This is a genomic window from Pseudomonas sp. NPDC089530, assembly GCF_050280705.1.
Classification (GTDB): Bacteria; Pseudomonadota; Gammaproteobacteria; order Pseudomonadales; family Pseudomonadaceae; genus Aquipseudomonas.
Map to the genome: position 1 here is coordinate 1 of NZ_JBNNVU010000047.1, position 42,462 is coordinate 42,462.

A 42,462-nucleotide genomic window follows, 5' to 3' on the forward strand; every position below is an offset into this window, starting at 1 on the left:
GTGAATTTCTCCAGCGACAGCATCCAGTTGTTTCTCGCCGTGCTCGAGCGCGGTTCGTTTTCCGCCGCGGCCCGGGCCCTGTCCTGGCCCTGCTGGCCTACACCGACAGCCACGGCCGCTGAGACCGGGTCGTCGACAAGTAGTAAGGGATTGAATGCATGCGCGCCTTAGCTGAGTTCATCATGCGCGGCCGTATGCAGGCCACTCTGGTAGTGGCCGGATGTGCGGCATTGCCGTTGCTGTATTGGTTGGGTGCTGCTGCGGGAAGCCTGGTGCTCCTGCGGCGCGGTTTGAGCGACGCCCTGGGCGTCCTCGCCCTGGGATTGCTGCCGGCTTTGTTCTGGTGGCTGTATTCCGATGATCCACGCGCACTTCTGGTGTTGCTGGGGTCTTCGGGCCTTGCGTTGGTTTTGCGCGCAAGCGAGTCCTGGAACCGTGTGCTGCTGGTCAGCATAGCGCTGGGCCTGGTGTTTGCTGGAGTGCTGGGTGTGGCTTACCGCCCCCAGGTCGAGATGCTCTCGCAGGAGTTGGTAAAAATCCTGCCGATGGCCCTCGGTGATCTCTACCAGCAGTTGTCGGTTGAAGAGCGGGCTCGTCTCGCCTCGCTGATTGCACCGGTCCTGACCGGCCTGATAGCGGCCTTGTTGCAGATCGTCAGTGTGCTGAGCCTGATTGTCGGGCGCTACTGGCAGGCGTTGTTGTACAACCCGGGTGGTTTTGGGCGCGAGTTTCGCGCGATCAAGCTCCCGCTGGGACTGGCGATGTTGCTGCTGGCCTGCATGCTGCTGGGACCGAATTTCGGTCCGCAGATGGCGATGCTGACGCCGTTGTGCAGCGTACCGCTGGTGTTCGCCGGGCTGGCCTTGATTCATGGGCTGGTGGCGCAAGGGCGACTGGCCAGGTTCTGGCTGGTGGGGTTGTACGTAACGCTGTTGCTGTTTATGCAGCTGATCTATCCGTTGCTCGTGGTCCTGGCCATTGTCGACAGCCTGATTGATTTTCGCGGTCGTTTGGCGCCGAAAGACGCTGATAACGGCTCTGCGAACGGTGAAGGTTAAAAGTTAAGAGGTTATTACCAAATGGAACTGATCCTGCTGGAAAAAATCGCCAACCTGGGCAACCTGGGCGATAAGGTAAACGTTAAGGCTGGTTACGGCCGTAACTACCTGCTGCCTTTCGGCAAAGCCACCGCTGCTACCGCTGCCAACCTGGCTGCGTTCGAAGCGCGTCGTGCCGAGCTGGAAAAACTGGCTGCAGAGAAGAAGGCTTCCGCCGAAACTCGCGCTGCTCAACTGGCTGAGCTGGAAGTGACCATCACTGCCACCGCTGGTGACGAAGGCAAGCTGTTCGGTTCGATCGGCACCCACGACATCGCTGACGCACTGACCGCCTCCGGCGTTGACGTTGCTAAGAGCGAAGTTCGTCTGCCGAACGGCACCATCCGCAACGTAGGTGAATTCGACGTAGCCGTGCACCTGCACGCCGAAGTTGAAGCCACCGTACGCGTTGTCGTGGTAGCAGCTTAAGCAGTACTTGTCGGCTGGCACCCTCGGGTGCTTGCCGGTAACATCGGGCACGATCCTGTTTACAGGTCGTGCCCTTTGTCTTTCTGTACCCTCAGTTTTCAAACCCCTGCTTTTCCTAAAAAACCAAGTGGCCATGAACGATATCTCCGCTCCCGAGCAATACGATCTGCAAACCGCTGCGCTGAAGGTGCCGCCACATTCCATCGAGGCCGAACAGGCCGTGCTCGGTGGTCTGATGCTGGACAACAACGCCTGGGAGCGGGTGCTCGATCAAGTCTCCGATGGCGATTTCTATCGACATGACCACCGTCTGATCTTCCGCGCGATCGCCAGGCTGGCCGACCAGAACCTGCCGATCGACGTCGTGACCCTGTCCGAGCAACTGGACAAGGAAGGCCAGACCGCCCAGGTCGGCGGCCTGGGTTACCTGGGCGAACTGGCGAAGAACACGCCGTCGGTCGCCAACATCAAGGCCTATGCGCAGATCGTTCGCCAGCGCGCTACCCTGCGCCAGCTGATCGGCATCAGCAACGAGATCGCCGACAGCGCGTTCAATCCCGAAGGCCGCACCGCCGAAGAGATCCTCGACGAGGCCGAGCGGCAGATCTTCCAGATCGCCGAAGCGCGCCCCAAGACCGGCGGCCCGGTCGGCGTCAACGAGCTGTTGACCAAGGCCATCGACCGCATCGATACTCTGTTCAACACCTCCGACGCGATCACCGGCCTGTCCACCGGCTACACCGACCTCGACGAGAAGACCAGCGGCCTGCAGCCGGCCGACCTGATCATCGTCGCCGGTCGTCCGTCCATGGGTAAGACCACCTTTGCGATGAACCTGGTGGAGAACGCGGTTCTGCGCAGCGACAAGGCGGTACTGGTGTACTCCCTCGAGATGCCAGGCGAATCGCTGATCATGCGTATGCTGTCGTCCCTGGGCCGTATCGACCAGACCAAGGTCCGTTCCGGTCAGTTGGAAGACGACGACTGGCCGCGCCTGACCTCGGCGGTCAACCTGCTCAATGACCGCAAGCTGTTCATCGACGACACCGCGGGCATCAGCCCTTCGGAAATGCGCGCGCGGACCCGCCGCCTGGTGCGTGAACACGGTGATATCGGTCTGATCATGATCGACTACCTGCAGTTGATGCAGATCCCGGGCTCCAGCGGCGACAACCGGACCAACGAGATTTCCGAGATCTCCCGTTCCCTCAAGGCCCTGGCCAAGGAATTCAACTGCCCGGTGGTGGCCCTGTCCCAGCTCAACCGCTCTCTGGAGCAACGGCCGAACAAGCGTCCAGTGAACTCCGACTTGCGGGAATCCGGAGCGATCGAGCAGGACGCCGACGTCATCATGTTCGTGTACCGGGACGAGGTGTATCACCCCGAGACCGAACACAAGGGCATTGCCGAAATCATCATCGGCAAGCAGCGGAACGGCCCCATCGGCTTTATTCGCCTGGCGTTCATCGGCAAGTACACGCGCTTCGAGAACCTCGCGCCGGGCAGCTACAACTTCGACGACGACGAGTAAGGCTCGCCCTCCCGATCGCGGCAGCCCCGCTGAGCAACGTGCTCTTGTAGGAGCGAGGCTTGCCCGCGATTAACGCCTCCACCGATTTCCGACCATGGTCGTCGGAATTGGTCATTTTTTGTGCTATATTCCGCGCCCGCGAATTTCTCTGTAAATAAACGCGCCCTTATCTACACCTATACCGGTCATCGACATGCAAGCAGCCAAGCCGTTATTTGACTATCCCAAGTACTGGGCCGAATGTTTCGGCCCGGCGCCGTTCCTGCCGATGAGCAGGGAGGAGATGGATCAGCTCGGCTGGGATTCCTGCGACATCATCATTGTCACCGGCGATGCCTACGTCGATCACCCATCGTTCGGCATGGCGATCATCGGCCGGCTGCTGGAGGCCCAGGGTTTCCGCGTCGGGATCATTGCCCAGCCCAATTGGCAGTCCAAAGACGACTTCATGAAGCTCGGCGAGCCGAACCTGTTCTTCGGTGTCGCCGCCGGCAACATGGACTCGATGATCAACCGCTACACCGCGGACAAGAAAATCCGCTCCGACGACGCCTACACCCCCGGCGGTGTGGCGGGCAAGCGTCCGGACCGCGCCAGCCTGGTCTACAGCCAGCGCTGCAAGGAAGCCTACAAGCATGTGCCGATCATCCTCGGCGGCATCGAAGCCTCCCTGCGCCGCATCGCCCATTACGATTACTGGCAGGACCGGGTGCGCAACTCGATCCTGATCGACGCCTGCGCCGACATCCTGCTCTACGGCAACGCCGAGCGGGCGATTGTCGAGGTCGCCCAGCGCCTGTCCTACGGGCACAAGATCGAAGACATCACCGACGTGCGCGGCACCGCGTTCATTCGTCGTGATACGCCCCAGGGCTGGTACGAAGTCGATTCCACCCGTATCGACCGCCCGGGCAAGATCGACAAGATCATCAACCCCTACGTCAACACCCAGGACACCGCCGCCTGCGCCATCGAGCAAGAAAAGGGCCCGGTGGAAGATCCGCAGGAAGCCAAGGTCGTGCAGATCCTGGCCAGCCCGAAGATGACTCGGGACAAGACCGTGATCCGCCTGCCGTCCATGGAGAAGGTGCGTAACGATCCGGTGCTCTACGCCCACGCCAACCGCGTGCTGCACCTGGAGACCAACCCGGGCAACGCCCGTGCGCTGGTGCAGAAGCATGGCGAGGTCGACGTCTGGTTCAACCCGCCGCCCATCCCGATGACCACCGAAGAAATGGACTACGTGTTCGGCATGCCTTATCAGCGCATCCCGCACCCGGAGTACGGCAAGGAGAAAATCCCGGCCTACGAGATGATCCGTTTCTCGGTGAACATCATGCGCGGCTGTTTTGGCGGCTGTACCTTCTGCTCCATCACCGAGCACGAAGGGCGGATCATCCAGAACCGCTCCGAAGAGTCGATCATTCGCGAGATCGAAGAAATTCGCGACAAGGTTCCAGGTTTTACCGGGGTCATTTCCGACCTCGGCGGTCCGACCGCGAACATGTACCGCATTGCCTGCAAGAGCCCGGAGATCGAGTCCGCGTGCCGCAAGCCGTCGTGCGTGTTCCCCGGCATCTGCCCGAACCTGAATACCGACCACTCGTCCTTGATCCAGCTGTACCGCAGCGCCCGCGCCTTGCCGGGGGTGAAGAAGATCCTGATCGCTTCCGGCCTGCGCTACGACCTCGCGGTCGAGTCGCCGGAATACGTCAAGGAGCTGGTGACCCACCACGTCGGTGGCTACCTGAAGATCGCCCCGGAGCATACCGAGGAAGGTCCGCTCAACCAGATGATGAAACCGGGCATCGGCACCTATGACCGGTTCAAGCGCATGTTCGAGAAGTTCTCCAAGGAAGCGGGCAAGGAGCAGTACCTGATTCCGTACTTCATCGCCGCGCACCCGGGCACCACCGACGAAGACATGATGAACCTGGCCCTGTGGCTCAAGGGCAACGGTTTCCGCGCCGACCAGGTGCAGGCGTTCTACCCGTCGCCGATGGCGTCCGCCACCGCGATGTACCACTCGGGCAAGAACCCGCTGCGCAAGGTCACCTACAAGAGCGACGGCGTGACCATCGTCAAGAGCGAGGAGCAGCGCCGCCTGCACAAGGCGTTCCTGCGTTATCACGATCCGAAAGGCTGGCCGATGCTGCGCGAAGCCTTGCAGCGCATGGGCCGTAGCGACCTGATCGGGCCGGGCAAGAACCAACTGATCCCGCTGCACCAGCCGTCCACCGACAGCTACCAGAGCGCCCGTCGCAAGAACTCGACGCCGGCTGGCAGCCATAAGGTGGCCAAGGAAACCACCAAGATCCTCACCCAGCACACCGGCCTGCCACCCCGTGGCAGCGACGGCAGCAACCCGTGGGACAAGCGCGAACAGGCCAAGGCCGCGGCGATGGCCCGCAACAAGCAGGCCGCCAAGGAACGCGCCGATGCGGCCAAGGGCAAAGGCAAGAAGCCGACCCGCAAGCCAGTCGTGCCTCGCTAAGGTCGCTGTCAGCTAGTCGCAACGCCAACCTCCGGGTTGGCGTTGTGCATTCTGGCGTCCGGGTTTGTTAAGGTGCGCGCCAGCATTCACTCAAGGAAGAGCCCTGTGCCCCGTCGCCGGAAAACCCCGCAACAACAGCAGATCGAAGACCGGCTGCTGCGCCTCAAGACCGCCGAATGGCTCGCCTGGCAGCCCTATGTGCGGCGCTTCGGGGTTATCCACATCGCGGTAATGATGACCACCATCTTCAGCCTTTCGCTGACGGCGGCCCAAGTGCCGCATCTGTATTTCTCCGGGGATTTCCAGGTCGCCAACTACGCCATGATGGCGATGCTGGGCGCGGGCCTGCTGACCAGCCTGTGTTTTCTACTGGTGATCCGCGGCATAGCGCGTGGGGCCTGGGTGTTGTTCGCGGTTTTGGTGGTGTGCCTGGCGTGCGCGGTACTGGTGCTGCTGGATTCCCGCCAGCGGCTGTTTCCGGCCGTTGTCTTGGGCATTCCCTTGCTCGGGCTGTACCTGATGAGCACCCGGCGCTATCAGCGCGGGCTCAAGGTGCTGCAAGTGGCGGCGCGCAAACGTCGGCGTCTGCAGCAATTGGAGGCGGGCTTGAAACGGGGGCGCTGAGCCCGCTTTGGGTACCGGGCTGGCCGGGAGCCAACGATTCGATTGGCCAGGCCCCGGGGTGCTGAATCTTGTCCCCAGGGCTGATGGGAGAGCGGCGCTCAGTCGGGTTTCTGCTCGGCCCATTTCGGGGCGACCGTGGGTTGCCAGGCTTGCAGCGCATCCAGCAGTTCCCGCGGCGACTCGTTCACTTGCAGCATGTCCCGGTGCGGGGCGCGGACGAAGCCTTCGCCGACTATATGGTCGAGAAAACCGGTGAGCTTCTCGTAGAAGCCATTCACTTCCAGCAGTCCCAGGGGCTTGGCGTGATAGCCCAGCTGGCCCCAGGTCCAGACTTCGAACAATTCTTCCAGGGTGCCCAGGCCACCGGGGAGCGCGATGAAGGCGTCACTCAGCTCGGCCATGCGCGCCTTGCGGGCGTGCATGCCATCGACCACTTCCAGGCGTGTCAGGCCTGGATGACCGATTTCCTTGTCCTTGAGGCTCTGGGGAATGATGCCGATGACTTCACCGCCGGCCGCCAGGGCCGCGTCTGCGACCAGGCCCATCAGGCCCACGGCGCCACCGCCATAGACCAGGGTCAGCTTGCGTTCGGCCAGCTGGCGTCCGAGGGCTTCGGCGGCCGCGCGGTAGGCCGGGTTGGTGCCGGTGCTGGCACCGCAGAACACACATACAGACGCTAAAGACATGTCTTACTCCGTGGTCGTTAAGGGCCACAGAGTAATGGCTGGCGGGCTGGGCTCCAAGGCTCAATCCTCGCGGCTGGGGTTTTCATAGGTACCGCTGGCGCCACAGGCGTAGGCGGCGAGCAGGCTGCGGAACAGGCTGTTGAGAGGCATGACGGACACTCCGATCAGTGATGTGCGCCGAGCATAGGCCCGGGACCGCCGGCTGACTGTTTGATTCTCTCGATCAGGCCGATAGCGCAAAGTTGTATACAACTTCTTGATGTAAATCATAGGCACTTGGGAAAAAATCAGGCAGTCTTCAGCTCCATGGATTTCAGATGGATTTTGTTAACCCTGCCTTGGAGATTCACCATGTTTGCCAAACTCGTCGCGGTATCCCTGTTGACCCTGGCCAGCAGCCAGCTGATGGCCGCTGAATGCAAGGTCGATGTCGATTCCACCGACCAGATGTCCTTCAACACGAAGGAAATCACCATCGACAAGAGCTGCAAGACCTTCACTGTGAACCTGAGCCACTCCGGCAGCCTGCCGAAGAACGTCATGGGCCATAACTGGGTACTGAGCAAGACCGCGGACATGGCCGGCATCGTGACCGACGGCATGGCTGCCGGTATCGACAAGAACTACCTGAAAGAAGGCGACAGCCGCGTCATCGCCCACACCAAGATCATCGGTGCCGGCGAAAAGGACTCGGTGACCTTCGATGTGTCGAAGCTGACCGCTGGCGAAAGCTACCAGTTCTTCTGCTCGTTCCCGGGCCACAACTCGATGATGAAAGGTGCTGTGGTACTGAAGTGATCGGTTGATCCTGCGTGATGAAAAAGCGCCCTTCGGGGCGCTTTTTTGTGGGCGGGCAGAGGGGCCGTAGCGGTCTGTAGGAGCGAAGCGTGCTCGCGATAGCGTCAGCCCTGGCCACGCCAAACAAAAAGCCCGCCGAGGATTTCCTGAGCAGGCTCTTACATCACCATTGATTCAAGGCGTGAACGGCATCACACGCTTGTGGTGGGTCTTGTTGTAGGTGTTGCAGATGATCTTGAACGCTTCCTCGCGCACCGGCTGGCCGTGGAGGAAGGCGTCGATCTCGGCGTAGGTCACGCCGTGGGAGGCTTCGTCCGGCTTGCCGGGAGACAGGTCCTCGAGGTCGGCGGTGGGGATCTTTTCCACCAGCGACTCCGGCGCGCCGAAATGCCGGGCAATCGCCCGCACCTGGTTTTTCACCAGGCCGCTCAGCGGGGCCAGGTCGCAGGCGCCGTCACCGAACTTGGTGAAGAAACCCATCACCGCTTCGGCGGCGTGGTCGGTGCCGATCACCAGGCCGTGGGCGGCCCCGGCGATGGTGTACTGCGCCACCATGCGCATGCGCGCCTTGGTGTTGCCGAGCACAAAGTCCCGCGACACTGCCTGCTGGCCTTCGAAGGCCGCCACTTCATTGGCCAGGGACTTGACCGCCGGGCCGATGTTCACCGTGTGGCGCTCGTCGGGTTCGATGAAGTCCATCGAGGCCTGGGCCTCGTGTTCGTCGAACTGCACTTCGTACGGCAGGCGCACGGCGATGAAACGATAGGCCGGGTCGCCGCTGCTTGCGCGCAGTTCGCGCACCGCCCGCTGGGCCAGCAGGCCCGCGGTCAGGGAGTCGACGCCACCGCTGATGCCCAGCACCAGGGACTTGAGGCCGGAATCGAGCAGGCATTGCTGGATGAAGGCGACCCGCCGGGCGACTTCTGCCTCGAGATCGGCCTGGTCCTTGAAAGGTGGTTGCACCTTGAGCTGTTCAGCCATTTCGCGCTGTACGGCTTGCATGATTCACTCCTTGCTTGATGTGCCAGAAAGGGCGGCAGGTACTTGGAAAACGTGGCGCAGATAAGCGACGAAGTTGGGATCCTTGCAATGGGTCTTGCCCGCTTCGTCGGAGATCTTGGCGACGGGCTGGCCATTGCAGGCGGCCATTTTAAGCACGATGCTCATCGGCTCGACACCGGGAATATCGCACGTCAGGTTGGTGCCGATACCGAAGCTGACATTGATCCGACCACGTAGCGCGCGAAAAATCTCCAGGGACCTGGGCAGCGTCAGACTGTCGGAGAACACCAGGGTCTTGCTCATCGGATCGATCCCCAGCTTGATGTAGCGGGCGATGGCCTTTTCCGCCCAGACGATCGGATCGCCCGAGTCGTGGCGCAAACCGTCGAACAGCTTGGCGAAGTACAGATCGAAGTCGTTGAGGAAGGCATCGGTAGTGATGCAGTCGGTCAGGGCGATCCCCAGCAGGCCCCGGTATTCGCGGACCCAGCAGTCGAGGGCGGCGATCTGGCTGTCGATCAGCCGCGGGCCCAGTTGCTGGTGGGCCATGATCCACTCGTGGGCCATGGTGCCCAGGGGCTTCATCTCCAGCTCGCGGGACAGGTGCACGTTACTGGTGCCGACGAAACGCCCGGGGAAATCGTGCTTGAGCACGTTCACCACTTCTTCCTGGACCCGGTACGAGAAGCGCCGGCGGGTGCCGAAGTCGGCCACCTGCAGATGCGCCAGTTCGTCGGCGCTGGCGTTGGCACTCAGCCAGTCGAATTTGCGGTACAGCTGCTCGCGGGCCTGTTCCAGGACGATTTCGCGGTAGCGATAGCGGTTACGCACCTCACTGACGATCGCCAGCATCGGCACTTCGAACAGAATCACATGCAGCCAGGGCCCGCGCAGGCGGATGAACAGCTCGCCGTTCTCGATGCCGGTATGCACATAACGCAGGTTGAAGCGGAACAGCCCGAGAAAACGCAGGAAGTCCGGCTTCAGGAAGCTGATGCGCTCCAGAAAACTCAACTGGTCGGCGCTCAGGCTCAGGTCGGCCAGGCGTTCGAACTGATAGCGGATTTCCGCCAGGTAGGGGCGCAGGTCCTCGCTGTTGCGGCAGCGGAATTCCCATTCGACTTCCACATTGGGGTAGTTGTGCAGCACCGCCTGCATCATGGTCAGTTTGTAGAAGTCGGTGTCGAGCAGGTTCTGCACGATGCGATCGGCAAACACACTCTCGCTCATAACGGGAATCTCCAGGCTGGCCGCGATAAAGGGTGCGGCTTTGCAGCTATTTCAATGAAGGCGGTAGTGGCGCATATCCGCCGTGGGTTTTGCCAGTGTTTTTTACGTGGGGACGATGTGGAGGCTGGCGGCCTCATCGCGGGCAAGCCTCGCCCCTACAAGAGGCAGCGCGGCTTTTGTAGGAGCGAGGCTTGCCCGCGATAGCGCCAGCCCGGCTGTTACCAATCCCGGATCAGGCCGGCGCCGGACTGTCGATCTGTTCCAGCATCCAGCGGATGAAGTCCCGCACCTTGGGCACTTCGGCCGCGTGTTCGGGGTAGGCCAGGTAGTAGGCATCGCGGCTGGGCATGGCGTAGTCCCAGGCCAGCACCAGCTTGCCCTCGGCCAGTTCTTCCTCCACCAGGAACCGCGGCAGCAGGGCCACGCCGCAGCCGACCTGGGCGGCGCGGATGCACATGTAGAAGGTTTCGAAGCGCGGCCCGTGGTAGCTGTGCTCGGTGTGGTAGCCCTGGCTGTCGAACCAGTCGTGCCAGGCCTGGGGCCGCGAGGCCAGTTGCAGCAGCACCAGCCCGGCCAGTTGCGTCGGGTCGGTGAACGGCTTGTCCGGCAGGCTGCCGGGGGCGCAGACCGCCACCAGCTCTTCGCCGAACAGCTTCAGGCACTCGGTGCCGGGGCGCGAACCCTGGCCGAAGTAGAACGCCATGTCGCTGCGGCCCTGCAGCAGGTCGTCGGCTTCCTGCTCGTTGCACAGGTCCAGGTGGATCTGCGGGTGGCGCAGGCGCCAGCCCTTGAGGCGCGGCACCAGCCAGCGGGCGCCGAAGGTCGAAGGGGTGGACACACGCAGGACTTCGGTTTCGCCGCCGTAGGAGCGCAGGTAATGGGTCGACATCTCGATCTGCGAGAGGATCTTGCGCACTTCCACCAGGTACAGATCCCCCGCCGGCGTCAGTTGCAGGCGCCGGCGCACCCGGCGAAACAGCAGGTGCTGCAGGAGTTCCTCCAGCTGCGCGACCTGCTTGCTGACGGCGCTCTGGGTCAGGTTCAGTTCCTCGGCGGCCCGGGTGAAGCTCAGGTGTCGGGTGACGGCCTCGAAACACTGCAGGGCGGTGATCGAGGGCAGGTAGCGTTTGTTCAGCATCGCGGGTTCCTTGTTCTTGTCTCGGCTACTCAGCCTGCGCAGCATGAATAAACGGAATGATATCTCGCCTAATCGTCGTTTGTTGGCAAGTCGCGGGACGGCTACAACTACAGTCCTGAATAGCTGTGTCAGCGGCTATGACTTTTTGCTTTCCATTTGTAAGGAGTGACCCATGGTTGCCGCATTGCTTGATCGTCTTGGTGTGAACCCGGCCCTGTATCAGTCGGGCAAGCAGCCCGTGCATTCGCCGATCGACGGCAGCCGCATCGGTTCGGTGAACTGGCAGGGCGCGGCCGAGGTGGAGCAGCAGGTCAGTCGCGCGGAGCATGCATTCGAGCTGTGGCGCAAGGTGCCGGCGCCCCGTCGTGGCGAACTGGTGCGCCAGTTCGGCGAAGTGCTGCGCGAGTACAAGGCCGACCTGGGCGAACTGGTGTCCTGGGAAGCCGGCAAGATCACCCAGGAAGGCCTGGGCGAAGTGCAGGAAATGATCGACATCTGCGACTTCGCGGTGGGCCTGTCGCGCCAGCTGTACGGCTTGACCATCGCCTCCGAGCGCCCTGGCCACCACATGCGTGAAACCTGGCACCCGCTGGGCATTGTCGGGGTGATCAGCGCGTTCAACTTCCCGGTCGCGGTCTGGGCCTGGAACACCACCCTGGCTCTGGTCTGCGGCAACCCGGTGATCTGGAAACCCTCGGAAAAGACCCCGCTGACTGCCCTGGCCTGCCAGGCGCTGTTCGAGCGGGTGCTGAAGAATTTCAGCGATGCCCCGCAATACCTGAGCCAGGTGATCATCGGCGGGCGCGACGCCGGCGAAGCGCTGGTGGACGACCCGCGGGTGGCCCTGATCAGCGCCACCGGCAGCACCCGCATGGGCCGCGAGGTGGCGCCGAAAGTCGCCGCGCGTTTCGCCCGCAGCATCCTCGAACTGGGGGGTAACAACGCGATGATCCTGGGCCCCAGCGCCGACCTGGACATGGCCGTGCGCGCCATCCTGTTCAGCGCCGTCGGTACCGCCGGCCAGCGCTGCACCACATTGCGCCGGCTGATTGCCCACGAGTCGGTGAAGGAAGAAATCGTCACCCGCCTCAAGGCCGCCTATTCCAAGATCCGCATCGGCCATCCGCTGCAAGGCAACCTGATCGGCCCGCTGATCGACCAGCACAGCTTCGACAATATGCAGGATGCGCTGGAGCAGGCCCTGAGCGAAGGCGGCCGAGTGTTCGGCGGCAAGCGGCAACTGGAAGAGCAGTTCCCCAACGCCTATTACGTGTCGCCGGCGATCGTCGAGATGCCGGAGCAGAGCGACGTGGTGTGCAGCGAGACCTTCGCGCCGATTCTCTACGTGGTCGGCTACCGTGATTTCGCCGAAGCGCTGCGCCTGAACAACGCCGTGCCGCAAGGCCTGTCGTCCTGCATCTTCACCACCGATGTGCGTGAGGCCGAGCAGTTCATGTCGGCGGTGGGCAGCGATTGCGGCATCGCCAACGTCAACATCGGCCCGAGCGGCGCGGAAATCGGCGGCGCCTTCGGTGGCGAGAAAGAGACCGGCGGCGGCCGCGAGTCCGGCTCCGATGCCTGGCGTGCCTATATGCGTCGGCAGACCAACACCGTGAACTATTCGCTGGAGTTGCCGCTGGCGCAGGGTATTACCTTCGATTGATCGGCCCCATCGCGGGCCAGCCTCGCTCCTGCCGGATACTGTAGGAGCGAGGCTGGCCCGCGATGCTGTGTTCTTGTTTGTTGGGTTTCACTTTGGAGTCTGGCAATGCCGTTACGCGAAGAATGCCTCTGGGAAAGACTGACGCCGCAAAGGCCTGACAATGCCGCGCTCAAGGGCGAGGTCAGGGTGGATGTCTGTGTGATCGGCGCGGGATTTACCGGCTTGTCGGCCGCCGTGCACCTGCTGGAGCAGGGCAAGCGGGTGTGTGTACTGGAAGCCCATCGCACCGGTCACGGTGGTTCGGGGCGCAATGTGGGGCTGGTCAATGCCGGGATGTGGATCCCGCCGGACGAGATCGAAGCCGGTTTCGGCGAAGCGGTCGGCAGCCAGCTCAACCGCATGCTGGGGGCGGCGCCGGCGCTGGTGTTCAGCCTGATCGACAAATACCGCATCGATTGCCAGCTGCGCCGCGAAGGCACCTTGCACATGGCGCACAACGCCCGGGGCGAGGCCGACCTGCGCAGCCGGGAAGCCCAATGGAAACGCCGTGGCGCGCCGGTCGAGCTGTTGACCGGCGCGGCCTGTGAGACCGCCACCGGCACTCAGAAAATCGCCGCGGCCTTGCTCGATCGCCGGGCCGGCACGGTCAATCCGATGGCCTATGTCAGTGGCCTGGCCAAAGCCGCGGTCAATCTGGGCGGCCAGTTGTTCGACCACTCGCCGGTGACCCGCCTCGAGCGCCAGGGCCAACACTGGTCGGTGCAGACGGCGCAGGGCTCGGTGCTGGCCGAGCAGGTGGTGATTGCGTCCAACGCCTACACCGAGGGCGACTGGACCGAGTTGCGGCGCAATTTTTTCCCCGGTTACTACTATCAGGTCGCGTCCACCCCGCTGACCGAAGAAACCGCGCAGCGCATCCTGCCGGGCGGCCAGGGTTCCTGGGATACCCGCCAGGTACTGAGCAGCATTCGCCGGGACGCCGACGGGCGCCTGTTGCTGGGCAGCCTGGGCAATGGCAACCAGAAGCCCGCCTGGTTCCTCAAGGCCTGGGCCGACCGGGTGCAGCAGCACTATTTCCCTTATCTGAAAAAGGTGGAGTGGGAGTGCACCTGGACCGGCTGCATCGCCTTTACCCCCGACCACCTGATGCGCCTGTTCGAACCGGCGCCCGGTCTGGTGGCGGTCACCGGCTACAACGGCCGGGGCGTGACCACCGGCACCGTGGTCGGCAAGGCCTTCGCCGACTATCTCTGTAACGGAAATCCTCAGGCGCTGCCGATTCCCTTCGCCCCCATGCAGCCCCTGGTCGGCGCGGGCTTGCGCAGTAGCCTGTACGAGGCCGGGTTCTCGCTGTATCACGCGGGCCAGTGCCTGCGGATCGTTATCTGACAGAGGAAATATGTTGCTGGGTGCGGCGCTTTTCGGCGCAGCGGCTAGCCTGTAGTGGTGCGGGGCGTAGCAGTCCCGCACCAGCAGTGTGCAGTTCGGTTACGCAGGCTGTTACAGGCAGGTTGCACGTTGATTTGTGCCGCGGTTGCAATGATGGCGCAGGTTGGTTGCGCCTTCAGTTTTATCGGGTTTCACCTTCCGCGGTTTAGACGGTTGCACGCCCAATGAAAAAGGGCTCGAAACAGTCGAAATAACAATAAAAGCACGACTTTTTTCAGAATAAAAAACCAATGGCACGGCCCTTGCTCTGAGCATTCGGTGAAGTCGCAGTGCCAACTAAAAAAACCTTGGAGCACCACCTCATGTCCCAGACGTTTTACAAGAAAGGCTTTCTGGCCCTCGCAGTGGCAACTGCGTTGGGTGTTTCTGCGTTTGCTCAGGCCGACGTCAAGATCGGCGTAGCGGGTCCCATGACAGGCGCCAACGCGGCATTTGGCGAGCAGTACATGAAGGGTGCACAGGCAGCGGCTGACGAAATCAACGCCAAGGGCGGCGTCAACGGCGAGAAGATCGTCCTGGTCAAGGGCGACGACGCCTGCGAACCGAAGCAGGCCGTGGCCGTGGCCAACCGCCTGGTCGACCAGGACAAGGTCATCGGCGTGGTCGGGCACTTCTGCTCCTCCAACACCATTCCCGCCTCCGAGGTGTACGCCGATGCCGGCGTGATCGCCATCACCCCAGGCTCCACCAACCCGCAGGTCACCGAGCGCGGGCTGTCGGCCATGTTCCGCATGTGCGGCCGTGACGACCAGCAGGGCATCGTCGCCGGCGACTACATCGTCGACGTGCTCAAGGGCAAGAAAGTCGCGGTGCTGCACGACAAGGACACCTACGGCCAGGGCCTGGCGGACGCCACCAAGGCGCAGTTGAGCAAGCGTGGCGTGACGCCGGTGCTGTACGAAGGCCTGACCCGTGGCGAGAAAGACTTCAGCGCCGTGGTCACCAAGATCCGCGCCGCCGGCGCCGATGTCGTCTACTTCGGCGGCCTGCATCCGGAAGCCGGTCCGCTGGTTCGCCAGCTGCGCGAGCAGGGCCTCAAAGACGTCAAGTTCATGTCCGACGACGGTATCGTCACCGACGAACTGGTGACCACCGCTGGCGGCCCGCAGTACGTCGACGGTGTGTACATGACCTTCGGCGCCGACCCACGCCTGCTGCCGGAAAGCAAGACCGTGGTCGACGCGTTCCGCAAGGCCGGCACCGAGCCCGAAGGCTACACCCTGTATGCCTACGCGTCGGTCCAGGCCCTGGCCGCCGGCTTCAACGGCGCCAAATCCAACAAGGGCGAAGACGCCGCCAAGTGGCTCAAGGCCAACCCGGTGAAAACCGTGATGGGCGAGAAGACCTGGGACGCCAAGGGCGACCTGAAAGTCTCCGACTATGTGGTCTACCAGTGGGACAAGGACGGCAAATACCACCAGCTGGAAAAACAGAAGTGACATGAGCGTCTGAGCAGGCCGGCCCTTCCCGCCTCGAGGGAGGGCTCCGGCCTGCGGCATGCGTATCCGTGCAGTACCTGTCTTTTCTCGTAGAGCTGCACAACGGTCGTGTTGCGCGGATGGTTGAACCCCAGGCCGTCGTATCCGCTGTGTGCAGTCTCTCAAATGCGTGAGATTGCGTTATGGATGGTATTTTCCTGCAGCAACTGATCAATGGACTGACCCTCGGGTCCGTCTATGGTCTGATCGCCATCGGCTACACAATGGTCTATGGCATCATCGGCATGATCAACTTCGCCCACGGCGAGGTTTACATGATTTCCGCTTACCTCGCGGCAATCAGTCTGGCTCTGCTGGCCTATTTCGGCATCGAATCCTTCCCGCTGCTCATTCTCGGTACCCTGGTCTTCACCGTCGTCGTGACGGGGATCTATGGCTGGGTCATCGAGCGCGTCGCCTACAAGCCCCTGCGCAACTCCACCCGGCTGGCGCCGCTGATCAGCGCCATCGGGATCTCGCTGATCCTGCAGAACTACGCGCAGATCAGCCAGGGTGCCAAGCAACAAGGTGTGCCGACGCTGCTGGCCGGCGCCTGGAAGGTCGAGGTCGGTAGCGGTTTCGTCCAGCTCACCTACACCAAGATCTTCATCCTGGTGGCCGCTTTCGCCGGCATGGCGTTGCTGACCTACATCATCAAGTACACCAAGCTCGGCCGCATGTGCCGTGCCACCCAGCAAGACCGCAAGATGGCCTCGATCCTCGGGATCAACACCGACCGGGTGATTTCCTACGTGTTCATCATCGGCGCCGCCATGGCTGCGCTGGCGGGCGTACTGATCACCATGAACTACGGCACGTTCGACTTCTATGCCGGCTTCGTCATCGGCATCAAGGCGTTCACCGCGGCGGTACTCGGCGGTATCGGTTCGCTGCCGGGGGCGATGCTCGGCGGGATCATCCTCGGGATCTCCGAGTCGCTGTTCTCCGGTCTGATCAACTCCGACTACAAAGACGTGTTCAGTTTCTCGCTGCTGGTGCTGATTCTGATTTTCCGTCCCCAAGGCCTGCTGGGTCGCCCACTCGTGGCGAAGGTATAAGTATGTCTGCTGCCAATAAACCGATTGATATCAAGAAGAGCGTCATCGACGCCGTGCTGGCCGGGCTGATCTCGCTGATCGTGTTCGGCCCTATCGTGGGCGTGGTGCTCGAAGGCTACAGCTTCAACCTGCAACCGACCCGTGTCGGCTGGCTGGTGGCGATCGTGATGCTCGGCCGTTTCGCCCTGAGCCTGTTCCTACAGACGCCCAAGGGCCTGAAGATCCTCCAGGGTTTCGAAGGCGGCGGCTCCGGCGTGCATGTGCGGGCGCCGGACTACAAGTCGCGGCTGCGCTGGATCATCCCGGCGCTGATCGTGATCGCCATCGTCTTCCCGTTCTTCGCCAACAAGTACCTGCTGACCGTGGTCATCCTCGGCCTGATCTACGTATTGCTCGGCCTCGGGCTGAACATAGTGGTCGGCCTGGCCGGGCTGCTCGACCTGGGCTACGTGGCGTTCTACGCCATCGGCGCCTACGGCCTGGCGCTGGGGTATCAGTACCTCGGCCTGGGTTTCTGGACGGTGCTGCCCCTGGCGGCCCTCGCCGCGGCGCTGGCGGGGTGCATTCTCGGCTTCCCGGTGTTGCGCATGCACGGTGACTACCTGGCCATCGTGACCCTGGGCTTCGGCGAGATCATCCGCTTGATCCTCAACAACTGGCTGTCCTTCACCGGCGGTCCCAACGGCATGCCGGTGCCGTCACCGACCTTCTTCGGCCTGGAGTTCGGGCGCCGGGCCAAGGACGGCGGGGTGCCGATCCATGAGTTCCTCGGCACGGCCTACAACCCCGACCTGAAGTTCATCTTCATCTATGGGGTGTTGTTCCTGGTGGTGCTGGCAGTGCTCTACATCAAGCACCGCCTGACCCGCATGCCGGTCGGCCGCGCCTGGGAAGCGTTGCGCGAAGACGAGATCGCCTGCCGCGCCATGGGCCTGAACCACGTGCTGGTGAAACTCTCTGCCTTCACCCTTGGTGCCTCCACCGCGGGCCTGGCCGGGGTGTTCTTCGCCAGCTACCAGGGCTTCGTCAACCCGTCTTCCTTCACCTTCTTCGAGTCGGCGCTGATCCTGGCCATTGTGGTCCTGGGCGGCATGGGTTCGACCGTGGGCGTGGTGATCGCGGCGTTCGTGCTCACCGTGGCGCCGGAGCTGCTGCGCAGCTTCTCCGAGTACCGGGTGCTGCTGTTCGGCATTCTCATGGTGTTGATGATGATCTGGCGACCGAGGGGGCTGATCCGTATCAGCCGCACCGGCGTGACCCCGCGCAAGGGTGCCTTGACTGAGAGGAGCGCGCCATGAGCGACGACATCATCCTGAAGGTAGAGAACCTGATGATGCACTTCGGTGGCATCAAGGCTCTGAGCGACGTCAGCCTGCAGGTCAAACGCAATTCCATCTTCGCCCTGATCGGCCCCAACGGCGCCGGCAAGACCACGGTGTTCAACTGCCTGACCGGTTTTTACCGGGCTACGGGCGGGCATATCGCCCTGAATACCCGGGGTACGCCGACCAACGTCATCAAGCTGTTGGGCGAGCCGTTTCGCGTGACCGACTTCGTGTCGCCGAAACGCTTTACCAGCCGGCTGTTCTACAAGATGTTCGGCGGTACCCACCTGATCAACCGCTCGGGCCTGGCGCGCACCTTCCAGAACATTCGCCTGTTCAGGGAGATGTCGGTGATCGAGAACCTGCTGGTGGCCCAGCACATGTGGGTCAACCGCAACCTGCTGTCCGGCATCCTCAACACCAAGGCTTACCGCAAGGCCGAAAGCGACGCGCTGGACCATGCGTTCTACTGGCTGGAAGTGGTGGACCTGGTGGACTGCGCCAACCGCCTGGCCGGCGAGTTGTCCTACGGCCAGCAACGCCGCCTGGAGATCGCCCGGGCCATGTGTACCCGGCCGCAGATCATCTGCCTCGACGAACCGGCCGCCGGCCTCAACCCGCAGGAAACCGAAGCGCTCAGTGCGATGATCCGGCTGCTGCGCGACGAGCACGACCTGACTGTGGTGCTGATTGAACATGACATGGGCATGGTGATGAGTATTTCCGACCATATCGTGGTGCTCGACCACGGCAACGTGATCGCCGAGGGCGGCCCTGAAGCGATCCGCCACGACCCGAAAGTGATTGCCGCCTACCTGGGTGCGGACGAAGAGGAGCTGGTATGACGACTGGACCTATCCTCGAGCTCAAGGAACTGGACGTGTATTACGGGCCGATCCAGGCCCTGAAGAAAGTCTCGCTGCACATCAACGAAGGGGAAACCGTGAGCCTGATCGGCTCCAACGGTGCCGGCAAGTCCACGCTGCTGATGTCGATCTTCGGCCAGCCGCGGGCCGAGTCCGGGCAGATCGTCTACCGTGGTGTGGATATCACCCACAAGTCCTCGCACTACATCGCCTCCAACGGGATCGCCCAGTCGCCGGAAGGGCGCCGGGTGTTTCCGGACATGACGGTGGAGGAGAACCTGCTGATGGGCACCATCCCCATCGGCGACCAGTACGCCACCGAAGACATGCAGCGCATGTTCGAGCTGTTCCCGCGGCTCAAGGAGCGCCGTACCCAGCGGGCCATGACCATGTCCGGCGGCGAGCAGCAGATGCTCGCCATCGCTCGCGCCTTGATGAGCCGTCCCAAGCTGCTGTTGCTGGACGAACCGAGCCTGGGGCTGGCGCCGATCGTGGTGAAACAGATCTTCGCCACCCTGCGCGAGCTGGCGGCGACCGGCATGACCATCTTCCTGGTCGAGCAGAACGCCAACCATGCGCTGCGGCTGTCGGATCGGGCCTATGTGATGGTCAACGGCGAGATTCGCCTGAGCGGCACCGGCAAGGAACTGCTGGTCAACGAGGAGGTGCGTAACGCCTATCTGGGCGGTCACTGAGTCCGCTGGTGCTGGATCGAAGCTGCCCCGCCGGTTTATGCCGGCGGGGCATTTTTTATCCACAACCGTCCTGTAGGAGCGGCCGGTCGACGCTCGATTGCCCGCGATGCTCGTCAACGATGACGCTTGCTGTCTGGATGCATGCGTCGTTCTTGGGATCTTCGCGGGCAAGCCTCGCTCCTACAGAGGCCGGCGGCTGCGGATGACCTTGTCCACAGTCGAAGGCGCAAATTGTGGAAAACCTTCCGCGCAAGCTGGCAAAACGCGGCATAAAGCCGCTGCAATTAGTTGTTTTGTCACGGTTTTGACTTGTCCCCGTTTGCTGTGGAGCGGGCTGTGGGTAACGTGGGAGTAGCTGGCTGAAGGCCTTGAACGGCGTGGCCTGCAGGCGCGTGATCGTTTTTTGATCAGGCGTTTTTGGCAGGCCTCGAGCCGCCGTTGTCAACCTTTTTATTGTCGCAGGCCAGGGGCGAAAACGCCTTGGATAAGCCTGTGGATAAGTCTGTGATTAAACTCTGGAAAGACTCGGCGAAGTGCCGTAGTTGCTGGCTTGAAGCCATCTCTCGCCTGACCGGCCGGTCGCCTTTTTCCGCCGGGGCTGCATGGACGCCATGGGCGGGTCAAGCAAAAAACTTTCTGAAACCCGCTGCAGCCCCTGTGGATAGCGGCTTGCAGGCTTTTGCACTTGCCCCCAAAGACTGTGGACCGGCTTGTGGATAAGGTGCGTGCATCTGGCTACGAGCCAGGCGGGCCGGGGCTTTGAGTTGGTTGATCGTTTTTTGCTCAGTTTGCAGGCCCCGTAGGCCGCGCAACCTCCGGTTGCCGCTGGGATTCAGGCCGGGCATGCTGCGAAACGATTTTCTATTTCCACGGCGGTTCGACGCCCAGCAAGGAGAACACCATGACTTCCACCCTGTTTATTACCGGCGCGACCTCCGGTTTTGGCGAAGCCTGTGCCCGTCGTTTTGCCGAGGCCGGCTGGTCGCTGGTGCTGACCGGCCGCCGCGAAGAGCGCCTCGAGGCCCTGTGCGCCGAGCTGTCAAAACAGACCGAAGTGCATGGTCTGGTGCTCGATGTGCGGGACCGCAAGGCCATGGAAGACGCCATCGCCAAGCTGCCACCGTCCTTCAGCAAGCTGCGTGGCTTGATCAACAACGCCGGTCTGGCCCTGGGGGTCGACCCGGCGCCCAAGTGCGACCTGGACGATTGGGACACCATGGTCGACACCAACATCAAGGGCCTGATGTACAGCACTCGTCTGCTGCTGCCCCGGCTGATCGCCCATGGTCGCGGCGCCGGCATCGTCAACCTCGGTTCCATCGCCGGCAACTACCCGTACCCGGGCAGCCACGTGTATGGCGCGAGCAAGGCGTTCGTCAAACAGTTCTCCCTGAACCTGCGTTGCGACCTGCAAGGCACCGGCGTGCGGGTGACCAATATCGAGCCGGGCCTGTGTGAAAGCGAGTTCTCGCTGGTGCGCTTCAAGGGCGACCAGGCGCGTTACGACGCCACCTATGCCGGCGCCGAGCCGATCCAGCCCCAGGACATCGCCGACACCATCTTCTGGGTCCTCAACACCCCGGCCCACGTCAATATCAACAGCCTGGAGCTGATGCCGGTGAGCCAGACCTGGGCCGGTTTCGCCATCGAGCGCGACAAGAGCTGATACGGATTACCCTGTAGATACCGTCTTGCCCGTTACCGGGCAAGCGCCCGCTTCGCGGTCGTTCGCAGCCTCGCCATGGCTCGGCAGCGGCTACAGGGTTTGCGATAGCCTCTACAATCCCCTGCAACAGTTCGACGGCTCCCGTTCAGCCCGCACAAGGTAGACTCCCGCCCCGCAACCCACCGCGGCCTTGCAACAAGGTCGCGATTTCAAAGGTTCTCGAGGAGGAATCGTGAGTAACCGAGGTGAGCAGGCCCTGCTCAAACAATCGACCATCCTGATGTTCGCCGTGGCGATCGCCGGGATAGTCACCGGCTTTGTTTCCGGCGCCGAATCCATTCTGTTCGATGGCTTTTTTTCGCTGATCGCCACCTTTATCAAGGTCTTGATGCTGATCACCGCCAAGCTGATCGCCAAGGAAAGCAACCATCGCTTCCAGTTCGGCTTCTGGCACCTGGAACCCATGGTGCTGCTGATCGAAGGCAGCTTCCTGCTGCTGATCGCCATCTATGCGCTGCTCAACGGCGTGTTCGGCATCATCAATGGCGGACGTGAGGTCGAACTGGGGATGGTGATCGTCTACGCGGCGGTGTTCACCGTCGTCGAGTTCGCCTATTTCTTCTATGTCCGGCACCGCAACCGCAAGCTCAAGTCGTCGCTGATCCAGTTCGACAACATCAGTTGGCTGGTGGACGCCATGCTTTCGGTGGGGCTGTTGATCAGTTTCGTCACCGCCTTGCTGCTCAAGCAGTACGGGCATGGTGAGTGGGCGGTGTATGTCGACCCGCTGATCCTGATCGTGCTGGCGCTGAGCATGCTGCCGCCGGCGTTCAAGATCCTTAAACCGGCCCTGCGCGACGTGCTGGGCATCGCCCCGGACCAACTGAACGACAAGGTTCGCGGGGTGATGGACGCCATCCAGGCCCGGCACGGTTTCGACGACTACATCTCTTACGTGCAGAAGCACGGGCGGGCGCGGTTCATCGAGATCCACATCGTGCTGCCGGCGGGTTATCCCCTGCGCGGCGTGGCGACTCTGGATGCCCTGCGCGAAGAGATATCCACAGCCCTCGGCCAGGCCGATGCCGCGCGCTGGCTGACCATCAGCTTTACCGGGGATCGCAAGTGGATTGCCTGAGGGGGTAGCGAGCGCAGGCGCTCGCGATAGCGTATCGAAGGTCAGCCGAAGTATTCAGCCAGACCGAGATAGCAGGTCGCCAGGTGATAAGGCGTGGTCGACGGCATGTCCCGGCGGCTGACCGCGCCGCTGCCGTCCAGGCATTCGTTCCAGCCCTGGGCATGCAGGAAATGCTGTTGCAGCGCCAGCAATTGGCGTTGCAGGCGTTCGGCGCTGCCTTGGCGCAAGGTCAGGGCGCGCAGGTACTCGGCCTGGGCCCAGATGCGCCGGGTGGGGTCGAGGACGCCGCCATCGAGGCTCAACATCCCGCTCACCGCACCGCTGCGGTTATCCACACCCACCTGTTCGGCGTAGGCAAAGGCCCGCTCCAACGAAGCGTGCAATGGGCTGCCGCGTAGCAGGGGCGAGGATTGCAGCAGGAAGAACCATTCGAACTGGTGCCCCGGCTCGAACCAGTTATCCACAGCGCCCAACGGCTTCTCCATCATCACCCCGTGCCGTGGCTCGATGAAGCGTTGCTGCAGGGCTGTGCACAGCGCCAGCAGGGCGTCTGCCGCCGCGGCGTCGTCACGCACGGCCAGGGTCGCGAGAAAGGCTTCGGCCAAATGCATCAGCGGGTTCTGCAACGGGCCGCAGGCCAGGGACGACCAGTCCTCGGCCAGGACCGCCTCGTACAGGCCATCGCCGCTGGCAAAACGCTCGGCCACCACCTTCAGCGCGGCATTGAGCACCGATTCCACCAGCGGCTCGCGTACCTTGGCCCAGTAATGGGCGCAGGCAAAGATGATGAAAGCGTGGGTGTAGAGGTCCTTGCGCCTGTCCAGCGGCGCGCCCTGGGCATCGATGCTGTAGAACCAGCCGCCATGTTCGGCATCGTGGAAGTGCCGTTGCAGGGAACGGAATAGCGCCGCCGCCCGCTCCGCGGCAAGCGGCACGTGGGCGTCGCCGATCAGGCTGGAAAACAGGTACAGCTGTCGGGCGCAGGCCATGGCCCGATAGCGTTGCGGCGGCAACGGGGCGTGTTCGCCGTCCAGCGCCTCGAAGGGCAATGCCAGCTCGGGATTCCAGCCTGGCCCCTGCCAGAGCGGCACGATCACCGAGCGGAAATGCTGCTGCACGGCCTGGAACAGGGCGGTCGATGCGGACGGGGAAGTGGGGCTGGAAACATCGGGCATTGGCTGGCGTCGTCACGGCAGGGTGGAATGCGCGACATGGTAGCAGAGAAGGCCCGGGGGATCGTGGTTGAGGGTAGGAGCGAGGGGGTGGAGAATTTGCCCGCAATGCATGCCTGGCGACAGACCGCGTCGCCCGTATCGCGAGCAAGCTTCGCTCCTGCAGAAGCGGTAATGGCGACTCAGCCTGCCAGCAGCCAGACGCCGGTGGCGGCCGATGCCGCGCCGGCCAAACGCACCAGAGGCGCCGCGGCCTGGGGCAGGACCCGCACCACGGCATAACCGGCGGCGTGCAGGGCCGCGGTGGCGGCGACGAAACCGGCGGCATAGGCCCAGGGGCTGGACATGTCCGGCAGCTCCAGGCCGTGGGCCACGCCGTGGAACAGGGCGAACAGCGCGGTGGCCGCTACCGCCAGGCTCAGCGGCGGACGCACGGCCAGGGCCACGGCCAGGCCGAGGGCCAGCACCGAGGCGGCAATCCCGCTTTCCAGGGCCGGCAGGCTCAGGCCTTCGAAGCCCAGCAGGCCGCCGATCAGCATGGTGCCGACGAAGGTGCAGGGCAGCGCCCAGCGCGCCGCGCCTTGTTGCTGCGCGGCCCACAGGCCGACGGCGAGCATCGCCAGCAAATGGTCGAGGCCGCCGATCGGGTGGCCGATGCCGGCCAGCAGGCCGTTGTCGCCGTGGCCCGGGTGAGCGAAGGCCAGGGCGGGAGTCAGCAGCAGGGCGAGTGCACCGAGAATGCGTTTGCAGGTCATGGACGGATTTCCTTGTCGGTTTTGGGTAAGGGGCGATCAGGCCGCGGTCAGCAGGCCCTGGCGTTCAATAAAGGCGATGATTTCCTCCAGGCCCTGGCCGGTCTTCTGGTTGCTGAAGACGAACGGCTTGCCACCGCGCATGCGCTGGGTGTCGCTGTTCATCATCTCCAGGGACGCGCCTACCAACGGCGCCAGGTCGATCTTGTTGATCACCAGCAGGTCGGACTTGCAGATACCCGGGCCGCCCTTGCGCGGCAGCTTGTCGCCCGCCGACACGTCGATCACGTAGAGGGTCAGGTCGGACAGTTCCGGGCTGAAGGTGGCCGACAGGTTGTCGCCGCCGGACTCCACCAGGATCAGGTCGAGGCCGGGAAAGCGTCGGTTCAGTTGATCCACCGCCTCGAGGTTGATCGAGGCGTCCTCGCGGATCGCCGTGTGCGGGCAGCCGCCGGTTTCCACGCCGATGATGCGCTCGGGGGCCAGGGCCTCGTTGCGCACCAGGAAGTCGGCGTCTTCGCGGGTGTAGATATCGTTGGTCACCACCGCCAGGTTGTAGCGATCGCGCAAGGCCAGGCACAGGGCCAGGGTCAGGGCGGTCTTGCCGGAGCCCACCGGGCCGCCGATGCCGACGCGCAGAGGTTGTGTGTTCATGCGACTCTCCAAAATAAAAGGCACCACAGTGACAGGCGCCCAAGTAAAAGGACCTATGAACGGAACAGACGGCTGTACTGGCGCTCATGGGCCATGCACGCCAGGGACAGGCCGAAGGCGGCGCTGCCGTAATGTTCGGGATCGATATTCGCGGCGGCGTGCTGGGCCTGTTGCAGCAAGGGCAGCAGTTCGCTGGTCAGGCGCTGGGCGGCTTGCTGGCCCAGGGGCAGGGTTTTCATCAGCACCGCCAACTGGTTTTCCAGCCAGCTCCACAGCCAGGCGGCCAGGGCGTCCTGCGGGCCGATTTGCCAGGCGCGGGCGGCCAGGGCCCAGCCCAGGGCCAGATGGGGCTCGGCGATCTGTTCGAGAAAGCTCCGGGCTGGCGCATCCAGCTCCGGCAGACCGTTCAGCAACTGTTGCAGGGAGTAGCCCATCTGCCGGCTTTCCTGATGCAGCTCACGGGTTTCGCGGCTGGCACGATGTTGCTGGCACAGTTGCAGCAGCTGCGCCCAGTCCCCGTCCGCGGCGGCCCGGCAATGGGCCAATAACAGCGGCGCCTCGAAGCGCGCGAGGTTGAGCAGCAACTGATCGCCGATCCAGCGTCGGGCGCTGTGCGGGTCGTGGACGGTGGCCTGTTCCACGGCCATTTCCAGGCCCTGGGAATAGCTGTAGCCGCCAATCGGCAGTTGTGGACTGGCCAGGCGCAGCAGGGCCCAGGCCGGGTTCATGGGTGGACGCCGAACTGGTGCAGGCGCGGCGGGTAGTTGAAGTCCTCGTCGCCATGGCGGGAATGGTGATGGCCGCCACCGTAGGCGCCATGTTCCGGCTGGAACGGCGCCTCGATGTTGGCGGTGCTGGCGCCAAGCTGTTCGAGCATGGCCTTGAGCACATAGTCGTCCAGCAGGCGCAGCCAGCCGTCGCCGATCTGCAGGGCGACGTGGCGGTTGCCCAGGTGGTAGGCGGCGCGGGTCAGCTCGAAGGCATCGCGGCAGGTGACATGCAACAGGGTTTCCGCCCGCGCACAGACCCGCACGATGCGGCCGTCCTCGGCTTGCAGGCATTCGCCGTCGTGCAGCGGTGGCTGGCCCCGCTCCAGAAACAGCCCGACGTCTTCGCCGTCGGCACTGAAACAGCGCAAGCGGCTTTTGCTGCGGGCTTCGAAGGTCAGGTGCAACTCGGCGGACCACTCGGGTTGCGGTGCGATTCTGCGATGAATCACCAGCATGTGAAGGCTTCCTGCTATGAGCGATGCAGGCTGTAGAGCAAGTGCCTTGCCAAGCGCCCGGTCTGATCGGAAACAGGTGGGAAGTGCCTGAAAAAGGGGCAGGTCTCTGTTTTATTTTGTTACAAAGTCAGGATATGTCCTGATTTATAGCACCGACTTGGTGCGCTGTGCTGTTTTTTGATGCGCGGCAAAGCGCCGCTCTGGCGCAGGCCATAGCGAGCGGATGAGGCGTCGTGGGTGGGGCGGGATTCGGCGGCGTGGCGGGGGGGTTATTCGGTGCTGCCCAGCCCCTGCCAGTGCTTGAGGCCGATAAAGATGAAACGCAACTGCTGGGTGATTTTCGCCTGGGGCGTGAGGTGCTCGGGCAGGGCCTGGGCGGGCGGGTCGATGATGTCCGGCAAGGTGGCGAACACACTTTTGACGATCAGGTCGGCCATCACCGTCAGGTCGGCGATGTTCAGGTGCTGCAGCTTGGGCATCAGGGTCAGGTCGGCTGCGAGGTCGGCGCTGATGTTTTCCCGCAGGCTGGCGATCGCCTGGCGCACCGGCAGCGAACCGCCGTACTGCTCGCGGGCGAGAAACAGGAATTGCGAGCGGTTGGCCGCCACCACATCGAGGAAGATCCGCACCGAGGCGTCGATGATGCCACCCATGACGAATTCGTTATGGCGCACCAGGCGGATGGTTTCGCGGAAGGTCTGGCCGACTTCGCTGACCAGTTCCAGGCCGAGCTGGTCCATATCGGCGAAATGCCGATAGAAACCGGTCGGCACTATGCCGGCGGTCTTCGCCACTTCGCGCAGGCTCAGGCTGCCGAATCCGCGGCCGCACTCCATCAGGTGGCGGGCGGCGTCCATCAGGGCGTGGCGAGTCTGTTGTTTCTGTTCGGCGCGGGGCAGCATCGGCTGGCGGGTGTTCTGACCAAGAGAGAGCGGCGCACTCTAGCAAATCAACTTTGCCGGCGTCGAACCTGGGAGGGGGCTGTGCTCAAGAAGTCGGTGATAGCGGCACGGCGGGCGTCAGGCCAAAACAAAGCCCGATCCAGGGACCGGGCTTTTCTGTATAGGCATCATAGGCTTGACTCGCGGCAGGGTTGCATTGGGCCAAACGGTCGTTGCCGTCTTAAACCAGACCTTTCTCTTCCAGGCGATCACGGCCGCCTTCGGCTACAGCTTGACCCAGGGGCGTGCGATCGAAGCCGTCTTCAGCCAGGGTCTGGCCTTGTGGGGTGCGGTCGCTACCGTCGGCAGCCAGGGTCTGGCCTTGTGGGGTACGGTCGCTACCGTCGGCAGCCAGGGTCTGGCCTTGTGGGGTGCGGTCGCTACCGTCGGCAGCCAGGGTCTGGCCTTGTGGAGTGCGGTCGCTACCATCGGCGGCCAGGGTCTGGGTGAATACCGAGGTGCTGGCTTTGACTTGCGGGGTAGCCTGTTCGGCGGCTGGCAGGGCGAAAGCGTTGGCGGCCAGGATCGAGAGGGTCAGGCTGAGCAGTAATTGGCGTTTCATGATGAGTGGCTCCTTGGGAGGGCGATAAAGTGGGTACGGAGCCAATGTTACGCGCGATAATTCGATATAAAAGTTCATAACCACAATGGTAATAATCAACAGAATTGATTGTTCAGCTCAACAGCTCTAGAACGGGCGTTTCCGAAGAGCGGTCTGGCACCGGAATGGGTATTTTCGACCCAGTCGCGCCCCGAAAACGTGCGGCAGCGGTAACGCCAACCTGGCGCTTCGGTCAAAAAAATCCGCTTTTTTATCGCTGATTCGCCGCCCGCGGGTTAAACCTGCGGGCCGTTTGTCAGTCGTAGTTCCCATGACCGGTGGATTTCAACCCCGGCAGTTCACAAGGGCGTCGCGAGTCAGGCGCCCGGTAGGTAGTCAGGAGCCCTGTGCATGACGCGCACTCGTAAAATTCTCGCCTGGACAGTCGGTAGCCTTTGCCTGCTGCTGGCCGTACTGGTACTGATCATCGCGTTCTTCGACTGGAACCGGATCAAGCCGCCCCTCAATGCCAAAGTCACCGAAGAGCTGCATCGCCCCTTCGCCATCAACGGCAACCTGGCGGTGATCTGGCAGCGCGAGCCGGACGAAGGCGGCTGGCGGGCCTGGGTGCCGTGGCCCCATGTGGTGGCCGAGGACCTGACCCTGGGCAACCCCGAGTGGTCCAAGACGCCGCAGATGGTCAGCCTCAAGCGCGTCGAATTGCGCATTGCGCCCCTGGCCCTGCTGGCGCAGCGCGTGCGCATTCCGCGCATCGACCTCACCGAGCCCAATGCCGCCCTGGAGCGCCTGGCCGACGGCCGTGCCAACTGGACCTTCCAGTTCGACCCGGCCGACCCCGAGGCCGAGCCCTCCAGTTGGGTGGTGGATATCGGCGCGATCGGCTTCGACAAAGGCCATGTCACCCTCAACGACCAGCGCCTGAACACCCGCCTCGACCTGCTGATCGATCCGCTGGGCCAGCCGATTCCGTTCAGCGACATCGTCGGCGACAAGGCGGCGAAGAAAGCCGAGGAGAAGGGCGCTGCGCCGCAGTCCTATGCCTTTGCCATCAAGGCCAAGGGGCAGTACCACGGCCAGGCGCTTGCCGGTTCCGGCAAGATCGGCGGCCTGCTGGCGCTGCAGGAGGCGAGCAAGCCGTTCCCGCTGCAGGTCCAGGCGAAGATCGGCGATACCCGGGTCGAACTGGCCGGCACCCTGACCGACCCGCTCAACCTCGGCGCGCTGGACCTGCGCATGAAGCTGGCCGGCAGCAGCCTGGGCAACCTGTACCCCCTGACCGGCGTGACCCTGCCGGACTCGCCGGCCTATGCCACCGACGGCCACCTGAGCGCGCAATTGCGCGATCCGACCGGGGCGAAATTCAGCTACGAGGACTTCAACGGCAAGATCGGCGACAGCGACATTCACGGCAACCTGACCTACGTCGCCAGCCAACCACGGCCCAAACTGACGGGTACCCTGGTGTCCAACCAACTGCTGTTCAGCGACCTGGCGCCGCTGATCGGCGCCGACTCCAACGCCGAGCAGAAAGCCCGGGGCGGCGACAGCAAGCAGCCGGCGGACAAGGTGCTGCCGGTGGAAGAGTTCCGTACCGAGCGCTGGCGCGACATGGACGCCGATGTCGAATTCACCGGCAAGCGCATCGTCCACAGCGACGACCTGCCCTTCACCGACCTCTATACCCACCTGGTGCTCGACGATGGCCGCCTGAGCCTGGAACCGCTGCGCTTCGGCGTGGCCGGCGGCAAGCTGGACGCGCAGATCCGCCTCAATGGCCAGGCTGCGCCGCTGGAGGGCCGGGCCAGGCTGACTGCGCGCAACTTCAAGCTCAAGCAGCTGTTCCCGACCTTCGAGCCGATGAAGACCAGTTTCGGCGAACTCAATGGCGACGCCGATATCGCCGGGCGCGGCAATTCGGTGGCGGCCCTGCTGGGCAGCGCCAACGGCGATTTGAAGATGCTGATCAACGACGGCGCCATCAGCCGCAGCCTGATGGAAATCGCCGGGCTCAATGTCGGCAACTATGTGATCGGCAAGATGTTTGGCGACAAGGAAGTGAAGATCAACTGCGCCGCCGCCGACTTCGGCATCAAGACCGGCCTGGCCACCAGCCGCCTGTTCGTGTTCGACACCGAGAACGCGATCATCTACATCGACGGCACCGCGAACATGGCCAGCGAACAGCTGGACCTGACCATCACCCCGGAGTCCAAGGGCCTGCGCCTGTTCTCCCTGCGCTCGCCGCTCTATGTGCAGGGCAAGTTCAGCAAGCCGTCGGCCGGGGTCAAGGCCGTACCGCTGATGCTGCGCGGTGCCGGCATGGTGGCGCTGGGGGTGATTGCCGGGCCGGCGGCCGGCTTGCTGGCGCTGGTGGCGCCCAGCGGCGGCGAGCCGAACCAGTGCGCGCCGCTGCTTGAGCAGATGCGTTCGGGCAAGGCGCCGGTGGCGGTCAAGTCGACTCGCTAAACCCCACCGCTCCTACAGGTCATGCGGTGGCTGTCAGCCGGCGGCGAGCAGCGGATGCCCGGCCGCCTGGGCCTCTTCGCGCAACCACTGGAAAAACGCCCGCACCGGCGGATGCCGTTCGCGCCCGGGCACGCACAGCGCGCTGTAGCCGGCGCCATCGACGTGGATCTCCGGGCGGTACGGCACCAGCAGGCCGCTGGCCACGCTTTCCGAGACCAGGATATTGCTCGCCAGCACCAGGCCCTGGCCGGCGATGGCCGCCTGCAGGGCATAGTGCTCTTCGTCGTACTCGCGAAACACCGGGCGGTCCTGCATCCAGCTTTCCTGCGCCTTGTCGCACCAGGCCTCCCAGCCGTGGGCGTAGAGCTTGGAGTTGTGCCAGCGCACGCTGATCAGCGTCGGCGTCTGCTGGCGGGCCTGGAGCACCTGCTCCGGCGAGCCGTAGACCGCAAAGCACTCGTCGAACAGGCACAGCCCGTAGAGATTCGGGTAGTCGTCCAGGCTGTAGCGCACCACCAGATCGATGCTCGCGTCCTGATGCAGGTCGATGACGTCGCAGTTGGTGTCCAGGCGCAGGTTGATGTTCGGGTGGCGGGCATAAAAACGCCCCAGGCGCGGCACCAGCCACAGCGCGGCGAAGGCCGGCGTGGTGGAGAGCATCAGGTTCGCGCCGCTGCGTTGCGGACGCAGGCTGTCGACGCTCTGCGCCACTTCCAGCAAGGCGCCGTGCAGGCTGTGGAACAGGCGTTCGCCGCATTCGGTCAGGCGCACCTGGCGCGGCAGGCGCTCGAACAGCGGCACCCCGAGCCAGTTTTCCAGGGCGCGGATCTGGTGGGAAATCGCCGTGGGCGTGACCGACAGCTCTTCGGCGGCGGCCTTGAAACTCAGCAGCCGGGACGCGGATTCGAAGGCACGCAGGGCGGTCAGCGGCAGGTTGGCAAACATAAGGGGCACCTTATGGATGAAATGGATTCACCCTGATCAACTATTGCTCATTTGTTCCTGAGGGCCTGTATCAATAGCTTTATTCCTCACATGGCAAGGCTTACGCGGCCTTGCTGGACGACCCAGGACGAGGAATGACAGATGAGCAGGATTCTAGCAGTACATGGCAGCCCCCGTGGCGAACGCTCCCATTCGCGGCGGCTGACGGAGCACTTTCTCCAGGCCTGGCTCGAGGCCCATCCCCAGGGCCGGCTGACGCGCCGGGAAGTGGGTCGGGCGGCGCTGCCCCATATCAGCGAGGCTTTCGTCGCCGCGGCCTTCCATCCCGAGCCGCAGGCGCGGCCCTTGTCGATGCAGGCCGACCTGGCCCTGAGCGACGAGCTGGTGACGGAACTGCTGGAGCATGAGCTGCTGGTGATCTCGGCGCCCATGTACAACTTCAGCGTGCCCAGCGGCCTCAAGGCCTGGGTCGATCACCTTGTGCGCCTGGGCCTGACCTTCAATACGGTCCAGGACAACGGCATCGCCCAGTACGAGCCATTGGTCCGGGGCAAGAAGGCGCTGATCGTCACCAGCCGCGGCGGGTTCGGCTTTGGCCCGGGAGGCGAGCTGGAGTCCATGAACCATGCCGACCCCTGGTTGCGCACCGCCCTGGGCTTTATCGGCATCGACGACGTTACGGTGGTCGCGGCGGAAGGCGAGGAGTCGGCCGAGCGCAGCTTCCAGGTGTCCTGCGCCGAGGCCGAGCAACGTTTGCTGGCGCTGGCGCGGACCTTCTGAGGAGGCGACATGGCCTGGCTGTTCCTGCTGATCGCCGCCGCCTTCGAAGTCACCTTCGCCATGGGCATGAAGTACGCCGAGGGCTTCACCCGGCTATGGCCGTCGCTGCTGACGGTGGTGGCCGCGGTGGGCGGTGTCTACTTCCTGACCCTGGCGATGCGCGAGCTGCCGGTGAGCATCGCCTACCCGATCTGGACCGCCATCGGTTCCCTGGGCACGGTGTTCCTCGGCTTTGCCTTGCTGGGGGAGAGCCTGACGCTGGTCAAGCTGCTGTCGGTGGGGCTGATCGTGGCCGGGGTGGTGGGGCTGAAATAAGTGGCGGCAGGTGGGCTTTTCGCGAGCTTGCTCGCGATGTCATAAAGTGGTCGTGAAGCTGTCATCCTGGCTGTCGATGCTCTTGGCTGCTGTCCTGTATCCAGCCTTGGGCGTTTTCCCGACAGTCGCCCGACCACAAGGACGTTCACATGTCCCAAGAGCTCGCCACGCGTTACCCGCTGGTCCTGGTCCCCGGCATGCTCGGGTTTGTCCGGCTGGTGTTGTATTCCTACTGGTTCGGTATCGAGGCGGCGTTGCGTCGCGGCGGGGCCACGGTGATCGCGGTACAGGTCTCGCCGCTCCATTGCTGCGAGGTCCGCGGCGAGCAGTTGCTGGCGCGGATCGAGGAGATACGGCGCGAAACCGGCGCGGACAAGGTCAATCTGATCGGTCACAGCCAGGGGGCGCTCACCGCTCGCTACGCCGCGGCCAAACGCCCGGAGTGGGTGGCCTCGGTGACCTCGGTGGCCGGGCCCAACCATGGCTCCGAGCTGGCCGATTACATCGAGCGGCACCACTCCATCGATACCCTGCGCGGGCGTGTGCTGAGTCTGGTCCTGCGCATGCTGGCGGTGCTGATGAGTTGGCTGGACACCGGCTATCGCGGGCCGAAGCTGCCGGCGGATATCCATGCCGCGCATCGCTCGCTGACCAGCGAGGGCGTGGCGCTGTTCAACCGGCAGTATCCCCAGGGGCTGCCGCAAACCTGGGGCGGGCAGGGGCCGGAAGAGGTCGGCGGAGTGCGGTACTACTCCTGGTCCGGCACCTTGCAGCCGGGCCGGACCGACCGCGGGCGCAACCTGTTCGACGGCACCAATCGCAGTTGCCGGCTGCTGGCCAGGAGCTTCGTTCGCGAAGCCGGGCAGTGCGATGGCATGGTCGGCCGCTACAGCTCGCACTTGGGCACGGTGATCGGCGACGACTACCCCCTCGACCACTTCGATATCGTCAACCAGTCGCTGGGACTGGTGGGCCGGGGCGCCGAGCCGATCCGGCTGTTCGTCGAGCATGCGCAGCGCTTGAAGGCGGCCGGGGTGTAGCTAGCGGGCATACCGATACCCCTTCGCAGGAGCGAGGCTTGCCCGCGATGGCTATCGATCAGGCCACGCTGGCCTTGCGCCCCAATGCCGTGGTCCAGCGCTCCGAAAGAATCACCCCGCCCAGGGTCAGCACCCCACCCACCAGGTGATACCACGCCAGCTGTTCATGCAGCACCACGGCGGCAATCAGTGCGGTAATCAGCGGCAGCAGGTTGAAGAACAGGGTGGTGCGGCTCGGCCCCAGGCGCACCACCGCCTGCATCCACGCCAGGGGCGCGAGCATCGAGGCCAGCAGGCAGGCATAGAGCACCAAGGGCATGTTGCGCAGGCTCAGGCCGGTTTTCGGCGAGGCCAGGAACAACGGCAACAGCACCACCACGGCCACCAGCACCTGCAGGTACAGCAGCACCAGCGGCGGCAGGCGCAGCTGCCATTTTTTCAGCAGGGTGCTGTAGACCGCGTAGGCCAGGGTGGCGACCAGCATCATCGCGTCGCCCAGGTTCACGCCGTGCTCCAGCAGCGCGCCGAGGCTGCCGGACGACACCACCACCAGCACCCCGGCGAACGACAGCAGCGCACCCACCAGGGCGCCGGCCGTCAGGCGCTGGCCGAGGCTGGCGATGGCCATGGCCAGCGACATCAGCGGCATCAGCGAAAGGATGATGCCCATGTTGGTGGCCGAGGTCAGGGTCGCGGCGAAGTAGGCCAGGCTCTGGTACACCGCCATGCCCAGCACGCCGAGGATGAAGATCTTGCCCAGGTTCGGACGGATCACCGCCCAGTGGGCGAGCACCGCCTTGAGCATGAAGGGGGTGAACAGCAGGCCGGCCAGCAGCCAGCGATAGAAACCGATCTCCGCGGGGAAGATCGCCCCCACGGCCAGCTTGTTGACGACGGTATTGCCGGCCCAGATAAAAATGGCCAGTAACGGATAAGCGTATTGCATGGGGAAAACCGCAAGGTTGATGAAGGGGGATTATCCGCTTGTCTGGATGCGAGCCTATACTCCGATCCAGACAACCCACCCTTGAATCCGGACAGCATGAGCAAAAAACACATCGACCTGCTGCCCTTCAGCGGTCTGCCGGCGCCGGTGTACTTCCGCTACGCCGATTTCGACGCCCACAGCCATGCACTGGAGCATCGCCACCCCTGGGGCTGCCTGGAGTATTCGGCCCACGGCGTGATGCACATGGAGATCGCCGGCCAGCGCTTCATGGCGCCGCCGCAATACGCCATCTGGATACCGCCGGGCACCGAGCACAGTTTCTACAGCCCGCAGCCGATCCTGTACCGCGCCGTGTGCCTGGCCCCCGAGCTGTGCCGGGCGCTGCCGCGGCAGGCCTGCACCCTGGCCATCAGCGAGATTCTCAAGGCGATCCTCAAGGACTTCGCCGCGCGCGATGTGCAGATCCCCGAGCAGGAATCGGACAGCCGCCTGGCCCAGGTGATGCTCGATCAGTTGCAGCAGGCGCCGGTGCATGACGGTTACCTGCCTTATGCCCGCAGCCCGGCCCTGCTCGGGGTGCTGGAAACCTTGCAGGCCGACCCGGGGGATAACCGCGCGCTGGCCGACTGGGCGCGGCAGATCCATGTCAGCGAGCGCACCCTGGCCCGGCAGTTCGTGCGCGAGCTGGGCATGAGTTTCGGCGAGTGGCGCCAGCGCCTGCGCTTTTTGGCCTCCATCGAGGCGCTGGACAGCTCGCGCAGCATTCAGGAGGTGGCCTTCGACATGGGCTACAGCACCGCCTCGGCCTTTATCGCGATGTTCCAGCGCCAGGCCGGTTGCACCCCCGAGCAGTACCGACGCACCAGCCTACGGAACAGGTGAAGCTGTAACAGGGTTTGTCTACACTGCGCTGGAGGCCGTGCCCGTCGGTGCGGTAACAAGGAGAAAACTCCATGAAGATGCTGCGTATCCCTGTGTTGATGGCCGGTCTGCTGCTCTGCTCCCAAGGATTTGCCGCCACTGCTGCCCAGCAGGCCCAGCAGGACAAGATGAAGTCGTGCAACGCCGAGGCCACCACCAAGGCCCTCAAGGGCGACGAGCGCAAGGCGTTCATGAGCACCTGCCTGAAGGCGACTCCAGCCGCGGCCGCCGTTCCTGCCACGCAGCAGGAAAAGATGAAGACCTGTAACGCCGACGCCACCGCCAAGGCCCTCAAGGGCGATGAGCGCAAGACCTTCATGAGCACGTGCCTGAAGAAGTAACGTCCTGCCTCACAGGCGCGGGGTTGCTTGCGATCCGGTCGCAGCGGTTTGCCTGACACACCCTGTATCGTTGATCCCCTGCGGACTCGCGCCTGTCGGCCTCGCATCGCCAGTGCAACGCTGGCAGACTGCCAATCCTTTCACGCTGTTTGTTTTGAGGCTGTATGCCAACGTTTTCTCAGCGTCATCTGTTGTTCATCAGTTGGGTGATCGTCTTCGGCGGTCTGTTGCTGATGATCCCCCTGCGCTTGTTGCCGAGCCTGCTCGCGGGCCTGCTGGTGTTCGAACTGGTCAACATGCTCACCCCGCAACTGCAACGGCTGATCGAAGGGCGGCGCGCGCGTTGGCTGGCGGTGGCCCTGCTCGGCACCCTGGTGGTCAGCGTGCTGACGCTGTTGTTCGCCGGCGCCATCAGCTTCCTGTTGCATGAAGCGGAAAACCCGGGCGCTTCCCTGGACAAATTCATGGCGGTGGTGGACAAGGCGCGCGGCCAGTTGCCGCCGTTCCTCGATTCCTATCTGCCGGCCAGCGCGGCGGAGTTCCAGGTGGCCATCGGCGCCTGGGCCAGCAAACACCTGAGCGACCTGCAACTGGTGGGCAAGGACGCGGCGCACACCTTCGTGACTTTGCTGATCGGCATGGTGCTGGGCGCGATCATCGCCTTGCAGCGCCTGCCCGACCTGACCAAGCGCAAGCCGCTGGCGGCCGCGCTGTTCGACCGCCTGCACCTCTTGGTCCAGGCCTTTCGCAATATCGTCTTCGCACAGATCAAGATTTCCCTGCTCAACACCTTCTTCACCGGGATCTTCCTCGCGGTGGTGCTGCCGCTGTTCGGCGTCAAGCTGCCGCTGACCAAGACCCTGATCGTGCTGACGTTCCTGCTGGGGCTGTTGCCGGTGATCGGCAACCTGATCTCCAACACCCTGATCACCATCGTCGGCCTGTCGCTGTCGATCTGGGTGGCCGCGGCGGCGCTGGGTTACCTGATCTTCATCCACAAGCTGGAATACTTCCTCAACGCGCGGATCGTCGGCGGGCAGATCAGCGCCAAGTCCTGGGAGCTGCTGCTGGCGATGCTGGTGTTCGAGGCGGCGTTCGGCCTGCCGGGGGTGGTGGCCGGGCCGATTTACTACGCCTACCTGAAGAGTGAGTTGAAGCTGGCGGGGCTGGTTTGATCTGACGCTATCCCTGTAGCCGCTGCCGCAGGCTGCGATAAGGTCCGCAGGACCTTCAGCGATCACAAGGTCGCCGCGGCCGTTCTCCGAACGCGGCCCGGGCCGATCGCAGCCTTCGGCAGCGGCTACAGGGGGCTGTTTCAGCCGTAACGCTTCTTGGCCTCGATCGCCAGACCGCTGCCGATGCTGCCGAAGATGTTGCCTTCGACATGGCGGGCGTTGGGCAGCATGGCCGCCACGCTCTGGCGCAGCGCCGGGATGCCGCTGGAACCGCCGGTGAAGAACACCGTATCGACCTGGCCGACGCCGACGTTGGCAGTGCCCAGCAACTGGGTGACGCTGTCGCGAATGCGCTCCAGCAGGCTGTCGATGGACGACTCGAACAGCGCCCGGCTCAGGTCGGCGTTCAGGCCCGCCTCGATCCGGTCCAGGGGCACCACGCGGTTGTCGGTGTGGGTCAGCTGGATCTTGGTTTCTTCCACTTCCATGGCCAGCCAGTGCCCGGCGCGTTGCTCGATCAGCTTGAACAGGCGGTCGATGCCGCCAGTGTCCTCGATGTCGTAGCGCATGCTGCCCAGGGCCAGCTGGGACTTCTGCGAATACACCGAGTTGATGGTGTGCCAGGTCGCCAGGTTCATGTGGGTGCTGGTGGGCATGTAGGCGCCGCTCTTCATCCGGCTGCCGTAGCCGAACAGCGGCATCAGGCCCTGCAGGCTCAACTGCTTGTCGAAGTCGGTCCCGCCGATGTGCACGCCGCCGGTGGCGAGGATGTCCTCGTGGCGGTTGTCCAGGCCACGGCGCTCGGGGGACAGGCGCACCAGGGAGAAGTCGGAGGTACCACCGCCGATGTCGACGATCAGGACCAGTTCTTCACGCTCCAGGGTCGACTCGTAGTCGAAGGCCGCGGCGATCGGCTCGTACTGGAAGGACACTTCCTTGAAGCCCAGCTTGCGTGCCACTTCGGCCAGGGTGTCTTCGGCTTCCTGGTCGGCGGCGGCGTCGTCATCGACGAAGAACACCGGGCGGCCCAGCACCACTTCCTCGAACTCCCGACCGGCGGCGGCTTCGGCGCGGCTCTTGAGCTGGCCGATGAACAGGCCCAGCAGGTCCTTGAACGGCATCGCCGTGCCCAGGACGCTGGTGTCGTGCTTGATCAGCTTGGAGCCCAGCAGGCTTTTCAGCGAGCGCATCAGCCGGCCTTCGTAGCCTTCCAGGTACTCGTGCAGCGCCAGGCGGCCATACACCGGACGGCGTTCTTCGATGTTGAAGAAGACCACCGATGGCAGGGTGATCTTGTCGTCTTCCAGCGCAATCAGCGTTTCCATGCCGGGGCGCAGCCAGCCGACAGTGGAGTTGGACGTGCCGAAGTCGATACCGCAGGCACGGGCCGCAGATGCGTTTTTCATGTCTTTCGAGTTCCGGTAAAAAACGGCCGCGCAGTGTATGTCAGTCGTTCGCAGAATCGAAGGCCGACTATCCGCTAAATCGAAACCCGGGCGCCTTGAAAGACTATTCTTCACCCCAAACTTGCAGGCATGGGCCGGGCAGCCATCGGGCGGTCGCAAGAACCGCCGCCAGCTGCCGATAAACTTCTGCTGCGCCGCGTGAGTCACAGGTATTGAGACCGGTCAGCCCCGACGCCGACCGGGCGTGCAGGCTGTGCGTCACACCGCGCGATATTGATAACGGATGGTGATCCTTAGATGGACTTCAAAGACTATTACAAGATACTCGGGGTGGCGCCGACGGCGGACGACAAGGCGATCAAGGCCGCCTATCGCAAGCTGGCGCGCAAATACCACCCGGATGTCAGCAAGGAAAAAGACGCCGAGGCCAAGTTCAAGGATGCGTCGGAAGCCTATGAAGCGCTGAAAAACGCAGACAAGCGGGCCGAGTACGACGATCTGCGGCGCTATGGCCAGCACGGCCAGCCATTCCAGGGCCCGCCGGGCTGGAAGGGCCGTGCGGACGCGGGCGGCGGCTTTGGCGGTGGCGGCGATTTCTCGGACTTCTTCAGTTCGATCTTCGGCAACCGCGGGCCGGGTTTCGGGGGTGGACAATCGCGCAGCGCCGGGCGCCGGGGACAGGACGTGGAACTGGAATTACCGATCTTTCTGGAAGAAACCCTGTCGACCGAGTCGAAGAAGGTCAGCTTCCAGGTACCGCATCACAACGCTGCCGGGCAGCACGTCAGCAACACCAGCAAGAGCCTGAACGTGAAGATCCCGGCCGGGGTCACCGACGGCGAGCGGATCCGCCTCAAGGGCCAGGGCGCGCCGGGTGTCGGTGGCGGGGCCAATGGCGACCTGTACCTGACCATCCGTTTCGCACCCCATCCGAAGTTCGATATCGAGGGCGAGAACCTGATCATCACCCTGCCGCTGGCCCCCTGGGAGCTGGCGCTGGGGACCGAGGTCGCGGTGCCGACCCTGACCGGCAGGATCAACCTCAAGGTCCCGGCCGGCAGCCAGAACGGCCAGCGCATGCGCGCCAAGGGCCACGGCCTGCTGAACAAGGCCGGGCAGCGCGGTTACTTGTTCGTGCAGCTCAAGGCGGTGATGCCCAAGGCTTCCGGCGACGACGTCAAGGCGTTGTGGAAGGAGCTGGCGAAGAAGGCCGCCTTCAACCCGCGGGAGCATTTCTGATCCGCAACCACTTCTGATCTGAAACATCTGATCTGAAACCTAGGAGTCGCTGACCATGAGCACCCTGATCGTTCAGCTGGATATGGAAGAGTTCTGCGAGGTGGCCGGCCTGCCGGCTGCCTATGTGATCGAAATCGTCGAGCACGGGATCCTCGATCCCCATGGCTCGACGCCCCCGGATTGGCGCTTCACCGATTACGAACTGGCGATCGCCAAGCGCGCCGCCAAGTTGCGCCATGACCTGGACCTGGAGTGGGAAGGCGTCGCCCTGGCGCTCGAACTGCTCGACGAAGTCCATGAACTGCGCACGGAAAACCAGATGCTCAAGCAACGCCTGGGGCGCCTGCTCGCCGATTGAGGCGGGTGCGCCGATGTTCCTGTAGCCGCTGCCGAGCCTGCGAGGCTGCGCTCGACCGCGAAGCGGTCGTAAACCGGGCCCCCCGTTCTTCCTGACCCACCGCGTGCACAGGCTTTGCGAGGACTTCGTCCTCGATCGCAGCCTCGCGGGCTCGGCAGCGGCTACGGGTGTTCGTCCTGGTCGGCGGTTACGGCGGTTCGGCGCGGGACACGCGGGGCAGGATCACGGTGAAGGTGGTGCCGTCGATATCGTTGGAGCTGACCTCGATGCTGCCCTGGTGGGCGATGACCACTTCCTTGACGATGAACAGCCCCAGGCCAAGGCTGGTGGGCGGGCCGCCGAGTTCTTCGCTGGCGTTACGCACCAGCGGGTCGAACAGGGTATTCAGCGCCTCCTTGGGAATCGGCTGTCCCTGATTGTGAATGGTCACCTGCACTTGCTCGGCACCACCGGTGACGGTCACGGTCACCGCGCGGCTGTCGCCACCATGCTGCAGGGCGTTGCCGATCAGGTTCTGCAGCATCTGCTCGATGCGTCCGCGATCCCAGATGCCATGGCTGTCGCCCAGCAGGCTCAGGGTCGGCGTGCAGTCCGGCTGGCCGGCGTAGGCTTCGTCCATGGCCGCCTTGGCGACACTGGCCATGTCCATGGGCGCAGGTTCAATGGGCAGGCCGCTGCCCAGGCGGCTGCGCACGAACTCCAGCAGGTCGCCGACCATCGCCGTCATATGCCGCGAGCCGCTCTTGATGCGCGACACATAGGCCAGCGCCTCGGCGTCCAGCGCGACTTTGCGCGCCAGCAGCTCGGTGGACATGCTCACCGCCTGCAACGGCGTTCGCAGGTCGTGGCCGAGAATCGCCAGGAAGATATCCCGCGAGCGGTTGACCTGTTCGGCATAGGCTTCGGTGGACTCGGCCTGCGCCTCGTCGATGGCTTCGTTAAAGCGGATCATGTCTTGCAAGGACGCCAGGTCCGGCGACTCCAGGCTGGCGATCCAGAGGCGGATCACACAGGCGCGCAGGTGGCGGAACTCCGAGGTCATCTGCACCAGGTCGAAACCCACGTTGTGGCGCATCTCGCCATGGCTGGCGGCGGCTCTATCGAGGCTGGGGGTTTTCTCCGGGCCTTCGCCCCGAGCCTTGGCCATCTGTTCACTGGCGGTCTGGCTGGTTTGCATGTCGCGGGCGGCGGCAAGCAGGATCGACCTGGCGTGGGCGCGCAGTTGCAGAGGGTTCAGGGATTCGGTGTGCGGGGCGATGGACCTGGCGAACAGCTCCCATTCATCGACGATGCGCTCAAGGTGTTGCACGATGAAATCGGATAGACGCATGGCCGGGAACCCCGTCAGGCAGTCGAAAAAGCAGCAAGGTGCTTAAAATTTTAGTTCCGATACAGGCTTCCAACACGACTCGCTGCCCGGCTTTTCTGACCGAGGGCACCCGGAGGAGTGCCCGCCAGGGCCCAGGCTCTAGAACAGGAAATAACGCTGGGCCATCGGCAAGACATCCGCCGGTTCGCACCACAGCAGCACGCCGTCGGCCTTGACCTGATAGGTCTGCGGGTCGACGTCGATATGCGGCAGGTAGTCGTTGTGGATCAGGTCGGTTTTTTGCACATCGCGACAGCCCTTGACCACCGCGATCTGCTTTTTCAGCCCCAGTTGCTGGGGCACCCCGGCCGCAAGCGCCGCCTGGCTGATAAAGGTCAGGCTGGTGGCGTGCCGGCTGCCGCCGAAGCTGGCGAACATCGGCCGGTAATGCACGGGCTGCGGGGTCGGGATCGAGGCATTGGCGTCGCCCATCAGGCTGGCGGCGATGGCGCCGCCCTTGAGGATCAGCGTCGGCTTGACCCCGAAGAACGCCGGGCGCCAGAGCACCAGGTCGGCCCATTTGCCGATTTCGATGGAGCCCACTTCATGGCTGATGCCGTGGGTGATCGCCGGGTTGATCGTGTATTTGGCGATGTAGCGCTTGACCCGGAAGTTGCTGTTGCCGGCGCCGTCGCCCGGCAGCGGGCCGCGCTGGCGCTGCATCTTGTCGGCGGTCTGCCAGGTGCGGGTAATGACCTCGCCGACCCGGCCCATGGCCTGGCTGTCGGAGCTGATCATCGAGAAGGCGCCGAGGTCGTGGAGGATGTCCTCGGCGGCGATGGTTTCGCGGCGGATGCGGCTTTCGGCGAAGGCCACGTCCTCGGCGATGCTCGGGTCGAGGTGATGGCAGACCATCAGCATGTCCAGGTGTTCGTCGATGGTGTTGCGGGTGAACGGCCGGGTCGGGTTGGTCGAGCTCGGCAGCACGTTGGCGAAGCCGCAGGCCTTGATGATGTCCGGGGCGTGGCCGCCGCCGGCGCCTTCGGTGTGGTAGGTGTGGATGGTGCGGCCCTTGAACGCGCCGAGGGTGGTTTCGACGAAGCCGGATTCGTTGAGGGTGTCGGTGTGGATCGCCACCTGCACGTCGTATTGGTCGGCGACGCTCAGGCAGTTGTCGATGCTGGCCGGGGTGGTGCCCCAGTCTTCGTGAAGCTTGAGGCCGATGGCCCCGGCCTTGACCTGTTCGATCAGCGGCTCCGGCAGGCTGGCGTTGCCCTTGCCGGTGAAGCCGATGTTCATCGGGAACGAGTCTGCGGCCTGGAGCATGCGTGCCATGTGCCAGGGGCCGGAGGTGCAGGTGGTGGCGTTGGTGCCGGTGGCCGGCCCGGTGCCACCGCCGATCATGGTGGTGACGCCGCTCATCAGCGCCTCTTCGATCTGCTGCGGGCAGATGAAGTGGATATGGGTGTCGATCCCGCCGGCGGTGAGGATCATGCCCTCGCCGGCGATCACTTCGGTGCTGGCGCCGATGGCGATGGTCACGTC

General features: G+C 63.8%; 40 protein-coding genes and 1 pseudogene. 25 read left to right on the forward strand and 16 right to left on the reverse strand.

The features are described from left to right. The 6 genes and pseudogenes from ACQKQA_RS18130 to ACQKQA_RS18155 form a co-directional block, all read left to right on the forward strand. A pseudogene (locus tag ACQKQA_RS18130) lies at positions 1-81 on the forward strand (helix-turn-helix domain-containing protein); the annotation flags it as partial. A gap of 77 nt (positions 82-158) precedes the next feature. After that, positions 159-1,058, forward strand: coding sequence for a hypothetical protein (locus ACQKQA_RS18135; protein ID WP_427560365.1), 900 nt, complete (start codon positions 159-161; stop codon positions 1,056-1,058). A gap of 21 nt (positions 1,059-1,079) precedes the next feature. Then, positions 1,080-1,526, forward strand: coding sequence for a 50S ribosomal protein L9 (gene rplI, locus ACQKQA_RS18140; RefSeq protein WP_427560368.1), 447 nt, complete (start codon positions 1,080-1,082; stop codon positions 1,524-1,526). Positions 1,527-1,659: 133 nt separating this feature from the next. Then, positions 1,660-3,057 (forward strand): replicative DNA helicase, encoded by a 1,398-nt coding sequence (gene dnaB, locus ACQKQA_RS18145; RefSeq protein ID WP_427560371.1) that lies wholly within the window; start codon positions 1,660-1,662, stop codon positions 3,055-3,057. Positions 3,058-3,250: 193 nt separating this feature from the next. Then, positions 3,251-5,551: a YgiQ family radical SAM protein gene (locus ACQKQA_RS18150; protein ID WP_427560374.1), complete on the forward strand. Its 2,301-nt coding sequence runs from the start codon at positions 3,251-3,253 to the stop codon at positions 5,549-5,551. A gap of 105 nt (positions 5,552-5,656) precedes the next feature. Beyond that, the gene (locus ACQKQA_RS18155; RefSeq protein ID WP_427560377.1) at positions 5,657-6,175 is read left to right on the forward strand and encodes a hypothetical protein; all 519 of its coding nucleotides are present in this window, start codon (positions 5,657-5,659) and stop codon (positions 6,173-6,175) included. A gap of 98 nt (positions 6,176-6,273) precedes the next feature. On the opposite strand, the gene ACQKQA_RS18160 is transcribed toward ACQKQA_RS18155, so the two are convergent. Then, the gene (locus ACQKQA_RS18160; protein ID WP_427560380.1) at positions 6,274-6,861 is read right to left on the reverse strand and encodes a TIGR00730 family Rossman fold protein; all 588 of its coding nucleotides are present in this window, start codon (positions 6,859-6,861) and stop codon (positions 6,274-6,276) included. A gap of 351 nt (positions 6,862-7,212) precedes the next feature. Between ACQKQA_RS18160 and azu the strand changes: the two genes are divergently transcribed. Further along, positions 7,213-7,659 (forward strand): azurin, encoded by a 447-nt coding sequence (gene azu, locus ACQKQA_RS18165; protein WP_427560382.1) that lies wholly within the window; start codon positions 7,213-7,215, stop codon positions 7,657-7,659. Between the two features lie 174 nt (positions 7,660-7,833). On the opposite strand, the gene nadE is transcribed toward azu, so the two are convergent. From nadE to ACQKQA_RS18180, 3 genes are all read right to left on the reverse strand, one after another. Further along, on the reverse strand, positions 7,834-8,661 hold the full coding sequence (nadE, locus tag ACQKQA_RS18170) for an ammonia-dependent NAD(+) synthetase (RefSeq protein WP_427560385.1): 828 nt from the start codon (positions 8,659-8,661) through the stop codon (positions 7,834-7,836). 3 nt (positions 8,662-8,664) lie between these two features. Beyond that, positions 8,665-9,891 (reverse strand): nicotinate phosphoribosyltransferase, encoded by a 1,227-nt coding sequence (pncB, locus tag ACQKQA_RS18175; RefSeq protein WP_427560388.1) that lies wholly within the window; start codon positions 9,889-9,891, stop codon positions 8,665-8,667. A 232-nt stretch (positions 9,892-10,123) separates the two neighbouring features. After that, a complete protein-coding gene (locus tag ACQKQA_RS18180; RefSeq protein ID WP_427560391.1) occupies positions 10,124-11,029 on the reverse strand; it encodes a LysR family transcriptional regulator in 906 nt (301 codons plus the stop codon). A 172-nt stretch (positions 11,030-11,201) separates the two neighbouring features. On the opposite strand from ACQKQA_RS18180, the gene amaB reads away from it, so the two are divergent. The 9 genes from amaB to ACQKQA_RS18225 all read left to right on the forward strand — a co-directional run bounded on the left by amaB (position 11,202) and on the right by ACQKQA_RS18225 (position 22,367). Next, the gene (gene amaB, locus ACQKQA_RS18185; protein WP_427560394.1) at positions 11,202-12,692 is read left to right on the forward strand and encodes an L-piperidine-6-carboxylate dehydrogenase; all 1,491 of its coding nucleotides are present in this window, start codon (positions 11,202-11,204) and stop codon (positions 12,690-12,692) included. Between the two features lie 105 nt (positions 12,693-12,797). Next, positions 12,798-14,081, forward strand: coding sequence for an L-pipecolate oxidase (amaA, locus tag ACQKQA_RS18190; protein ID WP_427560397.1), 1,284 nt, complete (start codon positions 12,798-12,800; stop codon positions 14,079-14,081). Positions 14,082-14,443: 362 nt separating this feature from the next. Continuing rightward, on the forward strand, positions 14,444-15,580 hold the full coding sequence (locus tag ACQKQA_RS18195) for a branched-chain amino acid ABC transporter substrate-binding protein (protein ID WP_427560400.1): 1,137 nt from the start codon (positions 14,444-14,446) through the stop codon (positions 15,578-15,580). Between the two features lie 182 nt (positions 15,581-15,762). Then, positions 15,763-16,677 carry an ABC transporter permease subunit gene (locus ACQKQA_RS18200; protein ID WP_044460903.1) on the forward strand — a complete coding sequence of 305 codons (915 nt, stop codon included), beginning with the start codon at positions 15,763-15,765 and terminating at the stop codon, positions 16,675-16,677. A 2-nt stretch (positions 16,678-16,679) separates the two neighbouring features. Continuing rightward, a complete protein-coding gene (livM, locus tag ACQKQA_RS18205; protein WP_427560403.1) occupies positions 16,680-17,975 on the forward strand; it encodes a high-affinity branched-chain amino acid ABC transporter permease LivM in 1,296 nt (431 codons plus the stop codon). Then, positions 17,972-18,847, forward strand: a complete 876-nt coding sequence (locus tag ACQKQA_RS18210) for an ATP-binding cassette domain-containing protein (protein ID WP_427560406.1) — start codon at positions 17,972-17,974, stop codon at positions 18,845-18,847. The genes livM and ACQKQA_RS18210 overlap by 4 nt, the downstream gene beginning before the upstream one ends. Further along, positions 18,844-19,563 carry an ABC transporter ATP-binding protein gene (locus ACQKQA_RS18215; protein WP_427560408.1) on the forward strand — a complete coding sequence of 240 codons (720 nt, stop codon included), beginning with the start codon at positions 18,844-18,846 and terminating at the stop codon, positions 19,561-19,563. The genes ACQKQA_RS18210 and ACQKQA_RS18215 overlap by 4 nt, the downstream gene beginning before the upstream one ends. Positions 19,564-20,464: 901 nt before the next feature. Next, positions 20,465-21,229 carry an SDR family oxidoreductase gene (locus tag ACQKQA_RS18220; RefSeq protein ID WP_427560410.1) on the forward strand — a complete coding sequence of 255 codons (765 nt, stop codon included), beginning with the start codon at positions 20,465-20,467 and terminating at the stop codon, positions 21,227-21,229. A gap of 232 nt (positions 21,230-21,461) precedes the next feature. Further along, positions 21,462-22,367: a cation diffusion facilitator family transporter gene (locus ACQKQA_RS18225; protein WP_427560413.1), complete on the forward strand. Its 906-nt coding sequence runs from the start codon at positions 21,462-21,464 to the stop codon at positions 22,365-22,367. 41 nt (positions 22,368-22,408) lie between these two features. On the opposite strand, the gene ACQKQA_RS18230 is transcribed toward ACQKQA_RS18225, so the two are convergent. The 7 genes from ACQKQA_RS18230 to ACQKQA_RS18260 form a co-directional block, all read right to left on the reverse strand. Then, entirely contained in the window at positions 22,409-23,542 is a 1,134-nt protein-coding gene (locus ACQKQA_RS18230) for an AGE family epimerase/isomerase (RefSeq protein ID WP_427560416.1), read from the reverse strand. A gap of 179 nt (positions 23,543-23,721) precedes the next feature. Continuing rightward, positions 23,722-24,294, reverse strand: coding sequence for a HupE/UreJ family protein (locus tag ACQKQA_RS18235; protein ID WP_427560419.1), 573 nt, complete (start codon positions 24,292-24,294; stop codon positions 23,722-23,724). A 36-nt stretch (positions 24,295-24,330) separates the two neighbouring features. Continuing rightward, on the reverse strand, positions 24,331-24,945 hold the full coding sequence (gene ureG, locus ACQKQA_RS18240; RefSeq protein WP_427560421.1) for an urease accessory protein UreG: 615 nt from the start codon (positions 24,943-24,945) through the stop codon (positions 24,331-24,333). A 53-nt stretch (positions 24,946-24,998) separates the two neighbouring features. Beyond that, positions 24,999-25,673 carry an urease accessory protein UreF gene (locus ACQKQA_RS18245; RefSeq protein WP_427560424.1) on the reverse strand — a complete coding sequence of 225 codons (675 nt, stop codon included), beginning with the start codon at positions 25,671-25,673 and terminating at the stop codon, positions 24,999-25,001. Continuing rightward, a complete protein-coding gene (ureE, locus tag ACQKQA_RS18250) occupies positions 25,670-26,170 on the reverse strand; it encodes an urease accessory protein UreE (protein WP_427560427.1) in 501 nt (166 codons plus the stop codon). The genes ACQKQA_RS18245 and ureE overlap by 4 nt, the downstream gene beginning before the upstream one ends. A gap of 269 nt (positions 26,171-26,439) precedes the next feature. Then, a complete protein-coding gene (locus tag ACQKQA_RS18255) occupies positions 26,440-27,072 on the reverse strand; it encodes a TetR family transcriptional regulator (RefSeq protein ID WP_427560430.1) in 633 nt (210 codons plus the stop codon). 220 nt (positions 27,073-27,292) lie between these two features. Next, the gene (locus tag ACQKQA_RS18260) at positions 27,293-27,673 is read right to left on the reverse strand and encodes a hypothetical protein (protein ID WP_427560433.1); all 381 of its coding nucleotides are present in this window, start codon (positions 27,671-27,673) and stop codon (positions 27,293-27,295) included. Between the two features lie 390 nt (positions 27,674-28,063). Between ACQKQA_RS18260 and ACQKQA_RS18265 the strand changes: the two genes are divergently transcribed. Further along, complete coding sequence (locus ACQKQA_RS18265; RefSeq protein WP_427560436.1) at positions 28,064-30,139, forward strand: AsmA family protein; 2,076 nt, start codon at positions 28,064-28,066, stop codon at positions 30,137-30,139. A 33-nt stretch (positions 30,140-30,172) separates the two neighbouring features. Here the strand turns inward: ACQKQA_RS18265 and ACQKQA_RS18270 are convergent, their stop codons facing one another. Continuing rightward, entirely contained in the window at positions 30,173-31,084 is a 912-nt protein-coding gene (locus ACQKQA_RS18270; protein WP_427560439.1) for a LysR substrate-binding domain-containing protein, read from the reverse strand. A 141-nt stretch (positions 31,085-31,225) separates the two neighbouring features. Between ACQKQA_RS18270 and ACQKQA_RS18275 the strand changes: the two genes are divergently transcribed. The 3 genes from ACQKQA_RS18275 to ACQKQA_RS18285 all read left to right on the forward strand — a co-directional run bounded on the left by ACQKQA_RS18275 (position 31,226) and on the right by ACQKQA_RS18285 (position 33,219). Then, positions 31,226-31,864 (forward strand): FMN-dependent NADH-azoreductase, encoded by a 639-nt coding sequence (locus ACQKQA_RS18275; protein WP_427560442.1) that lies wholly within the window; start codon positions 31,226-31,228, stop codon positions 31,862-31,864. A gap of 9 nt (positions 31,865-31,873) precedes the next feature. Continuing rightward, positions 31,874-32,179, forward strand: a complete 306-nt coding sequence (locus ACQKQA_RS18280) for a DMT family transporter (RefSeq protein ID WP_427560445.1) — start codon at positions 31,874-31,876, stop codon at positions 32,177-32,179. A gap of 149 nt (positions 32,180-32,328) precedes the next feature. Beyond that, entirely contained in the window at positions 32,329-33,219 is an 891-nt protein-coding gene (locus ACQKQA_RS18285) for an alpha/beta fold hydrolase (RefSeq protein ID WP_427560448.1), read from the forward strand. Between the two features lie 58 nt (positions 33,220-33,277). Here the strand turns inward: ACQKQA_RS18285 and ACQKQA_RS18290 are convergent, their stop codons facing one another. Beyond that, complete coding sequence (locus tag ACQKQA_RS18290) at positions 33,278-34,165, reverse strand: DMT family transporter (protein WP_427560451.1); 888 nt, start codon at positions 34,163-34,165, stop codon at positions 33,278-33,280. Between the two features lie 96 nt (positions 34,166-34,261). On the opposite strand from ACQKQA_RS18290, the gene ACQKQA_RS18295 reads away from it, so the two are divergent. The 3 genes from ACQKQA_RS18295 (at position 34,262) to ACQKQA_RS18305 (ending at position 36,605) form a co-directional block, all read left to right on the forward strand. Continuing rightward, on the forward strand, positions 34,262-35,050 hold the full coding sequence (locus ACQKQA_RS18295; protein ID WP_427560454.1) for an AraC family transcriptional regulator: 789 nt from the start codon (positions 34,262-34,264) through the stop codon (positions 35,048-35,050). A 71-nt stretch (positions 35,051-35,121) separates the two neighbouring features. Then, entirely contained in the window at positions 35,122-35,430 is a 309-nt protein-coding gene (locus ACQKQA_RS18300; protein ID WP_427560457.1) for a PsiF family protein, read from the forward strand. 164 nt (positions 35,431-35,594) lie between these two features. Beyond that, positions 35,595-36,605, forward strand: coding sequence for an AI-2E family transporter (locus tag ACQKQA_RS18305; protein ID WP_427560459.1), 1,011 nt, complete (start codon positions 35,595-35,597; stop codon positions 36,603-36,605). 140 nt (positions 36,606-36,745) lie between these two features. Here the strand turns inward: ACQKQA_RS18305 and ACQKQA_RS18310 are convergent, their stop codons facing one another. Further along, the gene (locus ACQKQA_RS18310; RefSeq protein WP_427560461.1) at positions 36,746-38,011 is read right to left on the reverse strand and encodes an Hsp70 family protein; all 1,266 of its coding nucleotides are present in this window, start codon (positions 38,009-38,011) and stop codon (positions 36,746-36,748) included. 297 nt (positions 38,012-38,308) lie between these two features. On the opposite strand from ACQKQA_RS18310, the gene ACQKQA_RS18315 reads away from it, so the two are divergent. Together ACQKQA_RS18315 and ACQKQA_RS18320 are read left to right on the forward strand one after the other, a co-directional pair. After that, positions 38,309-39,250 carry a DnaJ C-terminal domain-containing protein gene (locus ACQKQA_RS18315; protein ID WP_427560464.1) on the forward strand — a complete coding sequence of 314 codons (942 nt, stop codon included), beginning with the start codon at positions 38,309-38,311 and terminating at the stop codon, positions 39,248-39,250. Positions 39,251-39,305: 55 nt separating this feature from the next. Continuing rightward, the gene (locus ACQKQA_RS18320; protein ID WP_427560467.1) at positions 39,306-39,608 is read left to right on the forward strand and encodes a chaperone modulator CbpM; all 303 of its coding nucleotides are present in this window, start codon (positions 39,306-39,308) and stop codon (positions 39,606-39,608) included. 187 nt (positions 39,609-39,795) lie between these two features. Here ACQKQA_RS18320 and ACQKQA_RS18325 read toward each other — a convergent pair whose 3' ends face one another. Together ACQKQA_RS18325 and ureC are read right to left on the reverse strand one after the other, a co-directional pair. Next, complete coding sequence (locus ACQKQA_RS18325; protein WP_427560470.1) at positions 39,796-40,938, reverse strand: sensor histidine kinase; 1,143 nt, start codon at positions 40,936-40,938, stop codon at positions 39,796-39,798. 138 nt (positions 40,939-41,076) lie between these two features. Next, on the reverse strand, positions 41,077-42,462 hold a 1,386-nt coding region (ureC, locus tag ACQKQA_RS18330), incomplete at its 5' end, for an urease subunit alpha (protein ID WP_427560472.1).

Excerpts from the sequence above, each read along its gene's own strand:
- ACQKQA_RS18265 (WP_427560436.1), top strand. The coding sequence starts at position 28,064 with ATGACGCGCACTCGTAAAATTCTCGCCTGGACAGTCGGTAGCCTTTGC.
- ACQKQA_RS18275 (WP_427560442.1), top strand. The coding sequence starts at position 31,226 with ATGAGCAGGATTCTAGCAGTACATGGCAGCCCCCGTGGCGAACGCTCC.
- nadE (WP_427560385.1), bottom strand. The coding sequence starts at position 8,661 with ATGCAAGCCGTACAGCGCGAAATGGCTGAACAGCTCAAGGTGCAACCA.
- amaA (WP_427560397.1), top strand. The coding sequence starts at position 12,798 with ATGCCGTTACGCGAAGAATGCCTCTGGGAAAGACTGACGCCGCAAAGG.
- ACQKQA_RS18290 (WP_427560451.1), bottom strand. The coding sequence starts at position 34,165 with ATGCAATACGCTTATCCGTTACTGGCCATTTTTATCTGGGCCGGCAAT.
- ACQKQA_RS18245 (WP_427560424.1), bottom strand. The coding sequence starts at position 25,673 with ATGAACCCGGCCTGGGCCCTGCTGCGCCTGGCCAGTCCACAACTGCCG.
- ACQKQA_RS18285 (WP_427560448.1), top strand. The coding sequence starts at position 32,329 with ATGTCCCAAGAGCTCGCCACGCGTTACCCGCTGGTCCTGGTCCCCGGC.
- livM (WP_427560403.1), top strand. The coding sequence starts at position 16,680 with ATGTCTGCTGCCAATAAACCGATTGATATCAAGAAGAGCGTCATCGAC.
- ACQKQA_RS18210 (WP_427560406.1), top strand. The coding sequence starts at position 17,972 with ATGAGCGACGACATCATCCTGAAGGTAGAGAACCTGATGATGCACTTC.
- rplI (WP_427560368.1), top strand. The coding sequence starts at position 1,080 with ATGGAACTGATCCTGCTGGAAAAAATCGCCAACCTGGGCAACCTGGGC.
- ACQKQA_RS18220 (WP_427560410.1), top strand. The coding sequence starts at position 20,465 with ATGACTTCCACCCTGTTTATTACCGGCGCGACCTCCGGTTTTGGCGAA.
- ACQKQA_RS18150 (WP_427560374.1), top strand. The coding sequence starts at position 3,251 with ATGCAAGCAGCCAAGCCGTTATTTGACTATCCCAAGTACTGGGCCGAA.
- ACQKQA_RS18325 (WP_427560470.1), bottom strand. The coding sequence starts at position 40,938 with ATGCGTCTATCCGATTTCATCGTGCAACACCTTGAGCGCATCGTCGAT.
- ACQKQA_RS18305 (WP_427560459.1), top strand. The coding sequence starts at position 35,595 with ATGCCAACGTTTTCTCAGCGTCATCTGTTGTTCATCAGTTGGGTGATC.
- dnaB (WP_427560371.1), top strand. The coding sequence starts at position 1,660 with ATGAACGATATCTCCGCTCCCGAGCAATACGATCTGCAAACCGCTGCG.
- ACQKQA_RS18235 (WP_427560419.1), bottom strand. The coding sequence starts at position 24,294 with ATGACCTGCAAACGCATTCTCGGTGCACTCGCCCTGCTGCTGACTCCC.
- ACQKQA_RS18315 (WP_427560464.1), top strand. The coding sequence starts at position 38,309 with ATGGACTTCAAAGACTATTACAAGATACTCGGGGTGGCGCCGACGGCG.
- ACQKQA_RS18195 (WP_427560400.1), top strand. The coding sequence starts at position 14,444 with ATGTCCCAGACGTTTTACAAGAAAGGCTTTCTGGCCCTCGCAGTGGCA.
- ACQKQA_RS18255 (WP_427560430.1), bottom strand. The coding sequence starts at position 27,072 with ATGCTGCCCCGCGCCGAACAGAAACAACAGACTCGCCACGCCCTGATG.
- ACQKQA_RS18160 (WP_427560380.1), bottom strand. The coding sequence starts at position 6,861 with ATGTCTTTAGCGTCTGTATGTGTGTTCTGCGGTGCCAGCACCGGCACC.
- ACQKQA_RS18215 (WP_427560408.1), top strand. The coding sequence starts at position 18,844 with ATGACGACTGGACCTATCCTCGAGCTCAAGGAACTGGACGTGTATTAC.
- ACQKQA_RS18320 (WP_427560467.1), top strand. The coding sequence starts at position 39,306 with ATGAGCACCCTGATCGTTCAGCTGGATATGGAAGAGTTCTGCGAGGTG.
- ureG (WP_427560421.1), bottom strand. The coding sequence starts at position 24,945 with ATGAACACACAACCTCTGCGCGTCGGCATCGGCGGCCCGGTGGGCTCC.
- ACQKQA_RS18280 (WP_427560445.1), top strand. The coding sequence starts at position 31,874 with ATGGCCTGGCTGTTCCTGCTGATCGCCGCCGCCTTCGAAGTCACCTTC.
- ACQKQA_RS18200 (WP_044460903.1), top strand. The coding sequence starts at position 15,763 with ATGGATGGTATTTTCCTGCAGCAACTGATCAATGGACTGACCCTCGGG.
- ACQKQA_RS18270 (WP_427560439.1), bottom strand. The coding sequence starts at position 31,084 with ATGTTTGCCAACCTGCCGCTGACCGCCCTGCGTGCCTTCGAATCCGCG.
- ACQKQA_RS18300 (WP_427560457.1), top strand. The coding sequence starts at position 35,122 with ATGAAGATGCTGCGTATCCCTGTGTTGATGGCCGGTCTGCTGCTCTGC.
- azu (WP_427560382.1), top strand. The coding sequence starts at position 7,213 with ATGTTTGCCAAACTCGTCGCGGTATCCCTGTTGACCCTGGCCAGCAGC.
- amaB (WP_427560394.1), top strand. The coding sequence starts at position 11,202 with ATGGTTGCCGCATTGCTTGATCGTCTTGGTGTGAACCCGGCCCTGTAT.
- ACQKQA_RS18135 (WP_427560365.1), top strand. The coding sequence starts at position 159 with ATGCGCGCCTTAGCTGAGTTCATCATGCGCGGCCGTATGCAGGCCACT.
- ACQKQA_RS18295 (WP_427560454.1), top strand. The coding sequence starts at position 34,262 with ATGAGCAAAAAACACATCGACCTGCTGCCCTTCAGCGGTCTGCCGGCG.
- ACQKQA_RS18180 (WP_427560391.1), bottom strand. The coding sequence starts at position 11,029 with ATGCTGAACAAACGCTACCTGCCCTCGATCACCGCCCTGCAGTGTTTC.
- pncB (WP_427560388.1), bottom strand. The coding sequence starts at position 9,891 with ATGAGCGAGAGTGTGTTTGCCGATCGCATCGTGCAGAACCTGCTCGAC.
- ACQKQA_RS18260 (WP_427560433.1), bottom strand. The coding sequence starts at position 27,673 with ATGAAACGCCAATTACTGCTCAGCCTGACCCTCTCGATCCTGGCCGCC.
- ACQKQA_RS18230 (WP_427560416.1), bottom strand. The coding sequence starts at position 23,542 with ATGCCCGATGTTTCCAGCCCCACTTCCCCGTCCGCATCGACCGCCCTG.
- ureE (WP_427560427.1), bottom strand. The coding sequence starts at position 26,170 with ATGCTGGTGATTCATCGCAGAATCGCACCGCAACCCGAGTGGTCCGCC.
- ACQKQA_RS18310 (WP_427560461.1), bottom strand. The coding sequence starts at position 38,011 with ATGAAAAACGCATCTGCGGCCCGTGCCTGCGGTATCGACTTCGGCACG.